The organism is Roseateles rivi, from assembly GCF_043555845.1.
GTDB classification, from domain to species: Bacteria; Pseudomonadota; Gammaproteobacteria; order Burkholderiales; family Burkholderiaceae_C; genus Roseateles; species Roseateles rivi.
Window position 1 is genome coordinate 168,077 of sequence record NZ_JBIGHZ010000003.1, and the last position, 55,792, is coordinate 223,868.

Genomic DNA, 55,792 nt, shown 5'->3' on the forward strand with positions numbered 1-55,792 from the left:
ATCAGGGCTTGTGCACCGCTGCAAGAGCTCGCACAAGAGGCCTGCGCGGGCTCGGCCATGGGTTTGCCAGCGGCCAAAGACGGATTTTCTATACAGCTCGACATGCGCCCACTATGCCGAGAGTCACGCAGAAATACTTTCTGTTATTGCTGCCATTGCCTGCAATGACAGAAAATTCTTCCGAATTTCCGGAGGCACCCCCATTGAAACTCGATCGTCTGGACTTGGCCATCCTCAGCGAGCTGCAGCGCGACGCACGCCTGAGCCTGCAAGACCTCAGCCAGCGCGTGGGGCTGACCAGTTCGCCCTGCTGGAACCGCATCAAGCGGCTGGAGCAGCAAGGCGTGATCGAGGGCTACACGGTGCGTGTGAATGCCGCCAAGGTGGGCCTGGCGGACACAGTAATCGTGCACCTCACACTGGACAGCCACTCAGACGAGGCGCTGTTTGAGTTTGGCCGCGCGCTAGAAGCCATTCCCGAAGTGCTGGAGGCCTATTTGGTCTCGGGCGACTACGACTACCTGGTGCGCATTGCCGTGGCCGACACGCGCGACTACGAGCGGCTGCTGCGCGAGAAGCTCTACAAAATCCCTGGCATCCGCCACAGCAAGAGCAGCTTTGTGCTGCGCCAACTCAAGCAAAGCCCGCTGCCGCTGATGCGTTGATGCCCTGGGCGCAGGGCTCACTCAAACGCGCCTTCGCGCATCCACTTGGTGGCCACCCACTTCTCGCCCTCCTGCACTGGCGCGCCGCCGTGCAGCGTGAGCGTGCCGGGGTCGGGCCGGTCGTAGCTGAAGAACACCGCATTGCCCTTGATGGCCATGACGTCGAGCTTGATGTCGGGGAAGACGGTGGCTCCACCCACAGGCGGGGTGTTGAGGTACATCACCAGCGTGCCCACGCGCTGACCACCGCGCTTCAAGATGGCAGCGGAGCTGGCGTGCTTGGGGTCGAAGTAGTCGTAGTGCGGCAGGTATTCCGCACCGCGGCGGTAGCGCAGCACCTGCAGGCCCTCGCCATGCGTCACCGGCCAGCGCAGCAGGCGCGCAATGCGCTGCTCGATGCGGGCGCACAGCTCGGTTTCACCACGCTCGAAAAACATGCCCTCGCTGGTGCGCGCGGCATTCACTTCCGAGCCCTCGTCCGCCGTGGCCACGGTTTCTGAGCGCGAGAGCCGCCCGCGCGCCGCCTCGGCCAGGGCATCGCATTCGGCATCGGTCATGAAGCCGCCAAACACCACCACACGCGGGTGCTGCAGCGCCAGCAAGACCTTCACACTGTGACCGTCGATCTCCAGCACGCTGCGGCCAGCGCTGAGGTCGGGCTCAGGCACACCCTCTTTGGGCAAGGCGGTCGGTGTGCGTGGCGCAGCCACCCAGTGGGCGGCGGGCTGCTCCAGCTGGGTCAGCACCTGGCTGGCGGCTTCCACGCGCCAGCCGCTGCTGAGCATGGCCTGGTAGAGCGCTTCGCGCGAGACTCCGGCAGCAATCTGCTGCTGCGCCCATTGGCGCAGCTCGGGCGTGATGGATTGCGTCATGGCAGAAATCCTGAAAGATCAAAGAGCAATAGCTCAGGATTCAATGAGGCGGCGGCGGAACACCAGCCGGTCTGGTGCCGAGCATTCTGGCGCAAAGGCATAGCCTTCCAGATCAAAGGCCGTGAGCCGCTCAGGCATGTCGATGCGCTGCGTCACCGCCCAGCGCGCCATCAGGCCACGCGCACGCTTGGCGTAGAAGCTGATGATTTTGTAGCGACCGCCCTTCCAGTCCTCGAACTGGCATTCGATGACGCGGGGCTTGAGCACTTTCTTGCGATCGGCCGCCTTGAAGTACTCCTGCGAAGCCAGGTTCACGATGACCGGGCAGGCCTGCGCCGCGCAAACCGTGTTGAGGTGCGCGGCGATGCGGTCGCCCCAGTAAGCGTAGAGATTGCCCCCGCGCGCATTGGCCAGCGCCGTGCCCATCTCCAGGCGGTAGGGCTGCATCCAGTCCAGCGGGCGCAGCACGCCGTAAAGGCCGGAGAGCACGCGCACATGCTGCTGCGCCCAGGCCAGATCGGCCGCACTCAGCGTCGAGGCCGCAAGACCCTCGTACACATCGCCATTGAAGGCCAGCACCGCGGGCTTGCTGTTGGCCGGCGTGAACTCGGTCGACCACAGCGCATAGCGCGCCACATTGAGGGTGGCCAGCGCGTCAGACAGCGACATCAGCTCAGCCACATCGGCCGGGGTTTTCTCGCGCAGCAAGGCCACGAGTTCTGCGGCTTCGGGCACAAATTGCGGCAGCGTGGCTTGGGCCGCCACCGCCTCGGGCACGGGGCTGTCGTAGTCCAGGGATTTGGCCGGGGAAAGCAAAAAAATCATGGGGCTCAGCAACGCCGCATGGGCGGTGTCTCAAACAAAAAATGCGTGCTGCGCTGGGAGCGCGGGCACGCAGTATAGGGAGCGACCTCAGCCCCGACGAGTGCGTTTACGGCGCCAGCAGCTCGTTGAGTGCCGCCACGTGTTCGGCCGTCAGCGCGCCAGCGGCCTGGCGCAGCTTCAAAGCGTTGAGCAGCACGTCGTAGCGGGCCCGTGCCAGGTCGCGCTGCGTGGTGTAGAGCTGGGTTTGAGCGTTGAGCACATCCAGGTTCACGCGCACACCCACTTTGTAGCCGAGCTGGGTGGACTCGAGGGCCAGCTTGGTAGAGGCCTCGGCGGCCTCGTAGGCGCGCACCTGAGCCAGCAGCGACTGCACGCCAAAGAAGGTGCGGCGCGTGCCTTCGCTGACTTGGCGCCGTGTAGCCACCAAGTCTTGGCGAGACTTTTCTTGCAAGGCCAGCGTCTCGCGCGTGCGCGCATCGACGGCGCCGCCCGAGTACACGGGCAGCGTCACCGTCACGCCCAGACTGGCGCTGGGTGTGGTGCCGCGCTGGGCTGCCACATATTGCGAGCCGCTGAGCCGCTGGGCGCCCAGCGTGCTGCTGAGGTCCACCGTGGGCAGGTGCCCAGCCTTGGCCTTGCTCACTTCCAACTCAGCCACTTCCAGCCCGATTTGTGCCTTACGCACTGCGGGGTGCTCGGCGTCGGCGCGCTCCACCCAAGCCTGCACATCGCCGGGGGGAACCGCGGGCAGGCCCACAGGCTGCGCCAGGGGCTTGGGCTGCACACCGCTGCGACCCACGAGCTGGTCCAGCGTCACCTGCGCCACGCGCAAATCGTTGTCAGCCTTGATTTCCTGCGCCGTGGCCAGGTCAAACCGCGACTGGGCTTCGCGCGTGTCGGTGATGGTGGCCGTGCCGACTTCGAAATTGCGCTTGGCCGAGGCCAGTTGTTCGCCAATCGCTTTCTTGGACGCTTGCGTGGTGGCCAAAGCATCCTGCGCCGCCAGCACATCAAAGTAGGCCTGGGCCACACGCACGATGAGGTCCTGCTCGGCCTGTGCCACATCCAGCTGCGCCACTTCCAAGCTGCGCTGCGCCTGCTCGATGCTCACGGCGTTGGCACGATTGAACAGCGACATGCGCGCCTGCAAGCCGGTTTGCAAAACGGTGCTGCCCACGCGGTCGCGAGGCAAGCTGCCGGGCGGGTCAGATTCCGACCTCGTGGCGCTGGTGGACAAGCCCAGCGTGGGCCGCGCCAGAGCCTGCGTTTGCGCAGCCCGGTGGGGCGCGGCGCTGGCCTGGGCCAAGGCGGCCAGATAGCTGGCGTCGTAAGCAAGGGCGGCTTCGTACAGCTCTTTGAGGCTTTGCGCCTGCGCGCCCACCTGCATGCCCCCCAGAACTCCTGCCACAACCATGGCCCACAACAGCTTGCCTGGGCCAGAAGGCCGACGGCCGCGCACGCCATTGGCAGAGTTTGGAATCATGGGGCTCCTCCGGTGGTGATTTTGAAAGACTCTGCAGTGTATAGAGCGCACCGCTCGCGCTGGGGTCTGGTGTGACGATCTGCGCCCAAGCAAACCCCAAACGCGCTACGGCGCGACCAACAGCAAAAACATGCCCCTTGAGCGCAGCCGTGACGCCGCGCTCAGGTGCTTAGAAGGTGAAGGTTGCGGGTTCTTGCAGACCGGGCAGACGCGCCACCACGGTTTCGAGCAGCACCTCGGTGGTCCAGCCCGTGGCCGTGCGGCGGCGCAGTTGCAGCTGCATGGCGGGCTCCTCGCCCACCACGGCCAGCAGTCGGCCGCCCACCTTCACTTGGTCCAGCAGTGCCTGGGGCACTTCAGCCACCGAGCCGCACAGCAGCACGGCGTCAAACGGGGCCTCGGCCATCACGCCGTCTTGCGCCGGACCTTGGTGAATGGTGACGTTCACGCAGCCGCTGCGGCGCAGGGACTCACGCGCATGTGCTGCCAGCTCGGCATCGGCTTCGACCGAATGCACGTGCTGGGCCTTGTGCGACAGCAGCGCGGTCAAATAGCCCATGCCGGTGCCAATTTCCAGCACCTTCTCGTGACGCAGCACTTTCAAGGCCTGCAGCATGCGCGCCTCAACCCGAGGGGCCAGCGCCTTGCGCTCGCCGCTCAGAGGCAGCTCGGTGTCCACAAAGGCCAGTTGGCGCAGTGCTGCGGGCACGAAGTCCTCACGCCGCACCAGCGACAGCAACTCCAGCACGCTGCTATCGAGCACATCCCAGGGACGGATCTGCTGTTCGATCATGTTGAAGCGGGCTTGTTCAAAATTCATATCGGTGTCCTTGTGAGGCGCCCGCACCGAGGTGGGCACCCAAACGCAGTTGCGCATTTAAAGCCAGGGAGCAATTCTACGAAGCTGCAGGCGGCTCATGTTCAGTGCTTGGGCCCCAAGCGACGGCGCAGCCAAGTGCTGAGGTCGTCCAAGTAGCAATAGATCACAGGCACCACCACCAAGGTCAGCAGCGAAGAGGTGATCACCCCCCCAATCACCGCCTGCCCCATGGGGGCGCGATGCTCTGAGCCTTCGCTCAGCGCAAAAGCCAGCGGCACCATGCCAAACACCATGGCCAGCGTGGTCATCAAAATCGGGCGCAGGCGCACTTGGGCGGCGTGCAGCAAGGCTTGCTCTCGGCCCATGGGCTGGGCATCCACCCCGTGGCCATGCACACCCTCACGGGAGCGGATGGCGAAGTCGATGAGCAAGATGGCGTTTTTCGTCACCAAGCCCATGAGCATGACGATGCCGATGATGCTGAACATATTGAGCGTGGAGCGAAACGCCAGCAGCGCCAGCACCACGCCGATGAGCGTCAGCGGCAGTGAGCTCATCAGCGCCAGGGGCTGCAAAAAGCTCTTGAACTGGCTGGCCAGGATCATGTAGATGAAGATCACCGCCAAACCGAGCGCACCCATGGCGTACTGGAAGGACTCGGTCATGTTCTTGGTCGAGCCGCCAAAGCTGTAGCGGTAGCCCGGTGGCATGGCGGTGCTGTCCAGCACTTTCTTGATATCAGCCGACACCTCGCCGGGGCTGCGGCCCAAGGCGTTGGCGTCGATATTGACCTCGCGGTTCATGTCGCGCCGGTTGATCTGGTTGGGCCCCACACCCGGCGTCACTTCAGCCACCTGGGACAGCCGCACCACGCGCGAGCTGCCATCGGCCGCGGGGGCGATCACCAGGGGCAGCTGTGCCAGCGTGTCCAAACGGTCGCGCTGCTCGGGAGGCAGCTGCACCAGCACGTCGTAGTTCTGCCCGTCTGGCGCGCGCCAGCTGCCAGCTTTGGTGCCGGCCACCAGGGTGCGCAAGCTGCCAGCCAGCGCGTTGACGTTGAGCCCCGCGTCCGCAGCGGCGTCGCGTTTGACCTCAATCGACACCGTGGGCTTGCTGGGCTTGAGCGTGCTGTCCATGTCCACCAGGCCCGGAATCTGGCTCACGCGCGCCATCACCTCATTGGCCAGACGCTGCAACTCACCCAAATCCGGCCCCTGCAGCGAGAACTGCAAGCTCTTGCCCCCACCCAAATCGGTCTGGCCGATGTTGGTGACGGTAATGCCCGGAATTTGCGCCAGGCGCTCACGCAGCGGCGTGGTGAGGTCGGTCACTGAGCGCTTGCGGTCTTTGCGGTCCACCAGGCGCACGTAGATAGAGCCGTAAATCTTGCCCGCGGCAAAGCCGCTGTTGATGGTGGTGACGGTGTAGCGCACCTCCGGCAGCTGGTGCAGCACGGCATCGATCTGCCGCGCCCGGGCCTCGGTGAGCTGCAGCGACGAACCCACAGGCGTGTAGAAGTTGACCTGGGTCTCAGACATATCGCTCTTGGGCACAAACTCCTTGCCAATGCTGCCCATGAGCCCACAGCTGGCCACCAGCGTGGACAGCGCAATCGCCAGCGTGGCGCCCTTGTGCGCCAGGGACCAGCCCAGAATGCGCTGGTATTGCGCCGACAGCCACAGCGTGAAGCGGTCGAACAACGCGGTCAGGCGACCCAGGGTGCGGTCGTACAAACCACCCTGCCCGCTGGCTTGCCCATGCGCCGCCGCTTGAGGGTCGTGCCAGATGCTGGAGAGCATGGGGTCCAGCGTGAAGCTCACAAACATGGAGATCAGCACCGCCGCCACGATGGTGATGCCGAACTCGTGGAAGAACTTGCCCACGATGCCGCCCATAAAGCCAATGGGCAGGAACACCGCCACGATGGACAAGGTGGTAGCGAGCACCGCCAGGCCAATCTCTGCCGTGCCATCCAGCGCGGCCTGTCTGGGGCTCACCCCCATGGCCACATGCCGCACGATGTTCTCGCGCACCACAATGGCGTCGTCAATCAACAAGCCCACGCACAGGCTCAAGGCCATCATGGTGATGTTGTTGATGGTGAAGCCAAACACATACATGAAGAGAAAGGTGCCGATGAGGGCGATGGGCAGGGTCAAGCCCGTGATGACTGTCGAGCGCCAGCTGTTGAGGAACAGGAAGACGATCAAGACGGTGAGCACCGCACCTTCGATGAGGGTGCGCTGCACATTGGCCACCGACACCCGCACGGCGCGTGAGCTGTCGCGGTTGACTTCGAGCTGCACGCCTTTGGGCGCTTGGGCGCGGGCTTCGGCCAGCGCCGCCTGCAGGCCGTCGACCACGGCAATGGTGTTCTCGCCCTGGCTTTTTTGCACCGCCAGCAGCACCGTGCGCTGGCCGTTGTAGAGCGCCAGGCTTTCCTCTTCCTGCGGGCCGTCCACCACATCGGCCACCTGCCAGAGCTTGATGGGCGCACCCTGGCGCCGCGTCACGACGATGTCGCGAAACTCCTCTGGGCGCTCAATGCGGGCGTTGATCTGCACCACACGCTCTTGAAGCGCCGCGCGCAGCGTGCCCACGGGCAGCTCCTGGTTTTCGCTGCGCACAGCGGCCAGAATCTGGTCCACCCCCACGCCCAGCGACTCCATGGCCTGGGGTTTGAGGCGGATTTGAATCTGTCGCTGCAAGCCCCCGACCACGCTCACCGAACCCACGCCGCGCACGTTTTCCAGGCGCTTTTGCAGCACCTGCGTGGCCCAGGTGGTCAGCTCCTGGGTGCTTTTGCCGCTGCTGCCAGGCAACACAGCCACGTTGAAAATGGGCTGGCTTTGCGGGTCAAAGCGCGAGATGCGGGGCTCTTTGACCTCGTCACGCAGCGTGGGGCGAATCAGCGCCACCTTCTCGCGCACGTCTTCGGCGGCTTTGCGGCCATCCATATCGAGGTTGAACTCGATGATGACCACCGAGGTCCCTTCATAAGAGCGCGAGGACAGCGTGTTGATGCCCGCCACCGTGTTGACGGCTTCCTCGACCTTCTTGGTGACTTCGGCTTCGACGATTTCCGGCGAAGCGCCGGGGTAGTCCATGGCCACCACCACGGTGGGGAAGTCGACGTTGGGGAATTGGTCGACCGACAAACGCTGGTAACTGAACAGCCCCAAAACCACAAAGGCCAGCATGACCATGGTGGCCATGACGGGGTTGGCAATCGAGATGCGGGTGAACCACATGCTGTGCTCCTGGCTGCGCTGTCAGCGGCTTGCAGCCGAGGCCGCGCTGGCGGCATCCGCGCCGGGCAAGGCCACCGCGGTGCCCTCGGCCACCTGACCCGCTGCGCCGCTGAGCACCAGCTCCCCGCCGCGCAGACCGCTGAGCACCTCCACCACCTGGCGCGTGCGGCTGCCCACGCGGGCTTGCCCTTGCTGGCCCAGCACCACCTCGCGTGCCAACAGCTTGCCTTGATCAATCACCAGCACATAGGGCCGCGCGCGGTCCACACGCACATCTTCACGCCCCACCAGCAAGGCCTCGCGGCTGTCCAGCACCACCGTGCCCCGCGCAAACGCGCCATGGCGCAAGCCTGGCTGCCCGGCCACGCGGACATAAGCCAGCACGGCGCGCGAGCCCGCTTGCGCCGCAGGGTTGATGCGCACCACCTTGCCCTGCACCTTGGCAGGCAACCCCTCCACCTCCAACTCGGCGGCAGCCCCAACGCGCAAAGCAGCTGCCTGCTCGGGGGCCAGGGTCGCTTCCAGCTCCAGGGCCGACAGGTCGACGATTTCCAGCACCCGCCCATCCACAGCCACACGCTCGCCAGGCTGCGCCAAGCGCTGCGACACCACACCGCTGATGGGCGCCAGCAAGCGCGTGTCGTTCAAAGACTTTTGCGCCAAGGCCTGTGCCGCACTCATGGCCTGCAGGTTCGCCCGCGCGGCGGCGTCGTTGGACTGCGCCGTCTCCAGCGCCGTGGGCGACACAAAACCTTGCGCCACCAGCGCACGGCTGTTGTCCAGATTGCGCTTGGAGATTTCAGCCTGAGCCTGTGCTGCCTGGGCGTTTTCGCGCGCCTGGCGCAGACGCAGCTCGGACTCCGTAGGGTCCAGCACGCCCAGCAGCTGACCCGCACGCACAGCATCGCCCTCGCGCACCGAGAGTTGCTGCAGCTCCGCCGCCACCTTGGCCTTGACCACGGCCATATTGACGGCCTTCAAGCCGCCTGACAGGTCCAGGGTGTGGGCCAACACGCCGCGCTCCGCCCTGCTGACATCGACAGCTCCCAGTTGCAAAGGCGCGGGGGTACGGGCTTGAGATTCAGCCGCACCCTGGGTCTGGCGCGACTGCCATGCCCGGCCACCCAGGGCCAGCAACACCACCAGCGCCACCAAGCACCACAAGATCTTCTTCGTCGATTTGCTCATTCTCAGCATGGCGCTTGGCGCCCCTCGGACGTGACAGGTCAGCGTTCGAGTATCGACGATGGCATTTACAGGCCGTCAGCCCCCCGCCACAAGCAAGGGGGCAGATTTTCAGCAGAAACAAGGCAGCAAAGCCAAGCCGCTATCATGCGCGCGCCTAAAAGAATGCGCGGGGTCGCCGCTGGCCTTTGCTGGGCAACAACAACGGAGCGTTTGTGGACATCATTGTGCTGATCAAGGCCGCGATCATGGGGATCGTCGAGGGCCTGACCGAGTTTTTGCCCATCTCTTCAACAGGGCACCTCATCCTGGCGGGTTCGCTGCTGGGCTTTGACGATGCCAAGAGCAAGGTGTTCGACATCGCCATCCAGACCGGCGCGATTCTGGCCGTCATCATCGTGTACTGGCAGCGTCTGCGCGAGACTGCAGCCGGCCTGGGCAGCGACGCCAGAGCGCGGCGCTTTGTGCTGAACGTGGCCATTGGCTTCTTCCCGGCCGTGGTGCTGGGTTTGCTGCTGGGCAAAGCCATCAAGGCCCATCTCTTCACCCCCACGGTGGTGGCTGCGGCCTTCATCATCGGCGGCTTCATCATTCTCTGGGCCGAGCGGCGCGCGCCCTCAGCCACGCGGGTGCATGAGGTGGACGACATGACGCCGCTGGACGCCCTCAAAGTCGGCCTGGTGCAGTGTCTGGCCATGGTGCCGGGCACCAGCCGCTCAGGGGCCACCATCATCGGCGGCATGCTGCTGGGCCTCTCACGCAAAGCCGCCACAGACTTCTCTTTCTTCCTGGCCATTCCCACCCTGATCGGGGCAGGCTTCTACAGCCTCTACAAAGAGCGCGCGCTGCTGGAAATGTCCGACGCACCCATGTTCGGCGTGGGCCTGCTGTTTGCCTTTGTCAGCGCCTGGATTTGCGTGCGCTGGCTCTTGCGCTACATCGCCACGCACAGCTTTGTGGTGTTTGCTTGGTATCGCATTGCCTTTGGTTTGGTGGTGCTTGGTACTGCCTGGAGCGGCCTGGTGGTGTGGGCTGACTAAAATCCACCCATGAGCATCACCATCAAAAGCGGCGCCGACATCGACGCCATGCGCGTCGCCGGGCGTCTGGCCTCCGAAGTGTTGGACATGCTGACGCCGCACGTGCGGCCTGGCATCAGCACCGAGCAGCTCGACAAGCTCGCGCACGACTACATCGTGAACGTCCAGCAGGCCGTACCCGCGCCGCTGAACTACACGCCGCCGGGCTACATCCCCTACCCCAAATCCATCTGCACCTCCATCAACCACCAGGTCTGCCACGGCATTCCCAATGACCGCCCTTTGAAGAACGGCGACATCGTCAACATCGACGTCACCGTCATCAAAGACGGCTGGCATGGCGACACCAGCCGCATGTTTGTGGTGGGCGAAGGCTCCATCGCCGCCAAGCGGCTGTGCGCGCTGACCTATGAGGCCATGTGGAAGGGCATTGCCAAAGTGCGCCCAGGCGCACGGCTGGGCGACATCGGCAACGCCATTCAAACCTTTGCCGAAAACGCGGGCTTCTCGGTGGTGCGTGAGTTCTGCGGCCACGGCATTGGCCAGAAGTTCCATGAAGAGCCGCAAATCCTGCACTACGGCAAACCCGGCACGCTGGATGTGCTGGTGCCCGGCATGGTGTTCACCATCGAGCCCATGATCAACGCCGGGCGGCGCGAAATCCGCGAGATGGGCGACGGCTGGACCATCGTCACCAAAGACCGCTCACTGTCCGCGCAGTGGGAGCACACCCTGGCGGTGACGGAGACGGGCTATGAGGTGCTGACGCTCTCGGCGGGCAGCCCACCAGTGCCCGACTTCATTCAAAACAGCCTGGCTCCCTAAAAAGCCGAGAGAGGGCCCATGCCTACCCCGACCGAGGACTTGCGTCAGCATTTCAAGGCGGGCAAGCAAGCCCTGCTGAACGAGTTCGCCGCTGCGCGCCCCAGCGCGGCGGGCGCGCGGCGCCTGATGCGGCGCTTGTGCCGCCATGTCGACGGCGTGCTGGTGCAGCTGTGGCGCGCATCGGGCATCAGCGCCTTGGTGCCCGACGCCGCCCTGCTGGCCGTGGGAGGCTACGGACGCGGCGAGCTCTTCCCGCACTCCGACGTCGACATCCTGATTCTTCTGCCCGACGGCACCGAGGCCCACATGCCCGGGCCCCTCAAGCAAGCGCTGGAAGACTTTATTGCCCACTGCTGGGACATCGGGCTGGAGCTCGGCGCGGCCGTGCGCACTGAGCAGGAAAGCCTGGCCGCAGCCCAGGCCGACATCACCGTGCAAACTGCCCTGCTTGAGCTGCGCTGGCTGGCCGGACCGCGCCCGCGCGTACAGGCCTTTGCGCAGCGCCAGGCCCAGCAGGTGGACGTGCCCGCCTTTGTGCGCGCCAAGCTGCTGGAAATGCGCCAGCGCCACACCAAGCACGAGGACACCCCCTACGCCCTGGAACCCAATTGCAAGGAAAGCCCGGGCGGGCTGCGCGATTTGCAGGTGCTGATTTGGATGGCCCGCGCCGCGGGCTTTGGCAGCACCTGGAGCGAGTTGGTGGCCAAAGAGCTGATCACCTCCTTTGAAAGCCAGCAGCTGCAATCCAACGAGGGCTTGCTCAACCTCATTCGCTGCCAGCTGCACCTGGTGGCGGGGCGGCGTGAAGACCGCCTGCTGTTTGACCTGCAAACTGTCGTGGCCGAACGCTTTGGCTACCAAGCCCGCGACGGGCAGCGCGCCAGCGAACAGCTCATGCGCCGCTACTACTGGGCCGCCAAGGCGGTGGCGCAGCTCAATCAGATCTTGGTGCTCAACCTCGAAGAGCGCGTCACCGACAGCCGCGCCCGCGCCACCACGCGCCGCCTCAACCCCTATTTCCTGGACCGTGGTGGCCTGCTCGAAATTGCTCACGACACGCTCTACCAAAACGACCCTAGAGCGATTTTGCAAACCTTCTTGATGTACCAGCAAACGCCGGGCATCAAGGGTTTATCTGCGCGCACCCTGCGCGGGCTCTACAACGCACGCGGCCTGATGGACGCGAGCTTTCGCCGCGACCCCGAGAACCGGCGCTGCTTCATGCAAATCATGCAGCAGACGCAAGGGCAGACGCACGCCTTGCGGCTCATGAACCAGACCTCGGTGCTGGGCCGCTACCTGTGGGTGTTTCGGCGCATCGTCGGGCGCATGCAGCACGACTTGTTCCACGTCTACACCGTGGACCAGCACATCCTCATGGTGCTGCGCAATGTGCGGCGTTTTTTCATCCCCGAGCACGCCCACGAGTACCCGTTTTGCTCGCAGCTGGCCAGCCAGTTTGCGCGCCCCCATGTGCTGTATGTGGCCGCGCTGTTTCACGACATTGCCAAAGGCCGCGGCGGGGATCACTCCCAGCTGGGTGCCGTGGAGGTGCGCCGCTTCGCACGCGAACACCAGCTCAGCAGCGAGGACCGCGAGCTGGTGGAGTTCTTGGTGGCCGAGCACCTCACCATGTCGCGCGTAGCGCAAAAGGAAGACCTCAGCGAACCCGCCGTCATCCAGGACTTTGCCCAGCGCGTGCGCACGCCACGCCACCTCACGGCGCTGTACTTGCTCACCGTGGCCGATATCCGCGGCACCGGCCCCAAGGTGTGGAATGCCTGGAAGGGCAAGTTGCTGGAAGACCTCTTTCGCCTGACGCTGCGCGCGCTCGGCGGTGCGCGGCCCGATCAACACGCTGACATCGAGGCCCGTAAACAAGACGCACGCCAGCAGTTGGCCCTTCTTGCCCAACTGCCCGGGGGGGAAGACAAACTTTGGTCCACGCTGACGGTGAGCTACTTTGCACGCCACGATGCGCAGGAGCTGGCCTGGCATGCGCGCGCGCTGTGGCGCCATGTCGATGGCGGCCACGCTGTGGTGTGTGCACGGCCATCGGGGGTCGGCGAAGGCTTGCAAGTACTGGTCTACGCGCCCGACCAGCAAGACCTGTTTGCCCGCATATGCGGCTACTTTGACGGCGCGAGCTTCAACATCCTGGACGCCAAAGTCCACACCACGCGCAGCGGCTATGCGCTCGACACCTTCGAAGTCACAGCCCCGGCGCTGGAACTCAACCACCGCGACTTGGCCTCGCTGGTGGAGTCACAGCTCACGGTGGTGCTGCAGCGGGCCGGGCCGCTGCCCGCACCACGGCGCGGGCGTCTGTCGCGGCGCGTCAAGAGCTTCCCCTACCCGCCGCGCGTGACGCTGCGCCCGGACGAGCGCGCTCAAGCCTGGCTGCTGAGCGTCAGCGCCAGCGACCGCGCGGGCTTGCTCTACGCCATTGCCCGCGTGCTGGCGCACCACGGCATCAATTTGCAGCTGGCGCGCATCTCCACCCTGGGCGAGCGGGTGGAGGACACCTTCTTGGTCGACGGCCCTGCCCTACAGCAAAACCGCCAGCAACTGCAGGTCGAGAGCGACCTGCTCGATGCCCTGAGCCTGCCGGGCTGAAGCCCTGCGCAGGCCGCCACAGGCGTTTTAGACCGCCAGCAGCTCCACCTCAAACAGCAGCGTGGCGTGCGGCGGGATCACGCCGCCAGCGCCATAGGCGCCGTAGGCCAGCTCCGACGGAATGACCAGCATGCGCGTGCCACCGACTTGCATGCCTTGCACGCCTTGATCCCAGCCCGGAATGACCTCACCCGCGCCGAGATGGAAGCGGAAAGGATCGCCACGGTCTTTGCTGGAATCGAACTTGCGGCCGCGCAGGCCGTTTTGGTAGAGCCAGCCGGTGTAGTGCACCGTCACGCGTTGGCCCGCAGTGGCCTGCGCACCTGAGCCGGTGACGCGGTCTTCGTACTGCAGCCCGGTGTCGGTGGTGCTCAGCTGCAAGGTCACGGCCTCAGCGCCGCCGCTCAGGCCCAGCAGTTCCACTTCAAACATCAAGGTGGCGTTGGGCGGGATCACGCCACCCGCACCGCGTGCGCCATAGCCCAGCTGCGGCGGGATCACCAGCACGCGCTTGCCGCCCACTTGCATGCCTTGCACGCCCTCGTCCCAGCCACGGATGACCATGCCCGCATCAAGCTCGAACTCAAAGGGCTCGCCACGGTCACGGCTGGAATCGAATTTGGCGCCGCGTTGGCCATCTTTGTAGAGCCAGCCGGTGTAGTGCACGCGCACGTCTTGGCCGCTGCTGGCCGTCGCGCCGCTGCCGACCTGGCTGTCTTCGTACTGCAGGCCGCTGTCGGTGGTGATCATGAGATCGTCCTTGGGGAAGTCAACAAAGGGCGACATCATGCCAGCCTCAGCGCCGTTTGGCGCCTATGCGGCTGCAGCTTCAGCACCAGCGCCGCGCCCAGGCCGCCACAGCATCTTGCAGCCAGGGCCCTGGCGCTTGCGCCCTCGACACCTCGCCCAGCTCCAGGTAAGCCGCCGCTTCACGCAGCGCCTGCAGCGCCAGCTCGGGCGTGCCCAAGTTCAAGGCCGCAGCACCGTTTTGCTTGGAGAGCTTGTGTCCATCCGCCGCCAGCACCAGGGGCGTATGCAAATAGCGTGGGCGCGGCAGAGCCAGGCGTTCTTGCAAATGGCACTGGCGCGGCGTGTTGTCCGCCAAGTCTTCGCCGCGCACCACGTCCGTCACGCCCTGTGCGGCATCGTCCACCACCACCGCCAGCTGGTAGGCCCACAAGCCGTCGGAGCGCTTGAGCACAAAGTCCCCCACCGCGCTGGGCACATCCTGTTGCTGGGCGCCCAAGCGGCGGTCCTGCCAAGTCAAGATGTGTGGCGAGCTTGGCGCTTCACCCAGGCTGCTCACACCCAGGGCCTCAGTCCCCACATACAGACGCCAGGCACGGCCGGGGCGCCCTTGCAGCCCGGTGCGGCAGGTGCCGGGGTAAACCAGTTCGCCATGGCGGGGTTTGATGAGGCCGCGGCGCTCATGCGCGAGCGCGATATCGCTGCGCGAGCAGGCGCAGGGGTAAGCCCAGCCCGAGGCCACCAGGCGCCGCAAGGCCTCCTCGTACACCGCGCCACGGCGCGACTGCCACAGCGGTGCTTCGTCGGGCACGAGCTCCAATTGCGCGAGCTGCCACAAGATGTGCTGGTCGGCCCCAGCCACACAGCGCGGCCCATCCACATCTTCAATGCGCACCAACCAGCGCCCGCCGTGAGCGCGGGCATCGAGCCAACTGGCCAGCGCCGCCACCAAAGAGCCGGCATGCAGCACCCCCGTAGGCGAGGGTGCAAACCGCCCCACGTAGGGCTGCTGGCCAAGAGCGTGCCCCACAGCGCTCACAGCAAGAGCCCGTCGTGTTGCTCCAACAGCGCTTGGCGCGTGGCCGGGCTCGCCAAACGCTGCAGCCACCAGGCCAGCGCCTTGCCCGGCGGCTGGCCGGTGTCGCGCCAGGCGTAGTGCAGCTTGGCCAGGCGCGGCGCCACCTGGGTTTGCATGGCCACCAAGCGCCCGGCCGCAATCTGGTGCTGCACCATGCTGCGCGGCAGCCAGCCGCAGCCCAGCGCGCGCAGCAGGGCTTCGACTTTGGCCGCCATGCTGGGCAGGGTCAGCGTCTCCTGCCCAGGCGCCACACCCAAAGTGACTGGAACCAAGGTGCGCGCCGTGTCAGCCACCGCCACGATGCGGTGGCGCGCAATGTCTGCGCTGGTCAAAGGCTGCTTTTTGGCCGCCAGCGGATGGTGAGGCGCCACACAAAACACCATGTTCAGCTCCCCCAACTCCTCACAGCGCACGGCCACACCCGGCAGCTGTGTGCTGGTGCCAATGGCCAAATCTGCCTGCCCGCTGAGCAAGGCCTCCCAAGTGCCGGACAGCACTTCAGAGCGCAGCTTGAGCTGTGTGGGCGGCGGCAGGCCCTGCTCGCGCTGTGCGTAGAAGTCCTGCATCAAATCAAACAAAGCCCGGGGCGCCACGATGTCGTCCACGGCAATGGTCAGCGCACTCTCCCAGCCCGTGGCCACACGGCGCACACGGTGTGCCACCGCTTCCATCTCCATGAGCAGGTGCCGACCCTGGAGCAACAACTCATGCCCCGCCGCGGTCATGACGGCTTGGCGACTGCTGCGGTCAAACAGCAGCACGTCCAGAGCCTCTTCGAGCTGGCGCACGCTGTAGGTCAGGGCCGACGGCACCTTGCCCATTTCCCGCGCCGCCGCTGCAAAGCTGCCGGTGCGCGCAATGGCATCCATCATGGCCAGGGCCTCGGGCGTGAGCACACGGCGGCGGTCCATCTGGGTTGGCAGGCCAGGCAGATCAGAGCCCTTGTTGGAACTTGGTGTGGCCGCACGAGAGCGGCCAGGTCGCGCTGATTGGGTGGAGCCTGTGCGTGGCGCGGGTTTGAACTCAGCCATCTCTTCATCATATTTGAACGATGGCTTCAAGCCGCGCCTCCCCCGCCCTGCCCGCTCCAACCTAGAGTCAGACCCAGCGCCCTCGCCACAGTCTTTGCACCGAAGAGCAGTCCATGCACGAATTCATTCCATCGGCCCGTCGCGGCCACGCCAACCACGGTTGGCTCGACAGCTATCACAGCTTTTCTTTTGCCGACTTCTACGACCCACAGCGCATGGGCTTTGGTCCGCTGCGCGTCATCAACGAAGACCGCATCGCGCCAGGCACCGGGTTTGGTACGCACGGGCACAGGAATATGGAAATCATCAGCTACGTCGCCCAAGGTGGTCTGGCCCACCGCGACAGCCTCGGCCACTCGGGCGTGATTGAGCCCGGACAGGTCCAGCGCATGAGCGCGGGCAAAGGCATCATGCACAGCGAATACAACCACGCCGCTGACGCCACCACCCATTTCTTCCAGATCTGGATCGAACCCAATCAGCTCGACCTGCCCCCCAGCTACGAGCAAGGCGATTTCTCAACTGCAGACAAGCGCGGACGGCTGTGCCTGATTGCTTCACCCGACGGCGCCGAGTCCTCGCTGCGCCTGCACCAAGACGCGCGGTTCTATGCAGGCCTATTTGATGGTGCCGAATCATGCAGCCTCCCCCTCGCACCCGGGCGTCTGGCCTATGTGCATGCGGTGCAGGGTCAGATCGAGGTCAACGGCGTGCGGCTCAACACGGGGGACGCCCTGCAAATCAGCCAGGAAGCCAGTTTGCACCTCATGCATGGCAACTCTGCGGAGGTCTTGGTGTTCGATCTGCCCAGTTGAGCTGACATGCAGGACTGACTCCGCCTCTACACTCGAGCCCATGATGGGCTTGCTCAAACACCTCGATGTCTTCCCGCCAGCTGACTGGCTGGCTATCGTTGTATTTCTTTGTGGCTGGGTGGGGTATGCGATTTTTGCCAAGCGCCACGCAGAACAACGGGCCTCGCTGCTGGCGCTGACCAATCGCATCCGACGCCAGTGGATGTACCAGCTCACCTTTCGTGACACCCGTGTGTTGGATGGAGCCATCGCTCAAAACCTCAACTCCAGCCCCTCGTTTTTTGCCTCCACCACCATCCTGATCATCGGGGGCCTGCTGGCGGCACTGAGTACTGGGGAGCAAGCCCGCGCCGTGGTGCGCGACCTGCCCTTCACGGTCAACACCAGCATTTTGGTGTTCGAGCTCAAGCTGGTGTTGCTCACCGCGATTTTTGTCTACGCGTTTTTCCGCTTCACCTGGAGCATGCGGCAATACAGCTTCGGCGCCTTGCTGATTGCGTCCGTCCCAGAGGCCACGCAGTTCCTGGAGGAGAAACTCAGCCGCGAGGACTTTGCAGACCGCGCAGGCACGGTGGTGGGCTTGGCTGCTGAGAGCTTCAACGACGGGCTGCGCGCCTATTACCTGGCGTTTGCCGTCGTGGCTTGGTTCTTCTCACCCTGGGCTTTTATGGCGGGCACCTTGGGGGTGATCTACATCCTGTATCAGCGGGAATTCAATTCCGATGTGCTCGTAGCCCTGCGGGCTGCACAGCGCTGAGGGAATCAGGCCAGCTGGCAGCTTTGCCAACTGGCCCGCCAGGCGCGTTTACACGCCGTCAGAGACGCGCAGCACGCCCATGAGCGGGGGCAGTTGCGCCACCATCGAGACCAATTCCCGAATGCTCTCGGTGTTGGTCTTGGCGCGCACACTGGCGATTTGGGTGCGAACGGTGGAGATGGCCACACCGTGCTGCTCAGCAATTTCCCGCGGAGGCAGTCCTTCGCACAGTGCGATGAGCACTTGCAGCTCGGCCGAGGTCAGGTGGTACTCCCGCGCAAAGGCCTGGATGGGCAAAGCCCCGCACAGACGGCGCTTACCCAAAACCAGCATGGCCAGGCCCTGGTTATCAGTGACAGGGACAACAGAGATGGCAGTCCAATTGTCGCCACGCCCCAGGCAGATCAAGCGACGCAAGCCCCGAAACTGCGCGTCAGACACCGCTTGTTCAAGCCGCTGCTGGTCTGCCGCTTCTTCCAGCAGCAACCGCCCTTGCTGCATCTGCAGCGAGCCCGCCGACTTCAGCTGGGCGCGGGCCGCATAGTTGGCGTAGCAAACGCTCAAGCCATCGCCCACCACGCACAGACCCAAGTCAATTTCGTCCAGTGCGCCATGCCACCAGCGTTCGCTGCTGGAGCGACGCCTCTCGGGTCCTCCATAAAACCCGACGCGCCCACCAAACTCTGCTGCACGGGGTCTGCCCTGCACTCCATCCATAGCGGCCTCCACAAATCGCTTACCTGAACGCCAGACTTCGGTCGCTGGTTTTTGTGTGCGCTACGAAGTCCACCTGTGCGCATACTAGATGAAGCACAAGATCACCCACAAGACATGGCCCCGCTCACCAACGTTTTACAACCTGAGCTTTACAAATCATGTCCAGTTGTGTATTTGACTACAGGACAGGGGCTCCGGTCTTGCTTTGCAAGTATTCGCGCGTCACATCGGGGGCCAGAGCAACCAGCTTGAGCCCTTGGGGCGTCACGTCCAGCACACCCAAATCCGTGATGATGCGGTGCACCACGCCCACGCCGGTCAACGGCAGGGTGCATTGGGGCAGGATTTTGAGGTCCTCGCTGCCATCCTTTTTACGTGCCACATGCTCCATGAGCACGATCACCCGGGGCACGCCAGCCACCAAGTCCATGGCGCCGCCCATGCCCTTGACCATCTTGCCGGGAATCATCCAGTTGGCCAGATCGCCGCTTTGGCTGACCTGCATGGCGCCCAGGATGGAGATATTGATCTTGCCGCCGCGAATCATGGCAAAGCTGTCGTGGCTGCCAAAAATCGAAGAGCCGGGGATGGTGGTGACGGTTTGCTTGCCTGCGTTGATGAGGTCAGCGTCGACCTCGTCTTCGGTGGGGAATGGTCCCAGGCCCAGCATGCCGTTCTCGCTTTGCAGCCACACATCCATGTGTGCCGGGACATGGTTGGCCACCAAGGTGGGAATACCGATCCCGAGGTTGACGTAGAAGCCGTCTTGCAATTCTTCGGCGGCACGTGCCGCCATTTCGTCATGGGTCCATGGCATAGAAGTTCTCCTTGAAGTTTTGTCCGTCCGCGCTCAGCTCGCCGTGCGGGTGGTGCGCTTTTCAATGCGCTTTTCCGGAGTGGGGTTGTGCACGATGCGGTGCACATAAATGCCCGGAAGGTGGATGTGGTCGGGGTCGAGCTCGCCCAGCGGTACGATTTTTTCGACTTCCACAATCGTGGTCTTGCCAGCCATGGCCACGGCCGGGTTGAAGTTGCGCGCGGTGCGGCGAAACACCAAATTGCCTGAGGTGTCAGCAATATGCGCCTTGACCAGCGAGACCTCGGGCAGCAGCGCGCGCTCCATCACATAGAGCTGCCCGTCAAACTCACGCGTCTCCTTGCCTTCGGCCACCACGGTGCCCACGCCGGTGCGGGTGAAGAAGGCGGGAATGCCTGCCCCTCCAGCCCTCAGCTTTTCGGCCAATGTGCCTTGCGGCGTGAACTCCAGCTCCAACTCACCGGCCAGATATTGGCGCTCGAACTCCTTGTTCTCACCCACATAGCTGGAGATCATTTTTTTGATCTGCCGTGTCACCAACAACTGCCCCAAACCGAAATCATCGACACCGGCGTTGTTGGAAATGACCGTCAAATCACGCACTGCGCTGTCACGCAGCGCGGCAATCAAGGCCTCTGGAATGCCACACAGGCCAAAGCCGCCGACAGCCAGCAGTTGACCGTCGCGCACCACCCCTTTCAAGGCTTCGGCGGCGCTGGAATAGAGTTTGTTCATAGAGATCTCCGCTGATTTGCTTTCGGTCGTTAGCGTACTACTGAATTTCCCTAGAGAAGCCTCAGCGGATTCACGTAAGCTGCGTTGCGCGCAGCGAACACAAGTGAGGGAGGCCATCATCGATACGATGCTGTTAGACACTTTGCGCATTGACGACAAAGAACGCGTCGCGCCAAGTACCGTGCCCCGCTGGGTCTGGGGTGCAGGTCTTTTGGGCACTGCCGTGCTGGCGCTTGGCGCTTGGTGGTGGTGGGCAGGTGCTCAGCAGGTGCAGGTTCAAACCGCCACGGCACAGGCTGTGTCGGCACCCGGCAATGCAGCCCTGCTCCAAGCCACAGGCTATGTGACAGCAAGGCGCCAGGCCACTGTTTCGGCGCAAATCACCGGCACGCTCACCGAGGTGCTGATCGAAGAAGGCGTGTACGTCAAAAAGGGGCAAGTGCTTGCACGCCTGGATGACACCGGACTGCAGGCCACACTGGGCAGCGCTGAGGCCTCATGGCGCAGCGCTCAAGCCAATGTCGAGCAGTACCGCGCCCACTTGGCACAAGCCCAGGCCGATGCTCGTCGCGCTGAGGAACTGGCCACCAGCGGCATGGTGTCGCGCCAATCCACCGAGCAGGCCTCTACCGCCGTCAAAACAGCGGCCGCCCAGTTGCTGGCGGCACAGCGCCAGGTGGATGTTGCCGCGGCGCAATTGGCGCAAGCGCGTGTGAACTTCAACTACGCCACCTTGCGTGCGCCCTTTGATGGCGTGGTCACGGTCAAGGCTGCGCAGGTGGGTGAAATCATCTCGCCACTGTCGGCTGGTGGTGGTTTCACGCGCACCGGCGTGGGCACCATTGTTGACATGAATTCGCTGGAAGTGGATGTCGACGTGAACGAGACTTACATCGGCCAAGTCAAGGCGCAAATGCGCTGTGAGGCCGTGCTCGACGCCTACCCGGATTGGCGCATTCCCGCGCACGTGGTGGCCGTCATCCCCAGCGCCGACCGCGGCAAGGCCACGGTGAAAGTGCGCGTTGCCCTGGAGCAAAAAGACGCCCGCGTGGTGCCCGATATGGGTGTGCGCGTGAACTTCCTGCGCGACAAAGAGCCTGAGGCCGCGCCAGCCAAAGTCGGCGTACTGCTGCCGCCCGAAGCACTGATCGATGCCGACGGCAAGGCCAGCGTTTTCGTGCTTGGTGAAGGTGGGCGGGTCAGCCGTCGCCCTGTCACATTGGGCAGTGATATTGGCAAACAAAAGTGGGTGCGTGAGGGGCTCAAGCCCGGTGAAGTCGTGGTGGTTGCAGCACCCAAATCACTCAAAGACGGCGACGCCGTTGTTGCAAACAAGGAGGCCCCGTGAGCCCGTTGATTCAAATCCGTGATCTCGCCAAGTCCTATAAGCGTGGCAAGCAGGTGGTAGAGGTGCTGCATCAAGTTCACCTGGACGTGCAGCAGGGTGAATTCCTGGCCCTCATGGGCCCTTCGGGCTCGGGCAAAACCACACTGCTCAACCTCATCGGTGGACTGGACCGCCCCAGCAGCGGCAGCATTTTGGTGGGTGGGCAGCGCATCGACCAGCTCAGCAGCAACGCCTTGGCTCAGTGGCGCGCGGCCAATGTGGGTTATGTCTTTCAGTTCTACAACCTGATGCCGACCCTCTCGGCACAGCGCAATGTGGAGCTGCCACTGTTGCTGACCAAACTCTCGGGTGCCGAGCGGGCCAAGCGCGCCGCCATCGCTCTGGAGCTGGTGGGCTTGAAAGACCGCGCCTCACACAAGCCCACCGAACTCTCCGGCGGGCAGCAGCAGCGTGTCTCGATCGCGCGGGCCATCGTGTCCGACCCTGCCCTGCTGGTGTGCGACGAGCCCACAGGCGACTTGGACCGCCAGTCCGCCCAGGACGTACTGAACCTGCTGCAGGCCCTCAACAAGCAGCACGGCAAGACCATTGTCATGGTCACCCATGACCCCAAAGCTGCCAGCTGCGCCAGCCAGACTTTGTCGCTGGACAAGGGCGCGCTGGTTGAAACCCTTCATGCCTGATCGACGGCTCCGGCAAGGAGGCTTGCAATGAAATACCTGCATCTGATTTGGGCGGCCTTGTTTCGCCGCAAGCTGCGCACGCTGCTGACCTTGGTCTCCATCGTGACGGCCTTTTTGCTCTTCGGACTGCTGGATGCGGTGCGGGTGGGCTTTGACCAAGCCGGTCAGTCCTCGGCAGGCGCAACGCGGCTGCAAACCGCGTCCAAGCTGTCCTTCATCCAAACCCTGCCCATGGCTTTGCATCAGCGCATTGCTGGCGTCGAGGGCGTCAAGGAAGTGACCTACGCCAACTGGTTTGGCGGCGCGTACAAAGATCCGCACAACCAAGTGGTGAGCTTTGCCGTGGCGCCCAACTATCTGGACGTGTACCCAGAAATGCTGGTGTCCGCGCCGGAGCGCGCGGCCTTTGCTCAAGAGCGCACAGGTGCGCTGGTGGGCGAGAAGCTGGCCAAGCGCTTTGGCTGGAAGGTGGGCGATCAAATCCCCATGCAATCCACCATCTTCCCCGACCGCAACGGCAGTCAAAACTGGCAGTTCAAGATCGTCGGCTTGATCCGCTCGGCAGACACTCAGCGCTCGGGCTGGCATGACCAACTCTTCTTGCTGAACTGGAAGTACTTTGACGAAACCACGCCCTACAACCAGGGCAATGCGGGCTGGTTTGTGGCGCGCGTGAACAATGTGCAGCAAGCCGACAAAGTGGCCAAGGCCATCGATGCACTGGCCGCCAACTCAGACCACGAAACCCGCACGATGTCCGAGCAAGCGGCGATGTCGTCTTGGATCAAGCAGTTGGCCGACATCGGCTTGATCGTCAGCGCCATCATGGGTGCGGTGTTCTTCACGCTGCTGCTCTTGGCGGGAAACACCATGATGCAGGCCATACGCGAGCGCACCACCGAGATCGCCGTGCTCAAAACCATTGGCTTTGGTGACCGCAGCATCCTGGTGATGGTGCTGGTCGAATCCGTGCTGCTGCTGGGCTTGGGCGGTGCCATAGGCCTGGCCCTGGCCAGTGGCATGGCACCGGCCATCACGGCGGCCAGTGGCGGCACTGTCAACCTGCCTGCAGCGGGTCTGTCCAGCTGGGCTTTCGGGCTGGGTTTGGCGCTGGTGTTTGGCCTGCTGGTGGGCGCGCTGCCCGCACTCAACGCCATGCGCTTGAACGTGACTGACGCTTTGTCGGGGAGAGCCTGAAATGGCGGCTTTGAAATTTCTATTTACCCTGCTGGTGCTGGTGGCAGCGCTGGTGGCATGGATTGCCCTACCGTGGCAAGGAGCGCTTGTACTCTTGCTGCTGTTGGCCGCATGGCTGGGCCTGACCCGCAGCGGCGTGCAAGCCCGTTCGGTGGCCGGCATTGGACTGCGCACCCTGCCCCAGCGTCTGGGTTCGAGCGCGGTCATCGTCATGGGCATTGCCGGCGTGGTGGGCGTGCTTGTGGCCCTGCTGGCCATGGCCGAGGGCTATGGCCACACCGTGCGCCAGTCTGGCAGTGAGGACTCCGCCATCGTGCTGCGCGGGGGCTCTGCCGCTGAAGTCCAGTCCGTCCTGACACGCGACAGCCTCACGCAAATCGCGCAGGCCCAAGGCATAGCACGCTCGGCCAAAGGCGAGCCTTTGGTGTCCGAGGAAATCGTGGTGGCCGCCAATCTACCCATCAAGGGCAGAACGCAGGACGACGGCAGCGTTCAGATGCGCGGCATTGGTGAGATGGCCTATCAGGTCCGCCCGCATGTGCGCATCGTGCAAGGTCGGCATTTCCAGCCTGGGCTGACGGAACTGGTCGTCGGCCAGGGCGCTGCGCGTCAGTTCGCCGGGCTGACCCTGGGCAGCACGCTGCGCATGGGCAACCGTGAGTGGACGGTGGTGGGCGTGTTTGCCTCAGGCGACGCCATGGAGTCCGAGGTTTGGGCTGACGCTGAAATTGTGGCCAGCACCTACCGGCGCGGCAGCAGCCGCAACTCGGTCACGCTCAAGCTCGAGCGCCCCGAGTCTTTCAGCACTTTCAAGCAAGCCCTGGCCGCCAACCCACAACTCAAAGTCGATGCCTCCACCACCTTGGACTTTTACGCCAAGCAGTCTGAGCGCATGACCCAGATGCTGCGCATCATCGGCATCACCGTGGGCAGCATCATGGCCGTGGGCGCGGTGTTTGGTGCGCTCAACACCATGTTTGCGGCCGTCGCCAGCCGGGCTCGCGAGATCGCCACTTTGCGCGCCATTGGCTTTGGCGGAACGCCGGTAGTGACGGCGGTGCTGATCGAAACCATGCTGCTGGCCCTGCTGGGCGGCGCCATCGGTGGGGCCTTGAGCTATGTGCTCTTCAATGGCTTTGAGGCCTCAACCCTGTCTGCGGGCTCAGTCGGCAAGCTCAGCTTTGAGCTGCGCGTGTCGGCGGACCTGCTGTGGCAAGGGCTGAAATGGGCACTGGCCATCGGCATGATTGGCGGCTTGTTTCCCGCGCTGCGTGCGGCCACCTTGCCAGTGAGCACCGCACTGCGTGAGGCCTGATCCCCTTTCCATGGGCTCTTTGCGATTACCCTGCCTAATTCCCCTGAATTTCTGGGGCAAAATCCTTTGCGCCCGAGCCTGTTCGGGCTCAACCACACAGACCGACGAATGAACAAGACCGAACTGATTGAGCACCTGGCTGCCCAGCACGAACTGACCAAGGCCGAGGCTGGCCGCATTCTGGAGACCCTGCTGGACACCGTGGTCACCACCGTCAAAAAGGGTGGCGCTGTTTCCATCCCCGGCTTTGGCTCCTTCAAGCAGCACGCTCGTGCCGCTCGCACTGGCGTGAACCCCAGCACCGGCGAAAAGATCAAGATCGCTGCTGCCAAGCTGCCCAAGTTCGTGCCAGGCGCTGGCTTCAAGGCCGCTGTCGACCCCAAGGCCGCCGCTCGCAAGGCTGCCAAGGCTGAAGACAAGGCTGCCAAGCCTGCCGCCAAAAAGGCCAAGAAGTAAGACTTCTTAGCTCCAATATTTGGGGCTTTTGCCGGGCCCGTGCCATCATGGATGGTGCGGGCCTGTCTCATTTATGGGCCCTCGTGCCTGCTGTCATTGCCTGCCCTCATGTCCCCCGCTCGTGTGCTGTCGCTGGTTCCGCCCATGACCCAGCTCAACACCCCCTACCCGTCCACGGCCTACCTCACAGGCTTTTTGCGCCAGCACGGCTTTGAGGCGCATCAGCGCGACCTGGCCCTGACGCTGGTGTTGTCGCTGCTGTCTGTGCCAGGTCTGCAGGAGCTGCGCGCGCTGGCGCTGCAACAAGCCAGCACCACCACGCTGCCAGCGCAAGCCCAAACCTTCCTGACCCACTACGAGCGGCATGAGCAGTGCATCGCACGCGTCGTCGCCTTCTTGCAGGGGGACGACCCCACGCTGGCGCACCGCATCAACACGCGCAACTTCCTGCCCGAGGGCCAGCGCTTTGCCACGCTGGACCACTACCTGGGGGACGATGCCGATCCGCTGTACTGGGCTTTTGGCGCGCTGGGCTTGCAAGACCGTGCCCGGCATCTGGCGACGCTCTACCTCAACGACCTGGCCGATGTGCTGCGCGAAGTGGTGGACCCCCGCTTTGAGTTCGTTCGCTACGCCGAACGCCTGGCCACGGCGCAGCCGCATTTCGACGGGCTGGCCGAGGCACTGGCGGCACCGCCCCACCTCATCGACCGCAAGCTGGCAGAGCTGACGCTGCAGGCTCTGGAGCAAACCCAGCCCGATGTGGTGCTGCTGTCCGTGCCCTTCCCGGGCTCGGTGTATGGGGCCCTACGCATTGCCCAGACCATCAAGGCCAAACAGCCCGACACCCCGGTGGTGCTGGGGGGCGGCTTTGTCAACACAGAGCTGCGCGCCCTGAGCGAGCCGCGCTTGTTTGACTACGTGGACTACGTGACGCTGGACGCGGGCGAGCGCCCGCTGCTGGCCTTGCTGGAACACCTCGGGGGCAAGCGTTCACGCCAGCGCCTGGTGCGCACCTTCTGGCGTGACGAGCAACAGGCCGTGAAGTACACCAACTTCCACGAGCCCGATATCGCGTTCGAGGCCGTGGGCACGCCCACCTGGGATGGCCTGCCCACGCGCCAATACCTCAGCCTCTTGGACATGCTCAACCCCATGAACCGGCTGTGGAGCGACGGGCGCTGGAACAAGCTCACCGTGGCCCACGGCTGCTATTGGAAGAAGTGCAGCTTTTGCGATGTCAGCCTGGACTACATCGGTCGCTACGAAACCGCCAGCGCCACCACGCTGGTCGACCGCATTGAGGCCATCGTGGCTGAGACGGGCCAGACGGGCTTTCACTTCGTGGACGAAGCCGCTCCGCCCAAAGCCCTTAAAGCCTTGGCCGAGGAGCTGCTGCGCCGGCGCGTGAGCATCAGCTGGTGGGGCAATGTGCGCTTTGAAAAGACCTTCACGCCGCAGCTGTGCGAGTTGCTGGCACAAAGCGGCTGCATTGCCATCTCGGGGGGCTTGGAAGTGGCCTCAGACCGCCTGCTCAAACTCATGAACAAAGGCGTGAGCGTGGAGCAAGTGGCGCGCGTCACCAAGGCCTTTGCCGATGCGGGCGTGCTGGTGCATGCCTACCTGATGTACGGCTTCCCCACGCAGACCGTGCAGGACACCGTGGACGCGCTGGAATACGTGCGCCAGCTCTTTGAAAACGGCTGCGTGCATAGCGGCTTTTTCCACCGCTTTGCCTGCACGGTCCACAGCCCCGTGGGGCAGCGCCCGCAGGACTATGGCATCACGCTGCTGCCCCTGCCCGAAGGGCGTTTTGCGCAAAACGATGTGGGCTTTGTCGACCCCACCGGCACCGACCACGACGCCATGGGCCGTGCGCTCAAGAAGGGCATTTACAACTTCATGCACGGCATCGGTGTCGAGGAAGATGTGCGGCGCTGGTTTGACGTGCGCGTGCCCAAGCCCACGGTCAAGCGCGGGCATATAGCGCGCGCTTTGCAGCAAGGCTGAGCGCCGGCTCGGCGGCTCAGCCTGCAGCCGTGAGCGCAGCGACCTCCAGGCTGCCCGCCACGCGCCAGGCGCCAGCCAAGTCAGCGCTGAGCTGGCCGTGCTGCATCAAGCCGTGCACGTCCTGGGCCGCCCCCTCGCAGGAGGACCACCCCTGCGCGTGGCGCCAGCCTTCATCGTGGTAGGTGGCCCGGTAGCGTTCCCCGCTGTCGCAGAGCAAAGTGACCACCGAACCCTGCTCACCGGCCGCACGCATCTGCACCGCACAGGCCAGTGCCGCCAGCAAATTCGTGCCGGTGGATGGGCCCACCGGCCGCCCCAGGCGTTCGGACAGCGCCAGCATGGCCGCCACCGACCACGCATCTGGAAGCTTGACCATCGCGTCCAGCACCGAGGGCAGGAAGGAGGCTTCCACGCGCGGCCGCCCAATGCCTTCGATGCGCGAGCCCTGCGTCATGCACAGCGAAGGGTCGCGACTCAGGTAGTGGTCGAAAAACACCGAACGCTCGGCATCGGCGCCGCACACACGCGTGCCAAAGCCGCCGTAGCGCACGTAGCGCCCCATGGTGGCCAGCGTGCCGCCCGTGCCCGCGCTGCACACAATCCAGCTCGGCACCGGGTGGGGCTCGCGCTGCATCTGCGTGAAGATGGACTCGGCAATATTGTTGTTGCTGCGCCAGTCCGTGGCCCGTTCGGCGTAGGTGAACTGGTCCATGTAATGCCCGTCGAGCTCCTTGGCGAGCTGGCGCGAAACGGCATAGATCTGCGTCGGGTCGTCCACCAGGTGGCAGCGCCCGCCCTGGAACTCGATGGCGCGAATCTTCTCGGTCGACACGGTCGCAGGCATCACCGCCACAAAGGGCAGGCCCAACAGACGCGCGAAGTAGGCCTCTGACACTGCCGTGGAGCCGCTGGAGGACTCCACCACCGTCGAGCGTTCATGCAGCCAGCCATTGCACAAGGCATACAAAAACAGCGAGCGCGCCAGGCGATGCTTCAAGCTGCCCGTGGGGTGGCTGGATTCGTCCTTGAGGTAGAGCGAAATGCTCTCAAAACCCGGCAAGGGCAAGGCAATGAGGTGGGTGTCGGCTGAGCGTTGAAAATCAGCTTCGATGCGGCTCACCGCATCAATCATCCAACGCTGGCGCGCAGACGTGGCTTTCATAGAGTCGCTTCTCCCGAGCTGCACGCTGCAGCTCCACAGTTAGACATTGGGGCAATGCCTCAGCGCAAATGCGCCAGCAGCCAATCGGGCAGCGGTGCGGAGCGCTGGGTGGCCTTGTCCATCCACACCACGGTGGCGCCTCCCGCGGCGTAGATCACGCCGGGCTCGTCCAGGCGCTCCAGCGTCACCCAGGTTTCAAAACTGCTGCGACCGGGGTCGGACACATACTGCCGCGCCAACACATCGCCGGGGTAGCAGAGCTGCTTGTAGAAATTGCAAAAGGCGTTCACCACCACCGGGCCCTGGCCCTGCGGGTTGGGAGCCGCCTGCAACTGGGCCAGCCAATCCACCCGTGCCATCTCGATGTAGCGGAAATACACCGCGTTGTTCACATGGCCCATGGCGTCCATATCGCCCCAGCGAATCTGGATCCGGCAGTCATGCACCCACTTCTTTTCCTGTGGAAGCTCCAGCCTCATGGCGCCATATCCAGAGCACTGAGCAGGCGCGCCACTTGAGCTTTGAGCTCATCGAGCTCAGTGCGCAAAGCCTGCACTTCCTGCGCCAAAGGTGTATCGCCAGCGGCCACGGGCGCCGCGGCAGACGTCAGGGCCGGCGTGCCGCTGAGGCAGTGCGCCCAGCGCGCCTCGCGTGCGCCCGGTGCGCGTGGCAGCTTCACGGCCAGAGCGGGCTCGCGCGCGGCCAGCTCGTCCAGAAAGCCTTCGACCGAAGAGACATCGGCAAAGCGGTGCAGCCGCTCGCAGTTCAGGCGCAGTTCAGCCGCCGTCTGCGGGCCACGCAGCACCAGCACGGCCAGCACGGCCTCGGCTTGACCCGGCACCCCATAGCCGCGCCGCAAGTTGTGATCAAACCGCACCACACGGCTGCCGCTGACTTCGTTGACCAGACTCATCTCCTTGAGCCCCGCCAGCGCCTCCAGCACATCGGCCTCGCTGAGGTTCATCACGGGGTCGCGCGCCGTCTTCTGGTTGCAACCCAGCGTCAGGGTATTGAGCGACAGCGGGTAGCTGTCAGGCACCGTGTGCTGCTTTTCCACCAACACGGCCAGCACGCGCGCCTCTACGGCATCAAGCTCTCGAATCATCGAATCCTTCCTGAAAACTCACACTGCAAATCCATCGTCTGCCTGCAAAACGGCGCCGTTGATGAAGTGGCTTTCCTTGGCGCACAACATCAGCACGGCGGTGTCCAAGTCTTGCGCTTGGCCCACACGCTGGCGCGGCAGCATGGCAATCAGCTTGCGCCCCTGCTCGCTGCGCCAGTGGTGGTGGTTGATCTCGGTGTCGATATAGCCCGGGCACAAGGCGTTGACATTGATGCCATGGCGCCCCCACTCCAGGGCCATGGCGCGGGTCATCTGAATCACCGCAGCCTTGCTCATGCCATAGAGCCCAATCTGGCTCAGGGCCCGCATGCCCGCAACAGAAGCCACATTCACAATGCGCCCGCCGGTGAAGGTGCCAGGTGCTTCGCCGCTGGCACGCGCCAGCATGCGCTTGGCCACTTCCTGCGCCATAAAAAACGCACCGCGCAGATTGACGTTCATCACGAAGTCAAAGTCTTCTTGCGTGCTCTCCACCAGCTTGCGCGACAGCCCCACCCCGGCATTGTTGATGAGGATGTCCAGCGTGCCCACTTCGGTTTCGGCGTGTGCCACCGCAGCGCGAATGCTGTGCAGGTCTCGCACATCCAGCCCCACGACGTGCGCGTTGCCGCCCATGGACTCAATGTCTGCTCGCAGCGCTTTGAGCCTGTCGAGGCGGCGCCCCGCCAGCACCACACCGGCACCGGCCTGCGCCAACACCCGGGCAAACTGGGCGCCAAGCCCGCTTGATGCTCCGGTGACCAAGGCCACACGTCCCGACAAATCGATGCTGTAAGTCATGCAAACATCCTTGGTAGCCAGCCCTGCGGCGGCCGGGGGAACGCTGGCTTCGCCCCTCGAACACTGGCTTTCACGATATCACGCCACCTCCAGCGGAAAGTCCGCAAACGCGTCAACCGCCTGATCGGGTGGGTTGGCCTTGACAAATAGAACGACCGTGCTTTTTAAATATCACGTCCGCTAAAATTCCCCAAACCTGTCCCTCGCAGCAGTACGACAAAGGAATCGCATGACCTCCGCAGAATTACTTGAACAATACGGCCCCCGCGACAGCATGGAATACGACGTGGTGGTCGTTGGCGGCGGGCCTGCGGGTTTGTCCACCGCCATTCACCTCAAGCAGCTGGCCGCCCAACAGGGTCAGGACGTGTCTGTGGTGGTGCTGGAAAAGGGCTCTGAGCCCGGCGCCCATATTCTGTCGGGCGCGGTGATGGACCCACGCGCCCTCACCGAACTGTTCCCCAATTGGCAAGAGCTGGGTGCGCCGCTGCACCAAAGCGTCACCGCCGATGAAGTGCTGTTTCTGAGTGCCGATGGTGCACGCACCACACCGCAATGGCTCATTCCGGAGTGCTTTCACAACCACGGCAACTATGTGATCAGCCTGGGCGCTGTCACGCAGTGGCTGGGACAACAGGCCGAAGCCCTGGGCGTTGAGATCTTCCCTGGCTTTGCCGCCGCCGAGGTGCTCTACGACGAGCAAAACCGCGTGCGCGGTGTTGCCACAGGCAATATGGGTTTGGGCAAGGACGGTCAGCCTCACGACGGCTTCCAGCTCGGCATGGAGCTGCTGGGCAAGTACACCATCTTTGCCGAGGGTGCTCGTGGCCATCTGGGCAAGCAACTCATTGCCAAGTACCAACTCGACGCCGGACGCGACCCGCAAAGCTACGCCATTGGCATCAAAGAATTGTGGGAAGTACCGGCCGAGCAAGCCAAGCCAGGCTTGGTGGTGCACACCGCCGGCTGGCCCATGAACGCCGACACCTATGGCGGCGGCTTTCTCTACCACCTTGAAGGCAACAAAGTCACTTTGGGCTATGTGGTGGGGCTGGACTACGCCAACCCCTGGCTGTCGCCGTTTGAGGAAATGCAGCGCTGGAAAACCCACCCCAGCATTCGCAAGCACATCGAAGGCGGCAAGCGCCTGGGCTATGGCGCGCGCGCCATCACGGCCGGTGGGCTCTTGACCCTGCCCAAGCAGGTATTCCCCGGCGGTGCGCTGGTGGGCTGCGACGCAGGCTACTTGAACGCAGCCCGCATCAAGGGCAGCCACGCCGCCATCAAGAGCGGCATGCTGTGCGCCGCTGCGGTGGTGGAAGCCCTGGCTGCGGGGCGTGAGCGCGACGAACTCCATGCCTACCCCAGCGCATTCGAAAAGAGCTGGCTGCACGAGGAACTCCAGCAGTCGCGCAACTTCAAGACCTGGTTCAAAAAGGGCAACGCCGTGGGCGCGCTCATGACCGGCATTGAGCAGTGGCTGCTGCCCAAGCTGGGCGTGAAAAGCCCGCCGTGGACCCTGCACCGCGACAAGCCTGATCACGCCTTCCTGCGCCCCGCGGAGGTCATGCCCAAAATCGACTACCCCAAGCCTGACGGCAAGATCAGCTTTGACCGCCTCTCCTCGGTGTTCGTCTCCAACACCAACCACGAAGAAAACCAGCCCGCCCACCTCACGCTCAAAGACGCCAGCGTGCCCGTGGCCCTCAATCTGGCCCGTTATGCAGGCCCCGAGCAGCGCTACTGCCCGGCGGGTGTGTACGAGTTCGTCAACAAAGACGGGCAGGACCAGTTGGTGATCAATGCGCAGAACTGCGTGCACTGCAAGACCTGCGACATCAAAGACCCCTCACAAAACATCGTGTGGGTCACCCCCGAGGGCGGCGGCGGCCCCAACTACGCGGGCATGTAACGCCACCCATGCAGTTGCAGGCCCGGCTTCAGCGCGCCAGGGCTTGCAGCCGCAGCTTCACGCTGGGCCAGTCTTCATCGGTGATGGAGAAGTACACCGTGTCGCGCACCCGCCCCGATTCGATCACCACGTGGCGGCGAAAAATACCCTCTTGCACCGCACCGAGCCGCGCAATGGCGCGGCGCGACGTCTCGTTCAAGGCGTCGGTTTTGAGCTCCACACGGTGCGCACCCAGCGTTTCAAACGCGTGCGTCAGCAGCAGTGTTTTGGCCTCGGTATTCACTCCTGAGCGCTGGTGGCTGGTGGCCACCCAAGTCCAGCCAATCTCCAAACACCTGTCTTTGGCAGCGATATTGCCAAAGCGAGTGCTGCCCACCAGTTGCCCGCCAAGCACGTCGCGCAGCACAAAGGGCAAGGCTTTGCCGCTGGCCTGATCAGCCAGCGCGCGCTCCACATAGGCCTGCATCTGTGCGGGCGTGCTCACACTGCTGGGTGTCCAACGCCACAAGGCGGGGTCCAGTCCGCAAGCACAGAGTTCATCCACATGCGCCAAGCTCATGGGCTCTAAACAAACCCAGCGACCACGCAGGGTGACGGGCTCGACCTGCAAAGCGGAAATGGGGCTCATGGTGCTCCTCAGCCATTGAGTCACCATCGTAATGGCAGGCTCTGCCCGCTCACACACTCGTTGCGGCCACCCCAATGCCCAGCGCCACAAGGCTGCGCTGCAAGGCCACATCCAGCGGCGTGGCCGCAGGCAAGGCCACTCGGTGGCTCAGCGCACTTCCGTCCAATGCATGCGGTCGCAGCCAGAGATAGCGCATTTCCAGCACTTCACGCCAGGGCCGATGCAATGGCGCCAACGCCCGTATCCAGCCCCAAGGAAACGCACCCGTGCGAAACCCCTGGGCCGGGCGCACACCCAGTGCCGACGCCGCTGTAACCAGGCCACGCAGCAGCTCCTGCCCCGTGAGCGTATGGCCTGCAAAATGCAAAACCTCGTAGGGTGCGATCGCTGGCGCAGCCGCCACCCGCTCGAAGGCCTGCGCCAAGTCCGGCAGGTAGGCCCAAGCGTGGGGAACATCCAGTGGTCCGGGGTAGACCAGCTTGCCGCGCGTCAAGTTCTTCACGACCGCCAAATCAAGCCAGCTCCCAGAGCCGCCGCCAAAGAAGTCACCGGCGCGTATCACCACACAACGCAAGCCATGACCCTGCGCGTGTGCAGCCTCTGCCGCAGCGCACATTGCCTGCTCCATGGCTGCGCGAATCTGGGCCTTGGGGTGGTCAGGCAGCTGCGGGTCTGACTCCCGCAGCTGCGGCCGGATCTGAGTACCGTAGTTGTAAACATTGCCCGGCAGCATCAGCCTCGCCCCGAGCTGATCGGCCACCGCCAAGCCCTGGTGCAAAAGCGACAGAGCCTGGCTCTGCCACTGCGCATAGGGCGGGTTGAGGGCATGCACCACCACACTCGCACCTGCTGCTGCTGTGGCCAAAGCGGCAGGGTCGTCCACGGCCAATTGCAGTGGCTGCACGCCCTGCGGCCATGGCACAGCCGCAGCACGACGTGTCTGCGCCAGCACACGCCATCCCGCATGGGCAAAGGCATGCACGGCAGCCAGACCAAAGCGACCATTGGCACCCAAGATCAACACCGTTTTCATGCCCGCTCCTCAAGTTTTCATGCGCTCATTTTTGGCGCCCTACAGTCATTTAAAAACCTATGATCAGCGCAATCCTGCTATGCAAATTCGCATGAAAATGGACTTCGACTGGCGCCTCATCAAGAGCTTTTTGACAGTGCTGGACACTGGCAGCCTGATGGGTGCGGCGCGGCTGACAGGCGCCCAACAACCTACCCTGGGCCGCCATATTTCGGAACTGGAATTACAGCTGGGCGCACCGCTGTTCGAGCGCACGGGGCGGGGCCTTATCCCGACTGCAGCGGCCCTGGATATTGCTGAAGCAGCGCGGCATATGCAGTCGGGCGCTGACGCGCTATCGCGACGCGTCACCGGCTGCCATCAGGCCACCACTGGCACCGTGCGCATCACCGCCAGCGAGGTGGTGGCCTGCTATTTGCTGCCACGGCTGCTCACCCGACTGCGCCAGCAAGAGCCCGGCATTCAGGTGGAGTTGGTGGCATCCAACCGCATCGACAACCTGCTGCGGCGCGAGGCCGATATTGCCGTGCGCATGGCACGTCCGCAGCGCCAGCAAAGCTTGCTTGCACGCAAGCTGGCCGATGTCCCAGTGGTCATGGCCGCCCACGAAAGTTATTTGGCGCGCGCCGGAACGCCGCTGCACAGCAGCGATTTGCTGCAACACAGCCTCATCGGCTACGACCAGGACGACACCATCTTGCGCGGGTTTGCCAAGCAAGGCATACCCATACCACGCGAGGCCTTTGGTCTGCGCACCGACAACCACCTCGCCTACGGCCAGTTGCTGGCCGCTGGGGCAGGCATTGGCTTTGTTGCCGCCTACAACCTGCGCCACTGGCCCGGTACACAGGTGGTGCTGCCGGAACTGGAAATCCCATCCCTGCCCTGCTGGCTGGTGGTGCACCGCGAAATTCGCAGCAACGCGGTCATTCGCAAGGTCTACGACCATCTGGCTCAAGCCATCACTGAGGAACTCCAGAGCTGAGCGGCACAGCAGCGAGTGGAATGCAAGCCAGAAAACAAAAAGCCCCGCATGATGCGAGGCTTTGAGCGCTTGCCAATTGAAAACTCAGCTGGCAAGTCATGTTTTGGCGGAGACGGAGGGATTCGAACCCTCGATGCAGGTTTTGCCCACATACTCCCTTAGCAGGGGAGCACCTTCGGCCACTCGGTCACGTCTCCAACCGGTGAAGCTGTAACTATAGCACGGCTTCAAACACGCAAATTCAAACTCAGGCTGCTTCTTGGTCCAAATCGAAGGCCTTGTGCAAAGCTCGCACAGCCAATTCCATGTACTTCTCGTCGATGACCACCGAGGTCTTGATCTCGCTGGTGGTGATCATCTGGATGTTGATGCCCTCTTCCGAGAGTGAACGGAACATCTTGGAGGCCACGCCGACGTGCGAGCGCATGCCAATGCCCACGATGGAGACCTTGCAGATCTTGGCGTCACCCACCACACGCGCCGCCCCGGTGGCTGGCGCTACGGTGCGCTCCAGCAATTCCATGGTGCGTGCATAGTCGTTGCGGTGCACGGTGAAGCTGAAGTCGGTTTTTCCTTCTTGCGACACGTTTTGGATGATCACATCGATGTCGATGTTGGCTTCCGCCACCGGTCCCAGGATTTGGAACGCAATGCCAGGCTTGTCGGGCACGCCCAGCAAGGTCACCTTGGCTTCGTCGCGGTTGAAGGCAATGCCCGAGACGACGGCTTGTTCCATTTTTTCGTCCTCTTCAAAAGTGATCAGGGTGCCGGACTTGGCTTCCTCGTTGATATCAATATCCCAGGGCGTGAAGCTCGACAGCACACGCAGCGGCACACGGTATTTGCCAGCAAATTCCACCGAGCGGATTTGCAGCACCTTGGAGCCCAGCGACGCCATCTCCAGCATCTCTTCGAAGCTGATGGTGTGCAGGCGCCGGGCTTCGGGAACGATGCGCGGGTCGGTGGTGTAGACGCCGTCCACATCGGTGTAAATCAGGCACTCGTCAGCCTTCATGGCCGCGGCAATGGCCACGGCCGATGTGTCGGAGCCACCGCGGCCCAGCGTGGTGATGTTGTCTTCCTCATCCACCCCCTGAAAGCCGGTGATGACCACCACCTTGCCAGCGGCCAGGTCAGCGCGCACGCGTTGGTCGTCAATGCTCTCAATGCGGGCTTTGGTGTAGGCCGAGTCGGTTTTCACGGGCACTTGCCAGCCCGTGTAGCTGACGGCTTCCATGCCCTCGGCTTGCAGGGCAATCGACAAGAGCCCGACTGAAACCTGCTCGCCGGTGGCGGCAATCATGTCGAGTTCGCGCATCAGCGCAGGCGTGCTGGAAGCTGGCGAGAGCTCCTTGGCCAAGCCCAACAGACGGTTGGTTTCTCCGCTCATCGCCGAGGGCACCACCACCAGTTGATGTCCAGCGCGCACCCATTTGGCGACGCGTTTGGCCACATTGCGAATGCGGTCGGTGGATCCCATCGATGTTCCACCGTATTTATGAACGATCAATGCCATGGGAAGTCTTTGTGTATGCGCGGAAGTGAAACAAAGTGGTGCGCCGCGGCCGCAACGCTCGATTCTAGGTCAGCATGAGTCAATGCCCGGATGACATAGGCAAACAAGCGTGTTACGGCGCGCGGTGTTGGATGCATGCATCGCCCCCAGGCACCGCCAGGCCCTCTGGCACCCAGCGCAGAGCCACGCGTGACGCACCGGGCAGTGCGCAAGCTCTGGCGTCCAAACCCAGCCCTGGCACAAACACCAGCATCTGCCCCTGCCAAAGCAAGGGCCCGCTACGCGCAAGCGCGGGCACACCGCGCTCTTGCCAACATTTCTTCAAGCGCCTCGCCACCGCATAAGGCCCGTCTTGAAATTGCTCCCCACCGCTGCGCGGGCGCAATTGCAGGGCACTCAAGAGCGCCAGCGGCACAGAACGCTCGTGCAGCTGCACGGGTGCGTTCTCGGGCACTTCTGAAACCCACATGGCGCCACGCCAAGCAGGCACAGGCCAAACACCGGGCCCGGTGATCGACAGTGCCTGCTCAGCCACCCCTTCCTCGGCTGGAGTCTGGGCTCGAACACTCAGGCTGCCGCGATAGAACAGCAAGACGCGCGACTCTCCTGCAATGCCCCGCGGCAGCGGCCACTGCGCGCTGCACTGCAAGAGCGCAGGCAATTCCGCCTGCAGCCGTGTCACCAAGCTCGCAGGCGCTGCTTGCCCCAGCACACGCCCCAACCAAGCACGCAAGGCATTGGCGCGCCGAGCCGGACTCAGAGCCAGCCAGGGCGCCAGATTCAGATGGGTCTTTCTGGCAGCACATTGCGCCAAGTCCAAATCAGCCATCTCTTGCTCTAGGGCGAGCGCCTGTTGTGCCCACTGAGCCGAGGCACACAGCGCCGTTTCAGCACCAGGAAATTGAGCCAGCAGCTGGGGAAAGACCCGTTGGCGCAGACGGTTGCGCGCAAAGCGTGGGTCTGCATTGCTGGGGTCTAGCACCGGCCGCAATCCGTGGTGATGGATATAGGCCTCGATGACTTCGCGGCGTTGCTGCAGCCAAGGGCGGACCCACAGCACCCCCTGGCGCCACTGCTGGGCGGGCATGGCTGCCAAGCCAGCGCTGCCCGCGCCGCGCAGGGCCTGCAGCATCCAAGTCTCAGCCTGGTCCCGCCGGTGGTGAGCTAGCAAAAGCAACGAGGCTTGGCACTGCCGCAGCATCTCCTGCAAAGCCTCGTAGCGCCCGGCCCGTGCCCACGCTTCCACGCTCTGACCGGGCTGCGGCTGACCTTGCAGACGCTGCCAAAGCAAGGCCACGGGCAGCCCCTGTTGTGTCCACTGAGCCACCTGCGTTTGCAACTCTTCCACCCAGGCATCGGCCTGCGCCTGCAAACCATGGTGAACGTGCAAAGCCCAGACCTTGAGGCCCAGCCCAGCGGCCATGCGGGCTGTGACATGCAGCAGCGCCAGCGAATCAGGACCACCGCTGCAGGCGACAGCCACGTTGCGCGGTGGTTCGGTAGATTCTGAATCTGGCCCAAAAGGAAACGCCCGAGGCCTTGAACTCAAGGTCTCGGGCGATGCACTTGCTTCAGCCTCGAAAGCGGCCTGCGGCTCAGCGGGACTTGGTGTCGCTGAAGCGGCCATAGGCCTGCAGCCGTTCATAGCGACGGTCCAGCAATTCCTTGGTCTTGAGGTCGGAGACTTGGCGCAGCGCGTCGCCCAGGGCGCGCTTGAGGTTGGAGGCCATTTGCTTGTGGTCGCGGTGTGCGCCGCCCACGGGCTCACTCACAATTTTGTCCACTAGGCCCAGGGCCTTGAGGCGATGGGCGGTGATGCCCAGTGCCTCGGCAGCGTCGGAAGCGCGGGCTGCCGTTTTCCACAAAATGGAAGCGCAGCCTTCGGGGGAAATCACCGAGTAGGCCGAGAACTGCAGCATCAACACCTGGTCCGCCACCCCAATGGCCAAAGCGCCGCCAGAGCCGCCCTCACCAATCACCGTGGCGATGATGGGCACTTCCAGCTGCGCCATTTCGAAGATGTTGCGGCCAATGGCCTCGGACTGCCCACGCTCTTCGGCACCGATGCCAGGGTAGGCGCCCATGGTGTCGATGAAGGTGAACACCGGCAGGCCGAATTTCTCGGCCAGCTTGAGCAAACGCAGCGCCTTGCGGTAGCCCTCGGGGCGGGGCATGCCGAAGTTGCGCAGCGTGCGTTCTTTGGCGTCACCGCCGCGCTGATGACCGATGACCATGCAGGCCTGACCGTTGAAGCGCGCCAAGCCACCAACAATGGCAGCATCGTCAGCGAAATGGCGGTCGCCGTGCAGTTCTTGGAAGTCCGTGAAGACTTCTTGGCAGTAGTCCAGCGTTTGTGGGCGCTGCGGATGCCGCGCCACCTGATAGACCTGCCACGGCGCCACATTGCCGTAGATGTCTTTGGTCAGTTGCTGGCTTTTCTTGGACAGTCGATCGATTTCTTCGGAAATATCGACCGCCGATTCGCTCTGCACGTAGCGCAGTTCGTCGATTTTGGATTCCAGCTCGGCAATGGGTTGCTCGAACTCAAGGAAATGTCGTTTGCTCATCCTGCTCGCTCTCTCAGCTACAAGGCCTTGCTCCGAATTGGCAAGGCGGGGGCAGTTTTCAGTAATCCACGGGCAGCGGATCGAGGCTGCGCCAAATGTACCATGTGGCTACAGAGCGGTAAGGGGCCCAACCCTCACCCAGCTCCCGGGCCTCGGCACGCGAGACCGGCTCGCCGCTGAAGTAATGCTGGCCTATGCCTTTGAGCAGGCCCACATCGTCCAGAGGCAGCACATTGGGTCGCATGAGGTGGAAGATGAGGAACATCTCCGCCGTCCAGCGACCAATGCCACGAATGGCCACCAACTCGTCGATGATGGCCTCATCGTCCATATGCGCCCATTGGCGCACATGCACCCGGCCCTCCTCGAAGTGGCTGGCCAGATCGCTGATGTATTCCACCTTGCGCATGGACAAGCCGGCTCCGCGCAGCTGCGTGGGGTCCAGGGCCAGCACATCGGCGGGCTTGATGCGCGTGGTCGGGCCACTCAGCAGTTCGGCAAAGCGGTCCCACACGGCCTGCGCGGCCTTGACCGAAATCTGCTGCCCAACCACCGAACGGGCCAGCGTGGTGAAGGCATCACCACGGCTTTGCAGCCGCGCCTCGCCGAACTGCGGGATGAGCTTTTTCAGCACCCGATCACGCTTCATCAGGTGCTTGCAAGCTTCGTCCCAGTAGTCCGGAGTCACTCCGGCGGTGCCTGGTCTGCCCATCAGGATTTCACCCAGGTCGTGCCCGTGGCCGAGTCTTTCAAGACAATGCCTTCAGCGGCCAGCTCGTCGCGAATGCGGTCGGCCAGCGCAAAGTCCCGCGCGGCTTTGGCCGCAGCACGTGCGGCAATCCGGGCCTCAATGGCCTCTGCCTGCACACCACTGCCGGCTTGCAAAAAGGCCTGCGGGTCTTGCTGAAGAATGCCCAGCACCGCGCCCAAGGCCTTGAGCTGTGCAGCGTCTGCCGCCGAGCGTGTGCGGTTGACTTGCCCGGCCAACTCAAACAAAGCAGCCAGCGCGGCGGGGGTGTTGAAGTCTTCATCCATGGCCGCTTTGAAAGCGGCGGCATGAGGCTGCTGCCAATCCAGTGCCACATCAGGCGCAGCAGGCACGGCTTGCAGCGCGGTGTAGAGCCGCCGCAGCGCTGCACGCGCATCGTCCAGCGCTGCGTCGCTGTAGTTGATGGGGCTGCGGTACTGCGTACGCAGCATGAAGAAGCGCACCGTCTCGCCATCGTAGGACTTCAGCACATCTTGAATGGTGAAGAAGTTGCCCAAGCTCTTGGACATCTTCTCGTTGTCGACATTCAAAAAGCCGTTGTGCAACCAGTAGCGCACGAAAGGTTTGCCCAGAGCGCCCTCGCTTTGCGCGATTTCGTTTTCGTGGTGCGGGAACTGCAGGTCCATGCCGCCACCGTGGATGTCGAAGGTCTCGCCCAGCACCGCGCAGCTCATGGCCGAGCACTCGATATGCCAGCCTGGGCGCCCGGGACCGTAGCTGCCTTCGTATTTGGCGTCGACAGGCTCGTCGGCCTTGGCCGCTTTCCACAGCACAAAGTCCAGCGGGTCTTGTTTGCCGTCGTCCACGGCCACGCGCTCACCGGCACGCAAATCATCCAGACTGCGGCGCGAGAGCTTGCCGTAGCCCTCGAATTTGCGCACCGAGAAATTCACATCGCCATTGCTGGCGCGGTAGGCCAAGCCCTTGCGCTCCAGCGTGCCGATCATGTCCAGCATCTGGCCCACGTACTCCGTGGCGCGCGGCTCGTGTGTGGGCGGCTCGATGCCCAATGCGCCGATGTCGCGGTGCATGGCGGTGATCATTTCGTCCGTCAGCGCGCGAATGCTGATGCCGCGCTCCACGGCGCGCTTGATGATCTTGTCTTCGATGTCAGTGATGTTGCGCACATAGGTGACGCGAAAGCCCGAAGTCTTGAGCCAGCGCTGCACCACGTCAAAAGCCATCATCATGCGCGCATGCCCGATATGACACAGGTCGTAGATCGTCATGCCGCACACGTACATGCGCACGTGGCCAGGTTCAATGGGCACAAAGTCTTCGACCACGCGGGTCAGCGTGTTGTAGATGCGTAGAGGCATGAAGCGAAGGAGAGGCAGCGTTGAGCCGCGAAAATTGCACCCGCGAGGGTGGGACGCGATAGCGCACGCCATGCGGCGCACAAGACTTTAGAATCCTCCAGTATACCGGCGCGACCCCAGAACCCGGGCTCCACCGACCCACCGACACACGCCCTGGCGGCATAGAACAACCCCTTCTCCCCTCGCCTGCCAAGCTGGCGCACTCATGAACCGGATGAACCGAACTTCCCTTCGCGCAACGCTAACGGGCCTGCTGCTGGGCTGCTTTTTGGCCTTGGACGCAGGCGCCTCAACGGCCGCTGAAGCGCAGGCACTTTGGCAAGCCGGCAAGCGCGAACTAGCCGTGCAAGCCGCCGAAAGCGCCTTGCAAGCCAGCCCTCAGGACCTGCGCCTGCGTTTTTCTCTGGCGTCCATGCTGCTCGACATGCAGCAGCTTGATCGTGCCCAGGCCCTGCTCAAGCAGCTGACGCAGGACTACCCCGACCTGCCCGACCCCCACAACAATCTGGCCGTGGTCTACGCTGCACGCGGCGATTTGGAACAGGCCCGCGCGCAGCTCATGCTGGCCCTGACGGCCAACCCCGAGCACCCGCAAGCTTTGGAAAACTTGGGGGATGTGCTGCTGCGCTTGGCCCAACAAGCCTATGAGCGTGCGCAAAAGTCTGCGCCGGGCGATACCAGCGCGCTGGTGCTCAAATTGCAACGTCTGCGCGCACTCAACAGCCAACCGAGCGTGACACGCCCACCCCAAGAAGGTGCCCAGCGCTGAAGTCCGTGCACGGCCCTGGCTGCGCTCAAGCGCAGCGTGCAGTCTTTCTTTGACCCCACCAACCCATCGGCCAACACCATGATTCGAACCCTTTGCATCCTGCTGGCAAGTACGTTTGTGAGCCTCAGCGCCGCGGCCCAAGTGGTCAAACTCAGCACCACCGAGGGCGAGATCCGCATCCAACTCGATGCGGAGAAAGCCCCCAAGTCCACAGCCAACTTTCTGCGCTACGTGAAGTCGGGGCATTACAGCGGCACGGTGTTTCATCGCGTCATCGACGGCTTCATGATTCAAGGCGGCGGCTTTGACACCGCCTTGAAGCAAAAACCCACGCAAGCGCCCATTCCGCTGGAGAGCCGCAACGGGCTGAACAATGTGCGCGGCAGCATTGCCATGGCGCGCACCGGCGACCCCAATTCGGCCACCGCCCAGTTCTATATCAATGTGGTCGACAACCCCATGCTGGACGCTGCCAACTCGCGCGATGGCTTGGGCTATGCCGTGTTTGGCCAAGTCATCTCCGGCATGGACGTGGTGGACAAGATCCGCGCCGTCCCCACCGAATCACGCGGCATGCACGCCAACGTGCCCGTCAAACCCATCATCGTCAACAAGGCCACTGTGGAGCCCCAAAAATGAGCAACCCCATCGTTGAACTGCACACCAACCAAGGCGTGATCCGCCTGGAGCTGGATGCCGCCAAGGCACCGATTTCGGCCAACAACTTCCTGGCCTATGTGCGCCGCGGCCACTATGACGGCACCGTGTTTCACCGCGTCATCAAGGGCTTCATGATTCAAGGCGGCGGCTTTGACACCGCCATGAAGCAAAAGCCCACCGAAGCCCCCATCCCGAACGAAGCCAACAACGGGCTCAAAAACGTGCGCTACAGCGTGGCCATGGCCCGCACCAACGACCCGCACTCGGCCAGCGCGCAGTTCTTTATCAACACCGTTGACAACGATTTCCTGAACTTCAAGTCCGAGACCCCTGCGGGCTGGGGCTACGCCGTGTTTGGCATGGTGACCCAGGGCAGCGAAATCGTCAGCGCCATCGAGAAGGTCAAGACCGGCCGCAGCGGCTTCCATTCGGACGTGCCTGTGGAGCCCGTGGTGGTGGAACGCGCCGTCGTGGTCGAGTAAGGCACAGCGCCCATGCAGACCGCCGCGTTGCCCTCGCTGGGCCAGCCCCTGAGCATGCTGGACGCAGCGCCTCAGTGGCGCAGCATTGAGTTTGTCTCAGACCTGCACCTCTGCCCAGAGATGCCTCAAACGCTGCACAGCTTTGAGCGCTATCTGGCGCACAGCGAGGCCGACGCACTGTTCTTGCTGGGCGATGTCTTCGAGGCCTGGGTGGGTGACGACGCGCGCCTGGAACCCGGCTTTGAAGCGCAGTGCTGCGCCCTGCTCAAGCAAGCGGCGGCGCGTCGAGCGCTCTACTTCATGCACGGCAACCGCGATTTTTTGCTCGGGCCCGACATGGCACGCGACTGCCAGATGACGCTGCTGAACGACCCCGTCGTTTTGCAGGCCTTTGGGCAGCGCTGGCTCATCAGCCACGGCGACGCGCTGTGCCTGGAAGACCAGGCCTACCAGCAAGCCCGCCTGCAGCTGCGCAGCCCGGCATGGCAGCAACAGGTGCTGGCGCAACCCCTGCCCGCGCGGCGCGCACTGGCCCAGCAAATGCGCGCGCAAAGCCGTGCCCACCAGGCCAAGCCTGAGAACTGGGCCGATGTGGACAACGCAGCGGCCGCGCTGTGGCTGACCGAATCTGGCTGCGCCACCCTGATCCACGGCCACACCCATCGCCCGGGCACGGTTGAACTGGGCGCGGGGCAAAAGCGTGTGGTGCTCTCAGACTGGGAGCCCAGCGCCACACCGCCTCGCGGTGATGTGCTGCGCCTCACCGCCCAGGGGCTTGAGCGGCTCGCATTGGACTTTTCAGTCCCGGCATGACGGGGCTTTGGGCCCGCTGGCAGGTTTGGCGTGAAGCACGCCTGCTGCGCCAGCACGCCATCCCCGAGGCGCTGTGGCAAGCCACGCTGGCGCGCTACCCCTTCTTGAACTGGCGCAGCCCCGAGGACGTGCAGCGCCTGCGCCAACTCGCTACCCTGTTCCTCACGCGCAAGGAATTCCACGCCGTGCCGCCGCTGCAGCTCAGCGACGAGATGGCCGTGGCCATTGCCGCGCAAGCCTGCGTGCCCATCTTGCATCTGGGACTGCGGCGCTATGAAGGCTTTGTGGGCATCGTGCTGCACCCGCAAGCGGTACACGCAGCGCGCGAGCACCATGACGACATCGGCCTGGTGCACCAGTACGACGAGGAGCTGGCCGGCGAAGCCATGGAGGGCGGGCCGCTCACCCTGGCCTGGAGCGAGGTGCAGGCCACCGATTCGGCCTCGGCCTACAACGTCGTCATCCACGAATTCGCCCATGTGCTGGACATGAACAACGGCAGCAGCGACGGCGTGCCCACCCTGCCCAGCGCCGCGGCGCGGGCAGCTTGGCAAAACACGCTCATGACGGAGTGGGACTGGCTGTGCGGCGAGGCCGTGGTGGGCCGCCCAACGGTGGTCGACCCTTACGGCGCGCACTCGCCAGTAGAGTTTTTCGCCGTGGCCAGTGAAGCATTCTTTGTAGCCCCCGGCGCGCTCAAAGCGCAACGACCTGCGCTCTACGCGCTGCTGGGCAGCTACTTCGCCCAAGACCCCGCGGCCTGGGCGCCGCCCCAGGGCTGAGGCTCACACCGCAGCAGCCCCCTCAGCGCTGCTGCTGACGCAGGGCGCGGTAGAGCATGAGCACAGGTGCCAGCCCCACCAGCACGATGGTGAGCGCGGGCAGTGCTGCCTCGCCCAAGCGTTCATCCCGCGCCAGCTGGTAGGCCACCACGGCCAGGGTATCACTGTTGAAGGGGCGCAGCACCAGCGTGGCTGGCAGCTCTTTTATGACATCCACAAACACCAGCAGTGCCGCAGCCAAGGCCGTGCGGGTCAGCAGCGGCACGTGCAGCTCCAAAAACAAGCGCCGACGCGAAGCCCCCAACATGCGCGCACTCTCATCCACCAGCGGCGAGATGCGAGCGTAGCCCGACTGCACGGTTTGCAGCGCCACTCCGGAAAAGCGCACGAGGTAGGCGTAAATCAAGCCAAAGATGGAGCCCGTCATGAGCGTGCCCAGCGGCAGCTCCGGCCACATGCGCTGCACCCAGGCCAGGGGCAGCAGCAAACCCACGGCAATCACGGCGCCCGGCACGGCATAGCCCAAGGCCACCACGCGCGCCGCCGCTCGCAACAAGCGCCCCTGCGCACGCGCGCCCAGCGAACTGTGGCCAGGCTGCGGACGCTCCCGCAGTGCCGCGCCCAGCACCAGCGCCATGCCCACGGCAGCGGCAGCGGCCAGGGCCGCGAGCTTGAAGCTGGTCCAGGCCCACTGCAAATAGCGCTCCCAGTTCAGGCTCAAGTAGGGGTCGAGCTGGGCGTGCTGCCACTCCAGGAAGAACAAACGCAGCAGCACCAGCACCGGCAGCACAAAGCCCAGCACGATGGGCAGCGCGCACATCAGCCAAGCCGCCACTGCAGCCACACCGCGCAGGCGAATGGGGCGCGCCTCAGCCGCATGCTGTGCGCCGCTGCGCGTGCTGGCGTAGCGCAGCTTGGCCTGCGCACGCTGCTCCAGCCACAGCAGCAAAGCCACCACCACCAAGAGCATGGAGGCCAGTTGTGCGGCAGCGGCCCGATCGTTCATCACCAGCCAGGCCTTGTAAATGCCGGTGGTGAAGGTGGACAGGCCAAAGTAGGCGCCCACGCCGTAGTCGGCCAGCGTTTCCATCAACACCAAAGCCACGCCAGCAGCCAGCGCTGGACGCGCCAGGGGCAAAGCCACTTCCAGCACGCGCCGCGCCGGGCCAGCACCCAGCAGGCGCGCGGCCTCCATGAGCGCCACGGCGCGCTCGGCCAGCGCAGTTCGCGTCAGCAAATACACATAAGGGTAGAGGGTCAGCACAAACAGCAGCACCGCACCCCAAAGGCTGCGCGGGTCGGGCAGCACCGCGCCCGTGCGCCCGGTCCAGTCGCGCAGCGCCACTTGCAGCGGGCCGCTGAACTGAAAGAAGTCGGTGTAGGCATAGGCGGCCACATAGGCCGGCATGGCCATGGGCAGCAAGAGCGCCCACTCCAGCCAGCGGCGGCCCGGGAAATCAAACAAGCTCACCGCCGCAGCGCAAGCCCCGCCCAGTAGCGCCACGCCCAGCGCCACCATCACTGCCAACTGCAGCGAGGTGCCGATGTACTGCGGCAGCACCGTCTCAGCTTGGTGTTTGAGCAGCGCCAGTGCGGACTCATCCAAGCCCAGCCATGACAGCAAAACCGACAGCACCGGCAGCGCCAGCAACAAACAAACAAGGGTGATCAGACGGCGCAAGGTGCAGGCTCAAAAAGAAGGCTTCAGGAATGCGAATACACCGCATTCATGCGGGGAAGGACTATCATAGTCGGATGTTTCTCGCGCTTGAACAGGTGGGGTTGCGTTACCCCCAGACCAGCGGCCGCCGCGATGCGGTGATCAGTGTCAGCATGGCTTTGGAACAAGGCCAAATCGGCGTGCTCATCGGCCCTTCGGGCTGCGGGAAGACCTCGCTGCTGCGCGCCGTGGCGGGCTTGGAGCGGCTGCACAGCGGGCGCATCAGTGTGGCGGGCGACTGTGTCGCTGACGCCGAGCAGGGCCTGCACCTGCCGCCCGAGGCGCGCCGCATCGGCATGGTGTTTCAGGACTATGCCCTCTTCCCGCATCTCACCATTGCGCAGAACGTGGCCTTCGGGCTCAAGCACCTGCCGCGCGCAGAACGTGCTGCCCGAGTGCAGGACATGCTGGAGCTGGTGGGTTTGGCCCACGCTGCACAACGCGCGCCGCATCAGCTCTCAGGCGGACAGCAGCAACGCGTGGCCTTGGCCCGGGCGCTGGCCCCCGCGCCGCGCCTGCTGCTGCTGGACGAGCCCTTCTCCAGCCTGGACGTGGACTTGCGCGAGCGACTCTCACAAGAGCTGCGCGCCATCTTGAAGCAAGCAGGCACCACCGCGCTGTTTGTGACCCACGACCAGGCCGAAGCCTTTGCCATTGGCGACAGCGTGGGCGTGATGCACCAAGGTCGCCTCGAGCAATGGGACGCGGCCTACACCGTCTACCACCGCCCTGCCACGCGCTTTGTGGCCGAGTTCATCGGCCACGGCGTGTTCGTGCCCGCGCGGGTGGAAGCGCTGGAGCAAGGGCGGCGCGTGGTCACCCCGCTGGGCGAGGTGACCGGGCTGGCCGACCTGCGCCAGGCGCCGGACTACTGCCCCTTGGGCTGTGAGTGCCACCTCAACGACCCTGCCCCGCAAGCCTGCGATTTGCTGCTGCGCGCCGATGACATCGTGCACGACGACGATGCCCCCACCAAAGCACGCATCGAGCGCAAAGTGTTCCGCGGCTCAGAGTTTCTCTACACACTGAGCCTTGCAGGCGGCGAGCAACTCCTGGCCTTGGTGCCCAGCCACCATGACCACAAAGTGGGCGACTGGATTGGCATTCGCGCCGAAGTCGATCACGTCGTGACCTTTGCGCGCACCCCAGCAACCCCGGTTTGAAGCACACCCGTGCGGGAAGCACCGGAATTGAGCCGCTTTTCGCACAATGGCCAAGCTCCTCGCTCCCTGCACAAATCAAGGGCGCCCTCTATACTGAAGCTGCGGGGACGCTGGTCGCGGCGCGATCGATATTGAGTCAATTTTGATAAGCGCGGCAATCCCCGGCAGTCAAACGGGTCGCTGAAAAGGAATCTCACCCCATGGGCAGCAAATTGAAGGTCGCAGGTTGGGTGGCGCTTGGCGCCATGGCTGGCGTACTGACCACCATGCAGTTGCAGGCCAACGCCCGCAGCACCTTGTCCCCCTTGCCACTGGAAGAACTTCAGCAACTGGCGGCGGTGTTTGGCATTGTCAAATCCGATTACGTTGAACCCGTTGACGAGAAGAAACTCATCAGCGACGCCATCTCCGGCATGGTCTCGGGCTTGGATCCGCACTCGCAGTATTTCGACAAGAAAAACTTCAAAGAATTCCGCGAAAGCACCAGCGGCAAATTTGTAGGCGTCGGCATTGAAATTGGCATGGAAGACGGTTTGGTCAAAATCGTCTCGCCCATCGAAGGCTCCCCGGCCTACCGCGCAGGGCTCAAAAGCGGCGATTTGATTTCCCGCATCGACGACACGGCGGTGCGCGGCCTCACGCTGGACCAAGCCGTCAAGCGCATGCGTGGCGAGCCCAACACCAAGGTGCAGCTGAGCATCTTCCGCAAGTCCGAAAGCCGCACCTTCCCCGTGACCATCACGCGCGAGGAAATCAAAGTGCAAAGCGTGCGCGCCAAAATGGTCGAGCCCGGCTACGCCTGGGTGCGGCTGACGCAGTTCCAAGAGCGCACTGTGGACGACTTCGCGGCCAAGCTCGCCGAGCTCTACAAGCAAGACCCCAAGATCAAAGGCGTGGTGCTGGACCTGCGCAACGACCCCGGCGGCCTGCTCGAAGGCGCGGTGGCTGTGTCTGCTGCCTTCTTGCCCAAGGGCGTGGAGGTGGTCTCGACCAACGGCCAGATTGCTGAGGCCAAGGGCAGCTACCGCGCTGACCCCGACCACTACCTGCGCCGCGGCAACGCTGACCCGCTCAAAAAGCTGCCCGAAGCCATCAAGAAAGTGCCGCTGGTGGTGCTGGTCAACGGTGGCTCGGCCTCGGCCAGTGAAATCGTGGCGGGCGCGCTGCAAGACCACAAGCGCGCCATCGTGATGGGCGAGCAGACCTTTGGCAAAGGCTCGGTGCAGACCGTGCGCCAGATTGGCCCCGAAGCCGCCATCAAGATCACCACCGCGCGCTACTACACGCCCAGCGGCCGCTCCATCCAAGCCAAGGGCATCGTGCCTGATGTGATGGTGGACGAAACCGCAGAAGGCAATGTGTTTGCCGCGCTGCGCACGCGTGAAGCCGATCTTGAAAAGCACCTGGCAGGCAAGGACGAAGACCCCGCCCGCACCAAGGAACTGGAACAAGCGCGTGAGGAAGCGCGTGCCAAGCTCGAAGCCGAACTGGCCAAGAACAAGGACGCCATCAAACCTCTGCCGGAATTCGGCAGCGCCGAAGACTTCCCGCTGCAGCAGGCGCTCAACCAGCTCAAAGGCCTGCCTGTGGCCGTGTCCAAAGCCGCGGTGTCGCAAAAGGCCGAGGCCAGCTCAGCCGCGGGCACGGGCAAGAGCAAGGACTGAGCACGCATCACCGAGCGGCCGCACAAGGCCCCACGACACAGCGCCCCCGCCCTCAGCGGGGGTTCTTGTTTGCACGGCCACTTGTGCGCCGAACAAGCACCCAATTTCCAACTTGAACCTGCCCTGTGGCCCTGCGCCGCAGGGCTATGCTGTCAGCCATGAACGACGAGCAATTGCTGCGCTACTCCCGCCACATCTTGCTAGAGCCTTGGGGGGTAGAAGGCCAGGAGCGCGTGCTGGCCGCGCATGCGCTGATCATCGGTGCTGGCGGGCTGGGCTCGCCCGTGGCCCTGTACTTGGGCAGTGCCGGTGTGGGCCGCATCACGCTGGTGGACCCCGACCAGGTGGACGTGACCAATCTGCAGCGCCAGATCGCCCACAGCCTGGCGCGCGTGGGGCAGGACAAAGTGGCCTCGGCGGCCGCGGCCATTGCTGCCATCAACCCTGAGCCCCAAGTCCAGGCCCTGGCCCAGCGTGCTGACGCCCAGCTGCTGGACGAGCTGGTGCCACAAGCCGATGTGGTGATTGACTGCAGCGACAACTTCGAAACACGCCAGGCCGTCAACGCCGCCTGCGTGCGCCACCGCCGCCCGCTGGTGTTTGGCTCGGCGCTGGGCTTGGATGGGCAGCTGTCGGTGTTTGACCCGCGCCGCGCCGACTCGCCCTGCTATGCCTGCATCTTCCCGCCCGAAGCCCCGCCGCCACCGCAGCGCTGCGCGCTCATGGGCGTGTTGGCCCCGCTGGTGGGTGTGATTGGCAGCCTGCAAGCGGCCGAGGCCCTCAAGCTGATGGCCGGCGTGGGCAGTGCTTTGGTCGGACGTCTGTGGCTGCTGGACATGCGCCACACCGAGCAGCACAGCATTGCGCTGGCGCGCCGCGCTCGGTGCAGCTGCTGTGGCACCCCCGACCCAGTTTGAGTTTGATGTCGTCAAGGAGGTAATGAGCATGATCAAAAAGAGCAAGCTGGCCGCCCGCAACTTTCCCAGCGCCAAAGAAGAGGCGCACCGCCCCGAGCCGCAAGCGCCGGTGTCTGCCGCCTACCGGCTGGCCTTCACGGACGAGGACTTTTTGCTGCGCGAGGAGCTGCGCCCCGTGCGCATGCAGCTGGAGCTGCTCAAGCCCGAGCTGGTGCAGCAAGAGCTCGGCATTGAACACACGGTGGTGATTTTTGGCAGCGCCCGCATTCCCGACACCGCGACGGCCCAGCAGCGCCTTGAAGAGGCGCAGCGCTCGGGCGACGCGGGCGCGCTCAAACGCGCGCAGCGCGACCTCGACATGAGCCGCTACTACGAAGAGGCGCGGCGCTTTGCCGCCTTGGTCACCGAGCAGACCATGCACAACGAGCAACCGCTGTTCGTGGTGACCGGCGGTGGCCCCGGCATCATGGAAGCGGGCAACCGCGGCGCGCACGAAGCCGGTGGGCGCTCCATCGGGCTCAACATCGTGCTGCCCCACGAGCAGTACCCCAACCCCTACATCACGCCAGAGCTGTGCTTTCGCTTCCACTACTTCGCCCTGCGCAAGATGCATTTCCTCATGCGCTCGGTGGCTTTGGCCTGTTTCCCGGGCGGATACGGTACCCTAGACGAACTCTTTGAAACCCTCACGCTGGTACAGACTGGAAAATGCCGGCGTCGTCCCATTCTGCTGTTTGGACGTGACTTCTGGTCGCGTCTCATCAACTTTGAATTGCTGGTAGAGACCGGCATGATCAGCCCGGGCGACGAACACCTCTTCCATCTGGTGGAAACCGCCGATGAAGCCTGGGCACTGCTGCGTGCCGAGTACGACATCGGCAACCCCAGCGGCGAATAAGACTTGTGACCCTCTCATGACCATTTTGCGTTCTGTCTCCCTCATTGGCGCCCCAACAGATATCGGCGCTGGCGCGCGCGGCGCCAGCATGGGCCCTGAAGCCCTGCGCGTGGCCGGCATCCGCGAGGCGCTGCAAAGCCACGGCGTCGACGTGCAAGACCGCGGCAACCTCAACGGCCCCTACAACCCCTGGCTGCCGCCCGTGGATGGCTACCGCCATCTGGCCGAAGTCACCGCCTGGAATCAGGCCGTGCATGACGCGGTGTACGCCGAGCTGCGCCAGGGCCGCATGCCCATCCTGCTGGGCGGCGACCACTGCCTGGGCCTGGGCTCCATCAGCGCCGTGGCACGCCATTGCCGCGAGGCCGGCAAAAAGCTGCGCGTGCTGTGGCTGGATGCTCACGCTGACTTCAACACCAGCGAGCTCACGCCCAGCGGCAACATCCACGGCATGCCCGTGGCCTGCCTGTGCGGCTTTGGCCCCAAAGAGCTGGTGGGCATGGGTGGCTTCAGCAAAGAGTCCCCGGCCATCAGCCCCAAGTGGGTGCGCCAGATTGGCATTCGCAGCGTGGATGAAGGCGAGAAGCGCTTTGTGCATGAGCAGGACCTGGAAGTCTTTGACATGCGCTACATCGACGAGATGGGCATGCGCCACACCATGGAGTTGGCCCTGGCCACGCTGGACGCCAACACGCACTTGCACGTGAGCTTTGACGTGGACTTCCTGGACCCGGCCATTGCCCCGGGCGTGGGCACCACGGTGCCGGGCGGCCCCACCTACCGTGAGGCCCAGCTGTGCATGGAGATGATTGCCGACACGGGCTTGATGGCCTCGCTGGACGTGATGGAACTCAACCCCGCGCTGGACGAGAAGAACAAGACGGGTTTGGTGGCAGTGGACCTGATTGAGTCGCTGTTCGGCAAATCCACCCTGATGCGCAAGTGAACTCTCAGCCCCTTGCCGGGGCTGCGCGCCCCGGGCTCCTGCGCGACACGCTGATCACCGCGCTGGTGCCCATCATGTGGGGCAGCACCTTCATCGTCACCTCTGAGCTCTTGCCGCCCGGGCGTCCGCTGTGGGCGGCACTGCTGCGCACACTGCCTGCGGGCGTGCTGCTGCTGGCGCTCTACCGTGAATGGCCCCGTCGTGCAGACTGGGGCCGATTGCTGCTGCTGTCCTTGCTCAACATCGGTCTGTTTCAGGCCCTGCTCTTCACTGCCGCCTACCGCCTGCCTGGTGGCATCGCCGCGGTGGCGGGCTCGGCTCAAACCTTGGTGGTCTTGGGTTTGATGTGGGCAGTGCTGGGTCAAGCGCCGCGCCCAGCGGCCGCACTGGCTTGCTGCATGGGTGTGCTGGGCATGGGGGTGATGCTGATCTCGCCCGAGTCGCACTTCGATGCCATTGGCGTGGCGGCCGCATTGGGCGGCGCGCTGTGCTTTGGCACGGCAGTGTTTTTGGGCAAGCACTGGTCGCTGCGCCTGAGCCTGCCAGCACTGGCGGGTTGGCAGTTGCTGTTGGGCGGTCTGATGCTGCTGCCTGCGGCCTTGCTGTTTGATACCCCCCTGCCCAAGCTGACGCCCACGCACATGCTCGCCTATGGCTACCTGGGGCTGTTTGGTGCGCTCCTGGCCTACCTGCTGTGGTTTCGTGGCTTGCAGCGCTTGCCAGCCGTGGCTGTAGCCTCGCTGGGCCTGCTCAGCCCGGTCACGGCGGTCATGCTGGGCTGGCTGCTGCTGGGCCAAAGCTTGGGGCTGCAGGCGCAGCTGGGCATGGTGATGGTGCTGGGCAGCGTGCTGGCGGTGCAGCTCATGGGCAGCGCCCCCGGCGGCCACTCGCGCCGCTAAGGGCTACTTGCACTCACAGGCGGAACACTGCCACCGAGCCTGTGAGCTGCTCAGCCTGATGCTGCAGGCTTTGCGCGGCAGCGGCGGACTCTTCCACCAGCGCAGCGTTTTGCTGGGTCATTTGGTCCAGCAGCTCGATGGCTTCGCTGACGCGGCCGATGCCCACGTTTTGCTCGCGCGTGGCGTGTGACATGTCCTGCACCAGGGCGCTCACACGGCCAATAGACGTAGCAATCTCACCCATGGTGGCACCGGCACGCTCCACCTGCTGGGCGCCGCTGTCCACACGCTCGCCGCTGGAGGTGATGAGCTGCTTGATCTCTTTGGCCGCGCTGGCGCTGCGTTGCGCGAGGCTGCGCACCTCACCGGCCACCACGGCAAATCCACGCCCCTGCTCACCCGCACGCGCGGCCTCGACCGCAGCGTTGAGCGCCAGGATGTTGGTCTGAAACGCGATGCCGTCGATGACGGCGATGATTTCACCAATGCGGCGCGAGGACTGGCTGATTTCGCCCATGGTCTGCACAACATCACCCACCACGGCGACACCGCGCTGCGCCACCTGGGCCGACTCATTGGCCAGCGCGCTGGCTTGCTGGGCAGCGTCGGTGTTGTGGCGCACGCTGGCGGTGAGCTGCTCCATGGCGGAGGCTGTTTCCTCCAGCCGCGCAGCGGTTTGCTCGGTACGCTGACTCAGGTCCAAGGCACCGGCTGAAACCTCCCGGGCGGCCGTGGAGATGCTGTCCATGGAAGAGCGCACCCCCCCTACCACCTGGCGCAGAGAGTTCTGTAAATCGCAAACGCTGCCCATCAGCAGCGCCGTTTCATCGCGCCCGCTGGACTTCAGGGCTTGGCTGAGATCGTGCTCGGCAATGCGGCGCGTGGACTCCACCGCCTGCTGCAGGGGTAGCACGATGGAACGCACGTTGAACCAAGTGAAAACCGCCACGGCCACCATGCCCACCGCCATGGCCACCAGCAGTTGCACATAGATACGCTGTTGCCCTTCTTCGAGCTCGGCCACTTTTTCTTGCCCGTAGAGATTCAGCGCCGTGGTGAGCTCGTCGAGCTCTTTGTCCAGGGCCCGCACGGGGGCCTTGATCGGTTCTGTGGCCAGGTTGGCCTCGCGGGTGTCGGCAAACTCACCCGCACGCACACGCTGGATGATGCCGCTAAAGCCTTCGCGGTACTGGCGCAAGGGCGTCTGCAGACTCGCAAGCCGCTCCCGCAGCGTACCTTGAGGGGCCAGCGTCAGCATCTGGTCCAGATTGGTGGCCAAATTTTCGTGCTGTTTGAGCCAGCGCGCCTCGTAACGATGCAGCTGCTCCACGTCGCCGAGGTTGATCAGCAAGTCTTTCTCGAAGCGCCGCAGCTGGCCCACACCCGAGCGCAAATCAGCCATCTGCGTCAGCAGGTTCACATCGGTTTGCACATAGGCGGAAAACGCCCGCTCCGCACGCCCCAGGCTCCACAGTCCGTCCCCTCCAATCAGTCCCAACATGACCATGCAAAAACCGGCAAAGACGTACAGCCGGGACCGGATGCTGAAATTCTTGAGGGACATGCGACCGCCAGTACTTGTGACTTATTACCGGTCGCAAGCCTAGTCAGTTCATGAACCCGAGATCGCTGGAATAGCCCAGAGCTGACGCATCAATTCAGGCCAAGCCTCTGGCACAGGCTGTGGCGCCAACCAGCGCCCACCCACCATGGTGCGCGCCGCAGCGGCGGCACCAAGGGGTGCGCTGAACAAGAGACCGTCCATCCAGGCCGCATCGGGCCGGGCATGAACGTCGGCCAAACCCGGCAGCTGGGTGTGGAGCTGGCGCAGGTCTGCCCGCGCGCCCACCTGCAGGCCAGCCAGCGGCACCCGCGCTGCCGCCGCGCCGCCGCGCAGCGCGGCCTCAAACAGGCGCTCGCCCGTGCTGGCGTGCTGAGGCGGCTGGGCTGCCACGCAACGCCGCTGCAGCCCCAGGCGCTGGCCGTACTCCAGCCAGCGCAGCTCCTCCACCAAGTCCCGGCTCACATGGCTGTCTGAGCCTATAGACATGGGCACGCCCGCGGCCAGCCAGCCGTTGAGGTCGGCCAAGCCGTCGCCCAGATTGCCTTCAGTGCTGGGGCAAATCACCACGCCAGCGCCGCTGCGGGCGACAGCCTCGATTTCAGCGGGCGTGCTGTGCGTGGCGTGCACCAGCTGCCAGCGCGCATCAAGCCCGTACCGGCAGAGCTCTTCGAGGGGTCGCCGCCCGGTGGCGGCCAGACAGTCGCGCACCTCTTGCTGCTGCTCGGCCACGTGGATGTGGATGGGCACGTCAGCATCGCCCACCAGGGCTTGCAGCGCGCGGATATCGGCCTCGTGCGCAGCGCGCAGCGAGTGCAGAGCCACGCCCGCACGCACGCCGGGCAAGCGCGCGGCGTTGATGCGCTGGCAAGCACGCCACACCCAGGCGGCATCGGTGGCAAAGCGGCGTTGGTCGGGGCGCAGCTGCGGCTGGGCAAAGCCCGCATGGGCATAGAGCACGGGCAGCAGCGTCAGCCGCAGGCCCACGTCCTGCGCGGCCTGTGCCAGCGCCCAGGCCATGGCCAGCTCGTCCTCGTAGGGCTGGCCGTCCTCACGGTGGTGCAGGTAGTGGAACTCGCAGACCTCGGTATAGCCCCCGGCCAGCAGCTCGCTGTAGAGCTGCGTGGCGATGACGCGCAGCTGCTCGGGGCTCAGGCGCAAGGCCACACCGTACATGCGGTCGCGCCAGGACCAGAAGTCGTCGGCCGCCGCCTCGCGCCGCTCTGCCAGGCCCGCAAAAGCGCGCTGAAACGCGTGGCTGTGGGCGTTGACCACACCGGGCAGCAGCACGCCACTGAGCGCCTCAGCCCCGGCCGGGCAGGCCTGGCCCGCGGCGATGTGGCTGATGTAGCCATCGGCCCCGATCTCGATCAGCACATCGGCCTGCATGCGCCCATCGACCCAGGCCCGCGCGGCGTGCAAGCGTTGAGCGG

Annotated in this window: 52 protein-coding genes, 1 tRNA gene and 1 pseudogene (2 of these 54 cut by a window edge); 25 read left to right on the top strand and 29 right to left on the bottom strand. The window is 64.2% G+C overall.

Annotation, left to right across the window (positions count from 1 at the left end; translation table 11 throughout):
- Window positions 1-104 carry the start of a biosynthetic-type acetolactate synthase large subunit gene (ilvB, locus tag ACG0Z6_RS08110; RefSeq protein WP_394460257.1) on the bottom strand. 1,726 nt of this gene lie to the left of the window's left edge, so the window shows 104 of its 1,830 coding nt (coding positions 1-104); it begins with the start codon at window positions 102-104; the stop codon falls past the left edge of the window.
- A 99-nt stretch (window positions 105-203) separates the two neighbouring features.
- Here ilvB and ACG0Z6_RS08115 point away from each other — a divergent pair, with 99 nt between their 5' ends.
- Entirely contained in the window at window positions 204-665 is a 462-nt protein-coding gene (locus tag ACG0Z6_RS08115) for an Lrp/AsnC family transcriptional regulator (protein WP_394460259.1), read from the top strand.
- Between the two features lie 17 nt (window positions 666-682).
- Here the strand turns inward: ACG0Z6_RS08115 and ACG0Z6_RS08120 are convergent, their stop codons facing one another.
- From ACG0Z6_RS08120 to ACG0Z6_RS08145, 6 genes are all read right to left on the bottom strand, one after another.
- Window positions 683-1,537: a 2OG-Fe(II) oxygenase gene (locus ACG0Z6_RS08120; RefSeq protein ID WP_394460260.1), complete on the bottom strand. Its 855-nt coding sequence runs from the start codon at window positions 1,535-1,537 to the stop codon at window positions 683-685.
- A 33-nt stretch (window positions 1,538-1,570) separates the two neighbouring features.
- Window positions 1,571-2,362, bottom strand: a complete 792-nt coding sequence (yaaA, locus tag ACG0Z6_RS08125; protein ID WP_394460262.1) for a peroxide stress protein YaaA — start codon at window positions 2,360-2,362, stop codon at window positions 1,571-1,573.
- Between the two features lie 106 nt (window positions 2,363-2,468).
- Window positions 2,469-3,845: a TolC family outer membrane protein gene (locus tag ACG0Z6_RS08130; RefSeq protein ID WP_394460263.1), complete on the bottom strand. Its 1,377-nt coding sequence runs from the start codon at window positions 3,843-3,845 to the stop codon at window positions 2,469-2,471.
- Between the two features lie 169 nt (window positions 3,846-4,014).
- Complete coding sequence (locus ACG0Z6_RS08135) at window positions 4,015-4,665, bottom strand: protein-L-isoaspartate O-methyltransferase family protein (protein ID WP_394460264.1); 651 nt, start codon at window positions 4,663-4,665, stop codon at window positions 4,015-4,017.
- Window positions 4,666-4,766: 101 nt separating this feature from the next.
- On the bottom strand, window positions 4,767-7,916 hold the full coding sequence (locus ACG0Z6_RS08140; RefSeq protein ID WP_394460266.1) for an efflux RND transporter permease subunit: 3,150 nt from the start codon (window positions 7,914-7,916) through the stop codon (window positions 4,767-4,769).
- A gap of 21 nt (window positions 7,917-7,937) precedes the next feature.
- Entirely contained in the window at window positions 7,938-9,104 is a 1,167-nt protein-coding gene (locus tag ACG0Z6_RS08145; protein ID WP_394460268.1) for an efflux RND transporter periplasmic adaptor subunit, read from the bottom strand.
- Window positions 9,105-9,316: 212 nt separating this feature from the next.
- Between ACG0Z6_RS08145 and ACG0Z6_RS08150 the strand changes: the two genes are divergently transcribed.
- The 3 genes from ACG0Z6_RS08150 to ACG0Z6_RS08160 are packed head-to-tail and all read left to right on the top strand — an operon-like array spanning window position 9,317 to window position 13,582.
- Complete coding sequence (locus ACG0Z6_RS08150; RefSeq protein ID WP_394460270.1) at window positions 9,317-10,141, top strand: undecaprenyl-diphosphate phosphatase; 825 nt, start codon at window positions 9,317-9,319, stop codon at window positions 10,139-10,141.
- 9 nt (window positions 10,142-10,150) lie between these two features.
- Complete coding sequence (map, locus tag ACG0Z6_RS08155) at window positions 10,151-10,966, top strand: type I methionyl aminopeptidase (protein WP_394460272.1); 816 nt, start codon at window positions 10,151-10,153, stop codon at window positions 10,964-10,966.
- Between the two features lie 18 nt (window positions 10,967-10,984).
- Window positions 10,985-13,582 (top strand): [protein-PII] uridylyltransferase, encoded by a 2,598-nt coding sequence (locus tag ACG0Z6_RS08160; protein WP_394460274.1) that lies wholly within the window; start codon window positions 10,985-10,987, stop codon window positions 13,580-13,582.
- Between the two features lie 27 nt (window positions 13,583-13,609).
- On the opposite strand, the gene ACG0Z6_RS08165 is transcribed toward ACG0Z6_RS08160, so the two are convergent.
- The 4 genes and pseudogenes from ACG0Z6_RS08165 to ACG0Z6_RS08180 form a co-directional block, all read right to left on the bottom strand.
- Complete coding sequence (locus tag ACG0Z6_RS08165; protein WP_394460988.1) at window positions 13,610-13,957, bottom strand: FKBP-type peptidyl-prolyl cis-trans isomerase; 348 nt, start codon at window positions 13,955-13,957, stop codon at window positions 13,610-13,612.
- A gap of 30 nt (window positions 13,958-13,987) precedes the next feature.
- Window positions 13,988-14,332 (bottom strand): annotated as a pseudogene (locus ACG0Z6_RS08170) (FKBP-type peptidyl-prolyl cis-trans isomerase); the annotation flags it as partial.
- 79 nt (window positions 14,333-14,411) lie between these two features.
- On the bottom strand, window positions 14,412-15,368 hold the full coding sequence (gene gluQRS, locus ACG0Z6_RS08175; protein WP_394460276.1) for a tRNA glutamyl-Q(34) synthetase GluQRS: 957 nt from the start codon (window positions 15,366-15,368) through the stop codon (window positions 14,412-14,414).
- Window positions 15,365-16,318 (bottom strand): LysR family transcriptional regulator, encoded by a 954-nt coding sequence (locus ACG0Z6_RS08180; RefSeq protein WP_394460278.1) that lies wholly within the window; start codon window positions 16,316-16,318, stop codon window positions 15,365-15,367. The genes gluQRS and ACG0Z6_RS08180 overlap by 4 nt, the downstream gene beginning before the upstream one ends.
- Before the next feature lie 233 nt (window positions 16,319-16,551).
- Here ACG0Z6_RS08180 and ACG0Z6_RS08185 point away from each other — a divergent pair, with 233 nt between their 5' ends.
- Window positions 16,552-17,253: a pirin family protein gene (locus ACG0Z6_RS08185; RefSeq protein ID WP_394460279.1), complete on the top strand. Its 702-nt coding sequence runs from the start codon at window positions 16,552-16,554 to the stop codon at window positions 17,251-17,253.
- A gap of 40 nt (window positions 17,254-17,293) precedes the next feature.
- Entirely contained in the window at window positions 17,294-18,010 is a 717-nt protein-coding gene (locus ACG0Z6_RS08190) for a DUF599 domain-containing protein (protein WP_394460281.1), read from the top strand.
- Between the two features lie 48 nt (window positions 18,011-18,058).
- Here the strand turns inward: ACG0Z6_RS08190 and ACG0Z6_RS08195 are convergent, their stop codons facing one another.
- The 3 genes from ACG0Z6_RS08195 to ACG0Z6_RS08205 all read right to left on the bottom strand — a co-directional run bounded on the left by ACG0Z6_RS08195 (window position 18,059) and on the right by ACG0Z6_RS08205 (window position 20,279).
- Window positions 18,059-18,727: a helix-turn-helix transcriptional regulator gene (locus tag ACG0Z6_RS08195; protein WP_394460283.1), complete on the bottom strand. Its 669-nt coding sequence runs from the start codon at window positions 18,725-18,727 to the stop codon at window positions 18,059-18,061.
- A 178-nt stretch (window positions 18,728-18,905) separates the two neighbouring features.
- Window positions 18,906-19,544, bottom strand: coding sequence for a 3-oxoacid CoA-transferase subunit B (locus ACG0Z6_RS08200; RefSeq protein WP_394460284.1), 639 nt, complete (start codon window positions 19,542-19,544; stop codon window positions 18,906-18,908).
- Between the two features lie 33 nt (window positions 19,545-19,577).
- The gene (locus ACG0Z6_RS08205) at window positions 19,578-20,279 is read right to left on the bottom strand and encodes a CoA transferase subunit A (RefSeq protein WP_394460286.1); all 702 of its coding nucleotides are present in this window, start codon (window positions 20,277-20,279) and stop codon (window positions 19,578-19,580) included.
- 127 nt (window positions 20,280-20,406) lie between these two features.
- Here ACG0Z6_RS08205 and ACG0Z6_RS08210 point away from each other — a divergent pair, with 127 nt between their 5' ends.
- From ACG0Z6_RS08210 to ACG0Z6_RS08235, 6 genes are all read left to right on the top strand, one after another.
- The gene (locus tag ACG0Z6_RS08210; protein WP_394460288.1) at window positions 20,407-21,627 is read left to right on the top strand and encodes an efflux RND transporter periplasmic adaptor subunit; all 1,221 of its coding nucleotides are present in this window, start codon (window positions 20,407-20,409) and stop codon (window positions 21,625-21,627) included.
- Entirely contained in the window at window positions 21,624-22,310 is a 687-nt protein-coding gene (locus ACG0Z6_RS08215) for an ABC transporter ATP-binding protein (protein ID WP_394460289.1), read from the top strand. Before ACG0Z6_RS08210 ends, ACG0Z6_RS08215 begins: the two co-directional genes overlap by 4 nt.
- A gap of 27 nt (window positions 22,311-22,337) precedes the next feature.
- Window positions 22,338-23,507, top strand: a complete 1,170-nt coding sequence (locus tag ACG0Z6_RS08220; protein ID WP_394460290.1) for an ABC transporter permease — start codon at window positions 22,338-22,340, stop codon at window positions 23,505-23,507.
- Window position 23,508: 1 nt separating this feature from the next.
- A complete protein-coding gene (locus ACG0Z6_RS08225) occupies window positions 23,509-24,822 on the top strand; it encodes an ABC transporter permease (protein ID WP_394460292.1) in 1,314 nt (437 codons plus the stop codon).
- 108 nt (window positions 24,823-24,930) lie between these two features.
- Window positions 24,931-25,278: an HU family DNA-binding protein gene (locus ACG0Z6_RS08230; protein WP_394460293.1), complete on the top strand. Its 348-nt coding sequence runs from the start codon at window positions 24,931-24,933 to the stop codon at window positions 25,276-25,278.
- Between the two features lie 108 nt (window positions 25,279-25,386).
- Window positions 25,387-27,288, top strand: coding sequence for a B12-binding domain-containing radical SAM protein (locus ACG0Z6_RS08235; protein WP_394460295.1), 1,902 nt, complete (start codon window positions 25,387-25,389; stop codon window positions 27,286-27,288).
- Window positions 27,289-27,304: 16 nt separating this feature from the next.
- On the opposite strand, the gene ACG0Z6_RS08240 is transcribed toward ACG0Z6_RS08235, so the two are convergent.
- The 4 genes from ACG0Z6_RS08240 to ACG0Z6_RS08255 are packed head-to-tail and all read right to left on the bottom strand — an operon-like array spanning window position 27,305 to window position 30,356.
- Window positions 27,305-28,450 carry a PLP-dependent cysteine synthase family protein gene (locus ACG0Z6_RS08240; RefSeq protein ID WP_394460296.1) on the bottom strand — a complete coding sequence of 382 codons (1,146 nt, stop codon included), beginning with the start codon at window positions 28,448-28,450 and terminating at the stop codon, window positions 27,305-27,307.
- 59 nt (window positions 28,451-28,509) lie between these two features.
- Window positions 28,510-28,929, bottom strand: a complete 420-nt coding sequence (locus tag ACG0Z6_RS08245; RefSeq protein ID WP_394460298.1) for an acyl-CoA thioesterase — start codon at window positions 28,927-28,929, stop codon at window positions 28,510-28,512.
- Window positions 28,926-29,555 carry a YceH family protein gene (locus tag ACG0Z6_RS08250; RefSeq protein WP_394460299.1) on the bottom strand — a complete coding sequence of 210 codons (630 nt, stop codon included), beginning with the start codon at window positions 29,553-29,555 and terminating at the stop codon, window positions 28,926-28,928. The genes ACG0Z6_RS08245 and ACG0Z6_RS08250 overlap by 4 nt, the downstream gene beginning before the upstream one ends.
- Window positions 29,556-29,573: 18 nt before the next feature.
- Complete coding sequence (locus tag ACG0Z6_RS08255; RefSeq protein ID WP_394460300.1) at window positions 29,574-30,356, bottom strand: SDR family oxidoreductase; 783 nt, start codon at window positions 30,354-30,356, stop codon at window positions 29,574-29,576.
- A gap of 229 nt (window positions 30,357-30,585) precedes the next feature.
- On the opposite strand from ACG0Z6_RS08255, the gene ACG0Z6_RS08260 reads away from it, so the two are divergent.
- Entirely contained in the window at window positions 30,586-32,268 is a 1,683-nt protein-coding gene (locus tag ACG0Z6_RS08260) for an electron transfer flavoprotein-ubiquinone oxidoreductase (RefSeq protein ID WP_394460301.1), read from the top strand.
- A gap of 28 nt (window positions 32,269-32,296) precedes the next feature.
- Here the strand turns inward: ACG0Z6_RS08260 and ACG0Z6_RS08265 are convergent, their stop codons facing one another.
- Together ACG0Z6_RS08265 and ACG0Z6_RS08270 are read right to left on the bottom strand one after the other, a co-directional pair.
- On the bottom strand, window positions 32,297-32,896 hold the full coding sequence (locus ACG0Z6_RS08265; protein WP_394460303.1) for a GNAT family N-acetyltransferase: 600 nt from the start codon (window positions 32,894-32,896) through the stop codon (window positions 32,297-32,299).
- 49 nt (window positions 32,897-32,945) lie between these two features.
- Window positions 32,946-33,929 (bottom strand): NAD-dependent epimerase/dehydratase family protein, encoded by a 984-nt coding sequence (locus ACG0Z6_RS08270; protein WP_394460305.1) that lies wholly within the window; start codon window positions 33,927-33,929, stop codon window positions 32,946-32,948.
- Window positions 33,930-34,020: 91 nt separating this feature from the next.
- Here ACG0Z6_RS08270 and ACG0Z6_RS08275 point away from each other — a divergent pair, with 91 nt between their 5' ends.
- Window positions 34,021-34,914: a LysR family transcriptional regulator gene (locus tag ACG0Z6_RS08275; RefSeq protein WP_394460307.1), complete on the top strand. Its 894-nt coding sequence runs from the start codon at window positions 34,021-34,023 to the stop codon at window positions 34,912-34,914.
- A 104-nt stretch (window positions 34,915-35,018) separates the two neighbouring features.
- On the opposite strand, the gene ACG0Z6_RS08280 is transcribed toward ACG0Z6_RS08275, so the two are convergent.
- The 6 genes from ACG0Z6_RS08280 to cysS all read right to left on the bottom strand — a co-directional run bounded on the left by ACG0Z6_RS08280 (window position 35,019) and on the right by cysS (window position 41,085).
- Window positions 35,019-35,111: transfer RNA gene (locus ACG0Z6_RS08280), tRNA-Ser, on the bottom strand.
- Window positions 35,112-35,161: 50 nt separating this feature from the next.
- A complete protein-coding gene (locus ACG0Z6_RS08285) occupies window positions 35,162-36,430 on the bottom strand; it encodes an aspartate kinase (RefSeq protein WP_394460309.1) in 1,269 nt (422 codons plus the stop codon).
- 112 nt (window positions 36,431-36,542) lie between these two features.
- Complete coding sequence (gene tilS / locus ACG0Z6_RS08290) at window positions 36,543-37,913, bottom strand: tRNA lysidine(34) synthetase TilS (protein ID WP_394460311.1); 1,371 nt, start codon at window positions 37,911-37,913, stop codon at window positions 36,543-36,545.
- A gap of 112 nt (window positions 37,914-38,025) precedes the next feature.
- Complete coding sequence (locus ACG0Z6_RS08295) at window positions 38,026-38,997, bottom strand: acetyl-CoA carboxylase carboxyltransferase subunit alpha (protein ID WP_394460313.1); 972 nt, start codon at window positions 38,995-38,997, stop codon at window positions 38,026-38,028.
- A 58-nt stretch (window positions 38,998-39,055) separates the two neighbouring features.
- The gene (locus ACG0Z6_RS08300; RefSeq protein ID WP_394460315.1) at window positions 39,056-39,709 is read right to left on the bottom strand and encodes a DNA-3-methyladenine glycosylase family protein; all 654 of its coding nucleotides are present in this window, start codon (window positions 39,707-39,709) and stop codon (window positions 39,056-39,058) included.
- Window positions 39,709-41,085 (bottom strand): cysteine--tRNA ligase, encoded by a 1,377-nt coding sequence (gene cysS / locus ACG0Z6_RS08305; protein ID WP_394460316.1) that lies wholly within the window; start codon window positions 41,083-41,085, stop codon window positions 39,709-39,711. Before cysS ends, ACG0Z6_RS08300 begins: the two co-directional genes overlap by 1 nt.
- Window positions 41,086-41,299: 214 nt before the next feature.
- On the opposite strand from cysS, the gene ACG0Z6_RS08310 reads away from it, so the two are divergent.
- From ACG0Z6_RS08310 to ACG0Z6_RS08330, 5 genes are all read left to right on the top strand, one after another.
- Window positions 41,300-41,854 carry a tetratricopeptide repeat protein gene (locus ACG0Z6_RS08310; RefSeq protein ID WP_394460317.1) on the top strand — a complete coding sequence of 185 codons (555 nt, stop codon included), beginning with the start codon at window positions 41,300-41,302 and terminating at the stop codon, window positions 41,852-41,854.
- Between the two features lie 78 nt (window positions 41,855-41,932).
- Entirely contained in the window at window positions 41,933-42,493 is a 561-nt protein-coding gene (locus ACG0Z6_RS08315) for a peptidylprolyl isomerase (protein ID WP_394460319.1), read from the top strand.
- Between the two features lie 8 nt (window positions 42,494-42,501).
- Window positions 42,502-42,996, top strand: a complete 495-nt coding sequence (locus ACG0Z6_RS08320) for a peptidylprolyl isomerase (protein ID WP_394460990.1) — start codon at window positions 42,502-42,504, stop codon at window positions 42,994-42,996.
- A gap of 12 nt (window positions 42,997-43,008) precedes the next feature.
- Entirely contained in the window at window positions 43,009-43,809 is an 801-nt protein-coding gene (locus ACG0Z6_RS08325) for a UDP-2,3-diacylglucosamine diphosphatase (protein WP_394460320.1), read from the top strand.
- Window positions 43,806-44,591 carry a M90 family metallopeptidase gene (locus tag ACG0Z6_RS08330; protein WP_394460322.1) on the top strand — a complete coding sequence of 262 codons (786 nt, stop codon included), beginning with the start codon at window positions 43,806-43,808 and terminating at the stop codon, window positions 44,589-44,591. Before ACG0Z6_RS08325 ends, ACG0Z6_RS08330 begins: the two co-directional genes overlap by 4 nt.
- A 22-nt stretch (window positions 44,592-44,613) precedes the next feature.
- On the opposite strand, the gene ACG0Z6_RS08335 is transcribed toward ACG0Z6_RS08330, so the two are convergent.
- Window positions 44,614-46,272: an ABC transporter permease gene (locus tag ACG0Z6_RS08335; protein WP_394460323.1), complete on the bottom strand. Its 1,659-nt coding sequence runs from the start codon at window positions 46,270-46,272 to the stop codon at window positions 44,614-44,616.
- A 74-nt stretch (window positions 46,273-46,346) separates the two neighbouring features.
- Here ACG0Z6_RS08335 and ACG0Z6_RS08340 point away from each other — a divergent pair, with 74 nt between their 5' ends.
- The 6 genes from ACG0Z6_RS08340 (at window position 46,347) to ACG0Z6_RS08365 (ending at window position 52,798) form a co-directional block, all read left to right on the top strand.
- A complete protein-coding gene (locus tag ACG0Z6_RS08340; protein WP_394460325.1) occupies window positions 46,347-47,474 on the top strand; it encodes an ABC transporter ATP-binding protein in 1,128 nt (375 codons plus the stop codon).
- 200 nt (window positions 47,475-47,674) lie between these two features.
- Window positions 47,675-49,138 carry a S41 family peptidase gene (locus ACG0Z6_RS08345; protein ID WP_394460327.1) on the top strand — a complete coding sequence of 488 codons (1,464 nt, stop codon included), beginning with the start codon at window positions 47,675-47,677 and terminating at the stop codon, window positions 49,136-49,138.
- Window positions 49,139-49,296: 158 nt separating this feature from the next.
- The gene (locus tag ACG0Z6_RS08350; protein WP_394460328.1) at window positions 49,297-50,055 is read left to right on the top strand and encodes a HesA/MoeB/ThiF family protein; all 759 of its coding nucleotides are present in this window, start codon (window positions 49,297-49,299) and stop codon (window positions 50,053-50,055) included.
- Between the two features lie 28 nt (window positions 50,056-50,083).
- A complete protein-coding gene (locus ACG0Z6_RS08355; protein WP_394460992.1) occupies window positions 50,084-50,953 on the top strand; it encodes an LOG family protein in 870 nt (289 codons plus the stop codon).
- Window positions 50,954-50,969: 16 nt separating this feature from the next.
- The gene (gene rocF / locus ACG0Z6_RS08360; protein WP_394460329.1) at window positions 50,970-51,899 is read left to right on the top strand and encodes an arginase; all 930 of its coding nucleotides are present in this window, start codon (window positions 50,970-50,972) and stop codon (window positions 51,897-51,899) included.
- Entirely contained in the window at window positions 51,896-52,798 is a 903-nt protein-coding gene (locus ACG0Z6_RS08365; RefSeq protein WP_394460331.1) for an EamA family transporter, read from the top strand. The genes rocF and ACG0Z6_RS08365 overlap by 4 nt, the downstream gene beginning before the upstream one ends.
- A 13-nt stretch (window positions 52,799-52,811) precedes the next feature.
- On the opposite strand, the gene ACG0Z6_RS08370 is transcribed toward ACG0Z6_RS08365, so the two are convergent.
- Together ACG0Z6_RS08370 and hutF are read right to left on the bottom strand one after the other, a co-directional pair.
- Complete coding sequence (locus ACG0Z6_RS08370) at window positions 52,812-54,362, bottom strand: methyl-accepting chemotaxis protein (protein WP_394460333.1); 1,551 nt, start codon at window positions 54,360-54,362, stop codon at window positions 52,812-52,814.
- A 48-nt stretch (window positions 54,363-54,410) separates the two neighbouring features.
- Window positions 54,411-55,792, bottom strand: partial view of a formimidoylglutamate deiminase gene (hutF, locus tag ACG0Z6_RS08375; protein WP_394460335.1) — the 3' portion only. The gene runs 7 nt beyond the window's last position; the window shows 1,382 of its 1,389 coding nt (coding positions 8-1,389); the start codon falls outside the window, past its right edge; the stop codon is at window positions 54,411-54,413.

Bases quoted from the DNA above. Each gene is read 5' to 3' on its own strand.
- ACG0Z6_RS08355 (WP_394460992.1), top strand. From the start codon at position 50,084: ATGATCAAAAAGAGCAAGCTGGCCGCCCGCAACTTTCCCAGCGCCAAA.
- ACG0Z6_RS08120 (WP_394460260.1), bottom strand. From the start codon at position 1,537: ATGACGCAATCCATCACGCCCGAGCTGCGCCAATGGGCGCAGCAGCAG.
- ACG0Z6_RS08160 (WP_394460274.1), top strand. From the start codon at position 10,985: ATGCCTACCCCGACCGAGGACTTGCGTCAGCATTTCAAGGCGGGCAAG.
- map (WP_394460272.1), top strand. From the start codon at position 10,151: ATGAGCATCACCATCAAAAGCGGCGCCGACATCGACGCCATGCGCGTC.
- yaaA (WP_394460262.1), bottom strand. From the start codon at position 2,362: ATGATTTTTTTGCTTTCCCCGGCCAAATCCCTGGACTACGACAGCCCC.
- ACG0Z6_RS08135 (WP_394460264.1), bottom strand. From the start codon at position 4,665: ATGAATTTTGAACAAGCCCGCTTCAACATGATCGAACAGCAGATCCGT.
- ACG0Z6_RS08310 (WP_394460317.1), top strand. From the start codon at position 41,300: ATGAACCGAACTTCCCTTCGCGCAACGCTAACGGGCCTGCTGCTGGGC.
- ACG0Z6_RS08190 (WP_394460281.1), top strand. From the start codon at position 17,294: ATGATGGGCTTGCTCAAACACCTCGATGTCTTCCCGCCAGCTGACTGG.
- ACG0Z6_RS08250 (WP_394460299.1), bottom strand. From the start codon at position 29,555: ATGATTCGAGAGCTTGATGCCGTAGAGGCGCGCGTGCTGGCCGTGTTG.
- ACG0Z6_RS08370 (WP_394460333.1), bottom strand. From the start codon at position 54,362: ATGTCCCTCAAGAATTTCAGCATCCGGTCCCGGCTGTACGTCTTTGCC.
- ACG0Z6_RS08285 (WP_394460309.1), bottom strand. From the start codon at position 36,430: ATGGCATTGATCGTTCATAAATACGGTGGAACATCGATGGGATCCACC.
- ACG0Z6_RS08240 (WP_394460296.1), bottom strand. From the start codon at position 28,450: ATGAAAGCCACGTCTGCGCGCCAGCGTTGGATGATTGATGCGGTGAGC.
- rocF (WP_394460329.1), top strand. From the start codon at position 50,970: ATGACCATTTTGCGTTCTGTCTCCCTCATTGGCGCCCCAACAGATATC.
- ACG0Z6_RS08200 (WP_394460284.1), bottom strand. From the start codon at position 19,544: ATGCCATGGACCCATGACGAAATGGCGGCACGTGCCGCCGAAGAATTG.
- ACG0Z6_RS08265 (WP_394460303.1), bottom strand. From the start codon at position 32,896: ATGAGCCCCATTTCCGCTTTGCAGGTCGAGCCCGTCACCCTGCGTGGT.
- ACG0Z6_RS08330 (WP_394460322.1), top strand. From the start codon at position 43,806: ATGACGGGGCTTTGGGCCCGCTGGCAGGTTTGGCGTGAAGCACGCCTG.
- ACG0Z6_RS08180 (WP_394460278.1), bottom strand. From the start codon at position 16,318: ATGGACCGCCGCCGTGTGCTCACGCCCGAGGCCCTGGCCATGATGGAT.
- ACG0Z6_RS08210 (WP_394460288.1), top strand. From the start codon at position 20,407: ATGCTGTTAGACACTTTGCGCATTGACGACAAAGAACGCGTCGCGCCA.
- ACG0Z6_RS08185 (WP_394460279.1), top strand. From the start codon at position 16,552: ATGCACGAATTCATTCCATCGGCCCGTCGCGGCCACGCCAACCACGGT.
- ACG0Z6_RS08230 (WP_394460293.1), top strand. From the start codon at position 24,931: ATGAACAAGACCGAACTGATTGAGCACCTGGCTGCCCAGCACGAACTG.
- ACG0Z6_RS08340 (WP_394460325.1), top strand. From the start codon at position 46,347: ATGTTTCTCGCGCTTGAACAGGTGGGGTTGCGTTACCCCCAGACCAGC.
- ACG0Z6_RS08225 (WP_394460292.1), top strand. From the start codon at position 23,509: ATGGCGGCTTTGAAATTTCTATTTACCCTGCTGGTGCTGGTGGCAGCG.
- ACG0Z6_RS08145 (WP_394460268.1), bottom strand. From the start codon at position 9,104: ATGAGCAAATCGACGAAGAAGATCTTGTGGTGCTTGGTGGCGCTGGTG.
- ACG0Z6_RS08315 (WP_394460319.1), top strand. From the start codon at position 41,933: ATGATTCGAACCCTTTGCATCCTGCTGGCAAGTACGTTTGTGAGCCTC.
- ACG0Z6_RS08220 (WP_394460290.1), top strand. From the start codon at position 22,338: ATGAAATACCTGCATCTGATTTGGGCGGCCTTGTTTCGCCGCAAGCTG.
- ACG0Z6_RS08345 (WP_394460327.1), top strand. From the start codon at position 47,675: ATGGGCAGCAAATTGAAGGTCGCAGGTTGGGTGGCGCTTGGCGCCATG.
- cysS (WP_394460316.1), bottom strand. From the start codon at position 41,085: ATGCCTCTACGCATCTACAACACGCTGACCCGCGTGGTCGAAGACTTT.
- ACG0Z6_RS08195 (WP_394460283.1), bottom strand. From the start codon at position 18,727: ATGGATGGAGTGCAGGGCAGACCCCGTGCAGCAGAGTTTGGTGGGCGC.
- ACG0Z6_RS08130 (WP_394460263.1), bottom strand. From the start codon at position 3,845: ATGATTCCAAACTCTGCCAATGGCGTGCGCGGCCGTCGGCCTTCTGGC.
- ACG0Z6_RS08325 (WP_394460320.1), top strand. From the start codon at position 43,009: ATGCAGACCGCCGCGTTGCCCTCGCTGGGCCAGCCCCTGAGCATGCTG.
- ACG0Z6_RS08205 (WP_394460286.1), bottom strand. From the start codon at position 20,279: ATGAACAAACTCTATTCCAGCGCCGCCGAAGCCTTGAAAGGGGTGGTG.
- ACG0Z6_RS08260 (WP_394460301.1), top strand. From the start codon at position 30,586: ATGACCTCCGCAGAATTACTTGAACAATACGGCCCCCGCGACAGCATG.
- ACG0Z6_RS08275 (WP_394460307.1), top strand. From the start codon at position 34,021: ATGAAAATGGACTTCGACTGGCGCCTCATCAAGAGCTTTTTGACAGTG.
- ACG0Z6_RS08245 (WP_394460298.1), bottom strand. From the start codon at position 28,929: ATGAGGCTGGAGCTTCCACAGGAAAAGAAGTGGGTGCATGACTGCCGG.
- ACG0Z6_RS08270 (WP_394460305.1), bottom strand. From the start codon at position 33,929: ATGAAAACGGTGTTGATCTTGGGTGCCAATGGTCGCTTTGGTCTGGCT.
- ACG0Z6_RS08295 (WP_394460313.1), bottom strand. From the start codon at position 38,997: ATGAGCAAACGACATTTCCTTGAGTTCGAGCAACCCATTGCCGAGCTG.
- ACG0Z6_RS08235 (WP_394460295.1), top strand. From the start codon at position 25,387: ATGTCCCCCGCTCGTGTGCTGTCGCTGGTTCCGCCCATGACCCAGCTC.
- ACG0Z6_RS08255 (WP_394460300.1), bottom strand. From the start codon at position 30,356: ATGACTTACAGCATCGATTTGTCGGGACGTGTGGCCTTGGTCACCGGA.
- ACG0Z6_RS08140 (WP_394460266.1), bottom strand. From the start codon at position 7,916: ATGTGGTTCACCCGCATCTCGATTGCCAACCCCGTCATGGCCACCATG.
- ACG0Z6_RS08350 (WP_394460328.1), top strand. From the start codon at position 49,297: ATGAACGACGAGCAATTGCTGCGCTACTCCCGCCACATCTTGCTAGAG.
- ACG0Z6_RS08300 (WP_394460315.1), bottom strand. From the start codon at position 39,709: ATGGGCAGACCAGGCACCGCCGGAGTGACTCCGGACTACTGGGACGAA.